General features: G+C 59.7%; 35 protein-coding genes and 10 pseudogenes. 25 read left to right on the top strand and 20 right to left on the bottom strand.

Annotated features, from left to right (window positions below; all coding sequences use genetic code 11):
• A pseudogene (locus tag NP503_RS32450) lies at positions 1-132 on the top strand (IS481 family transposase); the annotation flags it as partial.
• Between the two features lie 161 nt (positions 133-293).
• Here the strand turns inward: NP503_RS32450 and NP503_RS32445 are convergent.
• A complete protein-coding gene (locus NP503_RS32445; RefSeq protein ID WP_199489650.1) occupies positions 294-566 on the bottom strand; it encodes a hypothetical protein in 273 nt (90 codons plus the stop codon).
• 1,173 nt (positions 567-1,739) lie between these two features.
• Between NP503_RS32445 and NP503_RS32440 the strand changes: the two genes are divergently transcribed.
• A complete protein-coding gene (locus NP503_RS32440) occupies positions 1,740-2,273 on the top strand; it encodes a peroxiredoxin (RefSeq protein WP_063169380.1) in 534 nt (177 codons plus the stop codon).
• A 68-nt stretch (positions 2,274-2,341) separates the two neighbouring features.
• A complete protein-coding gene (gene rpoN / locus NP503_RS32435) occupies positions 2,342-3,775 on the top strand; it encodes an RNA polymerase factor sigma-54 (RefSeq protein WP_063169381.1) in 1,434 nt (477 codons plus the stop codon).
• Here rpoN and NP503_RS32430 read toward each other — a convergent pair.
• From NP503_RS32430 to NP503_RS32405, 6 genes and pseudogenes are all read right to left on the bottom strand, one after another.
• Positions 3,772-4,398, bottom strand: coding sequence for a nitrogen fixation protein NifQ (locus tag NP503_RS32430; protein ID WP_063169382.1), 627 nt, complete (start codon positions 4,396-4,398; stop codon positions 3,772-3,774). The genes rpoN and NP503_RS32430 overlap by 4 nt on opposite strands.
• On the bottom strand, positions 4,385-5,437 hold the full coding sequence (locus tag NP503_RS32425) for an LLM class flavin-dependent oxidoreductase (protein WP_063169383.1): 1,053 nt from the start codon (positions 5,435-5,437) through the stop codon (positions 4,385-4,387). The genes NP503_RS32430 and NP503_RS32425 overlap by 14 nt, the downstream gene beginning before the upstream one ends.
• A 138-nt stretch (positions 5,438-5,575) precedes the next feature.
• The gene (locus tag NP503_RS32420) at positions 5,576-7,177 is read right to left on the bottom strand and encodes an SDR family oxidoreductase (RefSeq protein ID WP_063169384.1); all 1,602 of its coding nucleotides are present in this window, start codon (positions 7,175-7,177) and stop codon (positions 5,576-5,578) included.
• Between the two features lie 148 nt (positions 7,178-7,325).
• Complete coding sequence (locus NP503_RS32415; RefSeq protein WP_050580531.1) at positions 7,326-7,913, bottom strand: nuclear transport factor 2 family protein; 588 nt, start codon at positions 7,911-7,913, stop codon at positions 7,326-7,328.
• Positions 7,914-8,051: 138 nt separating this feature from the next.
• Positions 8,052-8,174 (bottom strand): annotated as a pseudogene (locus NP503_RS32410) (ferredoxin); the annotation flags it as partial.
• Positions 8,175-8,203: 29 nt separating this feature from the next.
• Entirely contained in the window at positions 8,204-9,382 is a 1,179-nt protein-coding gene (locus tag NP503_RS32405) for a cytochrome P450 (RefSeq protein ID WP_063169385.1), read from the bottom strand.
• A 1,487-nt stretch (positions 9,383-10,869) separates the two neighbouring features.
• On the opposite strand from NP503_RS32405, the gene NP503_RS32400 reads away from it, so the two are divergent.
• Positions 10,870-12,102: an MFS transporter gene (locus NP503_RS32400; RefSeq protein ID WP_063169386.1), complete on the top strand. Its 1,233-nt coding sequence runs from the start codon at positions 10,870-10,872 to the stop codon at positions 12,100-12,102.
• Positions 12,103-12,258: 156 nt separating this feature from the next.
• Here the strand turns inward: NP503_RS32400 and NP503_RS32395 are convergent, their stop codons facing one another.
• Together NP503_RS32395 and NP503_RS32390 are read right to left on the bottom strand one after the other, a co-directional pair.
• On the bottom strand, positions 12,259-13,395 hold the full coding sequence (locus tag NP503_RS32395) for a hemin-degrading factor (RefSeq protein ID WP_082826587.1): 1,137 nt from the start codon (positions 13,393-13,395) through the stop codon (positions 12,259-12,261).
• 51 nt (positions 13,396-13,446) lie between these two features.
• On the bottom strand, positions 13,447-13,770 hold the full coding sequence (locus NP503_RS32390) for a hypothetical protein (RefSeq protein ID WP_126066777.1): 324 nt from the start codon (positions 13,768-13,770) through the stop codon (positions 13,447-13,449).
• Positions 13,771-13,980: 210 nt separating this feature from the next.
• On the opposite strand from NP503_RS32390, the gene NP503_RS32385 reads away from it, so the two are divergent.
• The 14 genes from NP503_RS32385 to NP503_RS32320 all read left to right on the top strand — a co-directional run bounded on the left by NP503_RS32385 (position 13,981) and on the right by NP503_RS32320 (position 25,482).
• Positions 13,981-14,301, top strand: a complete 321-nt coding sequence (locus tag NP503_RS32385) for an iron-sulfur cluster assembly accessory protein (protein ID WP_029356570.1) — start codon at positions 13,981-13,983, stop codon at positions 14,299-14,301.
• Positions 14,302-14,648: 347 nt separating this feature from the next.
• Positions 14,649-15,860, top strand: coding sequence for a cysteine desulfurase NifS (nifS, locus tag NP503_RS32380; RefSeq protein WP_063169388.1), 1,212 nt, complete (start codon positions 14,649-14,651; stop codon positions 15,858-15,860).
• Positions 15,861-16,039: 179 nt separating this feature from the next.
• Positions 16,040-16,417 carry a nitrogenase stabilizing/protective protein NifW gene (nifW, locus tag NP503_RS32375; protein WP_063169389.1) on the top strand — a complete coding sequence of 126 codons (378 nt, stop codon included), beginning with the start codon at positions 16,040-16,042 and terminating at the stop codon, positions 16,415-16,417.
• Between the two features lie 188 nt (positions 16,418-16,605).
• Positions 16,606-17,457: an electron transfer flavoprotein subunit beta/FixA family protein gene (locus NP503_RS32370; RefSeq protein ID WP_063169390.1), complete on the top strand. Its 852-nt coding sequence runs from the start codon at positions 16,606-16,608 to the stop codon at positions 17,455-17,457.
• 16 nt (positions 17,458-17,473) lie between these two features.
• A complete protein-coding gene (locus NP503_RS32365) occupies positions 17,474-18,583 on the top strand; it encodes an electron transfer flavoprotein subunit alpha/FixB family protein (RefSeq protein ID WP_024505237.1) in 1,110 nt (369 codons plus the stop codon).
• A 10-nt stretch (positions 18,584-18,593) separates the two neighbouring features.
• The gene (locus NP503_RS32360) at positions 18,594-19,898 is read left to right on the top strand and encodes an FAD-binding protein (RefSeq protein ID WP_063169391.1); all 1,305 of its coding nucleotides are present in this window, start codon (positions 18,594-18,596) and stop codon (positions 19,896-19,898) included.
• Positions 19,899-19,910: 12 nt separating this feature from the next.
• Positions 19,911-20,210: a ferredoxin family protein gene (locus NP503_RS32355; protein ID WP_024505235.1), complete on the top strand. Its 300-nt coding sequence runs from the start codon at positions 19,911-19,913 to the stop codon at positions 20,208-20,210.
• A 255-nt stretch (positions 20,211-20,465) separates the two neighbouring features.
• Positions 20,466-21,182 carry an alpha/beta fold hydrolase gene (locus tag NP503_RS32350; protein ID WP_063169392.1) on the top strand — a complete coding sequence of 239 codons (717 nt, stop codon included), beginning with the start codon at positions 20,466-20,468 and terminating at the stop codon, positions 21,180-21,182.
• Between the two features lie 706 nt (positions 21,183-21,888).
• Entirely contained in the window at positions 21,889-21,960 is a 72-nt protein-coding gene (locus tag NP503_RS32345) for a helix-turn-helix domain-containing protein (protein WP_245467364.1), read from the top strand.
• A 273-nt stretch (positions 21,961-22,233) separates the two neighbouring features.
• Complete coding sequence (gene nifB / locus NP503_RS32340; protein ID WP_063169393.1) at positions 22,234-23,715, top strand: nitrogenase cofactor biosynthesis protein NifB; 1,482 nt, start codon at positions 22,234-22,236, stop codon at positions 23,713-23,715.
• 29 nt (positions 23,716-23,744) lie between these two features.
• Entirely contained in the window at positions 23,745-23,939 is a 195-nt protein-coding gene (locus NP503_RS32335; protein WP_024505232.1) for a 4Fe-4S binding protein, read from the top strand.
• Between the two features lie 85 nt (positions 23,940-24,024).
• A complete protein-coding gene (locus NP503_RS32330) occupies positions 24,025-24,345 on the top strand; it encodes a nitrogen fixation protein NifZ (protein ID WP_024505231.1) in 321 nt (106 codons plus the stop codon).
• Positions 24,342-24,554 (top strand): putative nitrogen fixation protein NifT, encoded by a 213-nt coding sequence (gene nifT, locus NP503_RS32325; protein WP_024505230.1) that lies wholly within the window; start codon positions 24,342-24,344, stop codon positions 24,552-24,554. The genes NP503_RS32330 and nifT overlap by 4 nt, the downstream gene beginning before the upstream one ends.
• 34 nt (positions 24,555-24,588) lie before the next feature.
• Entirely contained in the window at positions 24,589-25,482 is an 894-nt protein-coding gene (locus NP503_RS32320; RefSeq protein WP_024505229.1) for an SIR2 family protein, read from the top strand.
• Between the two features lie 307 nt (positions 25,483-25,789).
• Here the strand turns inward: NP503_RS32320 and NP503_RS32315 are convergent, their stop codons facing one another.
• From NP503_RS32315 to NP503_RS32300, 4 genes and pseudogenes are all read right to left on the bottom strand, one after another.
• Positions 25,790-26,356: a sugar O-acetyltransferase gene (locus tag NP503_RS32315; protein ID WP_024505228.1), complete on the bottom strand. Its 567-nt coding sequence runs from the start codon at positions 26,354-26,356 to the stop codon at positions 25,790-25,792.
• A gap of 464 nt (positions 26,357-26,820) precedes the next feature.
• Positions 26,821-27,864 (bottom strand): annotated as a pseudogene (gene nifA, locus NP503_RS32310) (nif-specific transcriptional activator NifA); the annotation flags it as partial.
• Positions 27,865-28,636: 772 nt separating this feature from the next.
• The gene (locus tag NP503_RS32305) at positions 28,637-29,845 is read right to left on the bottom strand and encodes a beta-ketoacyl synthase (protein ID WP_063169402.1); all 1,209 of its coding nucleotides are present in this window, start codon (positions 29,843-29,845) and stop codon (positions 28,637-28,639) included.
• Positions 29,846-30,127, bottom strand: coding sequence for an acyl carrier protein (locus NP503_RS32300; protein WP_029356603.1), 282 nt, complete (start codon positions 30,125-30,127; stop codon positions 29,846-29,848). It lies immediately after the preceding gene.
• Positions 30,128-31,885: 1,758 nt separating this feature from the next.
• Here NP503_RS32300 and NP503_RS32290 point away from each other — a divergent pair.
• The gene (locus NP503_RS32290) at positions 31,886-32,302 is read left to right on the top strand and encodes a hypothetical protein (RefSeq protein WP_063169404.1); all 417 of its coding nucleotides are present in this window, start codon (positions 31,886-31,888) and stop codon (positions 32,300-32,302) included.
• A gap of 238 nt (positions 32,303-32,540) precedes the next feature.
• Here the strand turns inward: NP503_RS32290 and NP503_RS33325 are convergent, their stop codons facing one another.
• From NP503_RS33325 to NP503_RS32270, 3 genes are read right to left on the bottom strand one after another with little or no spacing between them, the layout of a single operon-like run.
• Positions 32,541-33,032 carry a cytochrome c gene (locus tag NP503_RS33325; protein ID WP_244514239.1) on the bottom strand — a complete coding sequence of 164 codons (492 nt, stop codon included), beginning with the start codon at positions 33,030-33,032 and terminating at the stop codon, positions 32,541-32,543.
• A gap of 41 nt (positions 33,033-33,073) precedes the next feature.
• Positions 33,074-33,307, bottom strand: a complete 234-nt coding sequence (locus NP503_RS32275; RefSeq protein WP_127312611.1) for a hypothetical protein — start codon at positions 33,305-33,307, stop codon at positions 33,074-33,076.
• A gap of 40 nt (positions 33,308-33,347) precedes the next feature.
• Complete coding sequence (locus NP503_RS32270; protein ID WP_372958899.1) at positions 33,348-33,572, bottom strand: DUF411 domain-containing protein; 225 nt, start codon at positions 33,570-33,572, stop codon at positions 33,348-33,350.
• Between the two features lie 825 nt (positions 33,573-34,397).
• On the opposite strand from NP503_RS32270, the pseudogene NP503_RS32265 reads away from it, so the two are divergent.
• The 4 genes and pseudogenes from NP503_RS32265 to NP503_RS32250 all read left to right on the top strand — a co-directional run.
• A pseudogene (locus NP503_RS32265) lies at positions 34,398-34,602 on the top strand (isopenicillin N synthase family oxygenase); the annotation flags it as partial.
• An 8-nt stretch (positions 34,603-34,610) separates the two neighbouring features.
• Positions 34,611-34,880 (top strand): annotated as a pseudogene (locus NP503_RS32260) (pyridoxal-phosphate dependent enzyme); the annotation flags it as partial.
• Between the two features lie 278 nt (positions 34,881-35,158).
• Positions 35,159-35,322: pseudogene (locus NP503_RS32255) on the top strand (TlpA family protein disulfide reductase); the annotation flags it as partial.
• A 41-nt stretch (positions 35,323-35,363) separates the two neighbouring features.
• Positions 35,364-36,818 (top strand): glutamate synthase subunit beta, encoded by a 1,455-nt coding sequence (locus NP503_RS32250; RefSeq protein ID WP_063169408.1) that lies wholly within the window; start codon positions 35,364-35,366, stop codon positions 36,816-36,818.
• 69 nt (positions 36,819-36,887) lie between these two features.
• Here the strand turns inward: NP503_RS32250 and NP503_RS32245 are convergent.
• From NP503_RS32245 to NP503_RS32235, 3 genes and pseudogenes are all read right to left on the bottom strand, one after another.
• Positions 36,888-37,082: pseudogene (locus NP503_RS32245) on the bottom strand (DUF459 domain-containing protein); the annotation flags it as partial.
• A gap of 1,143 nt (positions 37,083-38,225) precedes the next feature.
• Positions 38,226-38,446: pseudogene (locus NP503_RS32240) on the bottom strand (helix-turn-helix domain-containing protein); the annotation flags it as partial.
• Between the two features lie 283 nt (positions 38,447-38,729).
• Positions 38,730-39,176, bottom strand: coding sequence for an extracellular solute-binding protein (locus NP503_RS32235; protein WP_236383562.1), 447 nt, complete (start codon positions 39,174-39,176; stop codon positions 38,730-38,732).
• Positions 39,177-40,233: 1,057 nt separating this feature from the next.
• Between NP503_RS32235 and NP503_RS32230 the strand changes: the two are divergent.
• Both NP503_RS32230 and NP503_RS32225 read left to right on the top strand, forming a co-directional pair.
• A pseudogene (locus NP503_RS32230) lies at positions 40,234-40,455 on the top strand (insulinase family protein); the annotation flags it as partial.
• A gap of 57 nt (positions 40,456-40,512) precedes the next feature.
• Entirely contained in the window at positions 40,513-41,571 is a 1,059-nt protein-coding gene (locus NP503_RS32225; RefSeq protein ID WP_024504268.1) for a class I SAM-dependent methyltransferase, read from the top strand.
• Between the two features lie 421 nt (positions 41,572-41,992).
• On the opposite strand, the pseudogene NP503_RS32220 reads toward NP503_RS32225, so the two are convergent.
• Positions 41,993-43,195, bottom strand: a pseudogene (locus NP503_RS32220) (IS5 family transposase); the annotation flags it as partial.

The following is a 43,195-nucleotide window of genomic DNA, read 5'->3' as shown; positions in this document are numbered from 1 at the left end:
CATCGTGCCGCCGAACTGCCTGTCTGGCTGCACAGATACAATTGGCATCGTCCACATGGCAGCCTAAAGTCAAAAACGCCTATCAGTCGCCTCGCCCTGATCGAGGACAACCTGTTGAAGCTCCACAACTAGGTCGTCCAGCATCACAGTGAACCGCGTACGTAGTATTTTGTCGTAGGCGGCATTCTGGATAGCCGGATACGGGCTCTTCACCCGCTGCACCACCGATTGCGGGATGATGTCGCGAGAAACATTCACGGATTTCGTGAAAAAAGTGTACCCGCCGAAGAGCCCTACTCGCGGGGGCGGTGCAGCACCACCTCGGTGTCACTGCTCGTGTTCATGCGATGGACTAGGCCGGCCAGCTGTTGACGCAGCTCGCGGTAGTTGTAAGTCTCACCCGTGTAGACGAGCACCAAGTCAGGTCGGCCATCCCCCTGGAGCATCCTCGGCTGGCGGCCGCCCTGGATATCGATGATTGCCAGGCGGTGGTGTCCCAGCGCCGCAGGCCCGCCGATCCAAGTCCCCTCGTCGTCCGGACCGTGGTTCGCTATGGTGGCCGTCATATCGGCAAGCTCCCTTCGCGCATCGGGACCTCCGAGGTCTCGATTGAAGTCGATCCATTCACAGATGCCGCACAGGTTATGTCGCCGCATTTGGGCGAAGCAGATATAAGGCCAGTGGGAAACCATCGAGGCAAAGTGACGGATCTAGCCCAGCTACGATCCGCATCCGACATTGTCGGACATCGGACAGCACCGCGATTCGCTGCATAGGAAGCCTGGAGTCGCGATTTCCCCTGGGGGAATCAGCGCATGAAAGGAGAGCTGGGTCGTGTCTGCCGAAATGAGAAATTGCTCCCCCTTATTGCATCACCGAGGAATGTTACCCAGCGCGATAGACGGACATGCCCTATCTCCCCCCGTTGCAGCTGAGGGAGATAGGGGCCAGCTCTTCATTCAACCCTCATGGAGGATGATCAGCCCAGCCATTTCCATGCGCCGGCCTTCACAAGCCGTGCACCATTCAGGTTCTTTTCCTTGAAGCGCGACGATCCTTGTCAGACGTCGCAACACTTGCTGCCGAGAGCACGAGCTCTTCCTCGAGCATGCCTTGATCTGCGCCTCGAACGGCTCGCACATGCTGGGTTTCAACGACTTCGCAGAGGTTGATATTCTGCAGTGACTTCGTCTCGCTGCTGCACGGCATTGACGCTGGGAGCCATGCTCGCGTGGCGCAATTGTGCTGAAGCCGGTGCCCACGGCAACGTTTCTTAACCCGCCCCAGATCCTGGCGTTTGGCTATTTCCGACATTCGTGTCCGGCTTCGGACAAAGGCCGGGTTTGCCGAACGGAGTCGCACCCAATTTCCAGTGCTGCTTGAGCAATAATATCGACCGGCATTACTGCACAACACGAAAGTTGCTGCAAAAACCGAAGTGAACCCAAGGCATCGGGTCAATTGGCATGGCGCTTGCGACTCGGTCGATAGAACGCAGTCAAAATCACGGTTGCAGACCATGCCTACCTCTCAAAGCTCGATAAAGCACGCGAGCAAAATTCCCCGTCTCCGCGGAAGCTCGTCGCCGTTAAACGTGCCTGCTCGGGGGCGGTCTTGCACAAGACCGGTCCGAGGCAACCACGCCAAGGCGCGAGGCTGCCGGAACTGTCGACCGAAGTCGATGCCGCTTCAGTTTAACCGAAAAATGCACCGTACCACTTTGGCCTGGAAGCAAATCAATGACCTATAGAAAGAACGTTCCTCTCGTGACCTTTCGCACGCGTGTTCGCGATGAGTCGATCGGGGGGCCAAATCCTTATCAGTGGGAGAACAAGACCTCCGACGATTATTTCGGGGGCAAGCGCATCATCCTGTTCTCGCTGCCTGGCGCCTTCACCCCGACCTGCTCGACCTTCCAACTGCCCGATTTCGAAAAACTCTATGATCAATTTCTGGAACTGCGAATTGACGCGATCTACTGCGTCTCGGTCAACGATGCTTTCGTCATGAATGCGTGGGGAAAGTCCTTGGGGCTGCAGAAGATCGAGCTGATCCCAGACGGGTCGGGCGAGTTCACGCGCAAAATGGGCATGCTGGTCGCGAAGGACAATCTGGGCTTTGGCATGCGCTCCTGGCGATACGCCGCTCTGATCGACGATGGCGTGGTGGAGCAGTGGTTCGAGGAGGAAGGCTTCTGTGACAACTGCGAGACGGACCCCTATGGCGTTTCATCCCCGCAAAACGTTCTCGACAAATTGAAGGCGGCGGCATGACCCAGAAGTGGAAAGTCTCACACAACCCAAGCACACACTAGAGCCTCCTCGGCAGATCACGGTTCAACATGCATCTCTCAGCAAGCCTGCTTCAACGCCAGAAGCAACGTATGGTCTTATCGCCTCAAGCCATTGAAGCTATTCGCTTGCTGCGATTGACGCATACTGAACTCCATCAGCTCGTGCAGCAGGCACTCGAGAAGAACCCCGTTTTGAAGCCTGACCCGTTTGACGACGATTCGCCGCTGCCAGGGGTGGATCAGCGGAGCAGTCAAAGCAGAAGCGAAATCGGCGAATCGCCCATTGGCGGGCCGTCTGGCGGGCGCGGGCAATGGAAGTCGCAACGCAGTAGCGGCAACGATCGACCTGCCGTCGAGGAGTTTACCGCCCACACCGAAACATTGCACGACCATGTCGCCCGCCAGGTCGCCCTCAACCCGTTCACCCCCCAGGAGCGGCTGATTGCCGGACAGCTCGCCGCTCATCTGGAGGACACTGGCTATCTTCAGGTAAACCTTTTCGATCTGGCCAGGACGTTAAACGTTCGGCAAGCTGATGTGGAACGGGTCATCGGAATCTTGCAGCAATTTGATCCGCCGGGCATTTTTGCGCGAACTCTCAGCGAATGCCTGGAGATTCAGCTGCGCCAGCAAGACCGGTTCGACCCGGCTATGGCAGCTTTGGTCGCCAATCTCGAGATGCTTGCACGGGGGGATTTTCAGGGATTGAAGCAGCGTTGCGGAGTCGACGAGGAGGATCTCCTCGACATGAGGAACGAAATCCGCGCGCTCGATCCCAAGCCTGGAGACCGGTTCCAGTCCGGGACGCCGGAAACCATCGTACCGGACGTCTGGGTAATGCCCAAGTCCGAAGGTGGATGGCGGGTGGAGCTTGATCCGGCCACGCTGCCCAAAGTGTTGATCAACCACACCTATGTCGCCGAAATCTCGCAGCTGACCAAGCAAAATCCGGAAGGCAAAGCGTTTCTCGACAATTGCCAGGAAAAAGGGAACTGGCTGATCAGCAGTCTCAAGCAGCGCGCTAAGACGATCCTTAAGGTTGCGACCGAAATCGTGCGCCAGCAGGATGCCTTTTTTACACACGGCGCCGCCCATCTGCGGCCTCTCTGTCTCAAAAATGTCGCTGACGAGATCGGCATGCACGAGTCGACGGTAAGCCGGGTGACTTCGAACAGGTACATGTTGACTCCGCGCGGGGTGTTCGAGCTGAAGTATTTTTTCGCTGCGCCAATCGCATCCTGCGAGGGCGGCGATGCGCACTCCGCCAAAGCTGTCTGCCATCGGATCAAGGCAATCATAGCCGAAGAATCGCTCGACAAGGTACATTCCGACGAAGACATCGTTGCTCAACTCAAGGAGACCGGCATCGATGTCGCTCGCCGTACCGTCACCAAATATCGCGAGGCGATGAACATCCCTTCCTCCATACGACGGCGCCGCGATAAGCGTTTGTCCGCAGCTGCGATCAAGCGAAGTGACTAACCGACATTCGTGGTCGGCGAGAGGCGACTCTCAACTTCCTCCGGGCCGAAGCAGCTTTCGAAGTCATGGCATTCCCCGCAACTGGGTGCTGTGCATGACGAAAAGCCTTCGGCCTCACACAGCTTGCGGTAAAAGTACTTTTTCCATTTCATGTTTTCTGTGTTGCCTGCCGCCAGCGCGGGAAAATGTCTGGCAAGCAGGCGGCTGAGCTCAGCGCGATTTGAGAGGCCAAGATCCCGCCAAAGATGGTCCATGCGCATCGCACGCCGGGCGATGATCTTGGCCAAGCGGGCGCTCGCCGGGTCGGCCGGCGCAGCATGCGCTAGCAGCAGCCGGCGTAGCAGTTCCTCTTCCAGTTCCGGCTCGGGCTCGCTCAACTCCTCCAAAGCGAATACGCTGCTGGAGGTAGACGGGAAAGTTGCGGCCAAGACATCACGCAATTCGACAGACGAAAGGCCTGTCCCCTCCGTCGCCAACACCTCGCCCGCCTGGACCTCCTCAAGCGAACGTGAATGTACGCAGGGCAGCACATGCTGATCGAAGCTCCTCCCTAGCTCGGACCCACGCCATTGCGCGCTGGATAGGCAGCCATCATCGTAACGGCCGGCTTCAGCTTCCGGCATGACAAAGCGCCTTGTTGACCGCAGGGATGATCTTGTCGCCCCAGAGCTCGATCTGGCGCAGCATCGTCTTTTGGTCGAAGTCGCCCAATTGAGTCTGAACTGCGATCTGGTCCGGTTTCAAGATATCGATCTCTTCCAGCAGGCGATCAATCACGCGATTTACGCTGCCAATCGGCAAATTTTTGCGCATGGTCTCGAAGGACAGATCCTGCTGGGTCGGTGTCTCCTGCAGCAGGTAGCCATCGTGGCTCTGTTGGCGACGCTGATGCAGGGCTTCAGAAAGCCGGCGCTGGAAGCGGGCATTGTCGAGATAGCTGTTGATCTCCAACTCGTCGTGGCTGGCATAGCAGCAGCGCAGCAGCGATATCTTGACGTCGGTGACGTTCTTTTCCTCGGATGCCGCCGCCCTCTCGACTGATTCACGCAGTGTGGTCAAAGTCTCTAAGCCGTCGTGGAAGGCTGTGACAAAAAAATTGTGCCCCTCGCGGTAGGCCCGAGCCATCCGTGCGGCTCCGCCAGCGATCCAGATAGGCGGCGTCGGCTGCTGGACTGTGCGGACCGAAATCGCTGTTGGGGGGATCTTCTCATACTGGCCGTCGTGTTCGAAGACGTTTTGGTTGAGGCCCTTGAGAATGATGTCCAGGTATTCCGAAAAGACGGCCGGCGCCTCATCGATGTCCACGCCGAACCGTTCGAACTCGAACTGCTGGTATCCCAAGCCTACGCCGAGCTCGAGACGGCCGTTCGCAACGATGTCGGCGAAGCCGATCTCGGACAGCAGGCGCTGCGGTTGGTAAAGCGGCAGCACGCAGACGGCAGTGCCCAGGCGAATCGTGCTTGTCAAGCCGCCGCAGTGCGCCACCATCATCAGCGGGGATGGTATGAGGCTGTAATTGTTGAAGTGGTGCTCAGCAAACCACGCGGTGTTGAACCCAGCCTGCTCCGAAGCGACGGCCTGTTCGATGGAGTTGCGGATGACGCTTTCTGAGGATTGGTGATAGCCACGCTGGGCGGCCAGAATGAAAGTGGCAAATTCCATGATTTCTCCTCGTTATAGACACGTCAGCCGACCGGGAATGTGCTCGGCATGCGCATGCTTGGATCTCAAGCACCTCAGGTGCGTCGTGGAGCCGAGGCTTCATAATGCTCGGCCGGTCGCCCTGCGAAGGCCTGGCAATTAACCTGCGGCCTCCGCAAAACATTCGTCATAGAGCTCGCTGGCGTTTCCCGCATCACCGAACGAGGTCCAGCCGCCGTCCACGTAGAGGATCGAGCCGTTGATGTATGAGGCGTCAGACGAAGCAAGGAAGAACGATGCATCTGCGACGTCTTCTGGCCGTCCCATCCTGCCCATGGGGATGCGTCGTCCGATTGCTGTCAGGTCGATGCGGCCGGCTTTGGCCAACTGAGCAAGTGCGGGCGTGCGGATGTGGCCAGGAGCGACGGTGGCTGTCCGAATTCCGACCGGCCCGAGTTCGGCCGCCATGCAACGGGTCAGCATATCCATCCCCGCCTTGGAGGCGCCGTAGGCATGGCGCGGCGCGAACGGCAGAAAGCTGTCGATCGACCCGAGATTGAGGATCACGCCGCCCGGGCGCATAGCCTTGATCGCTTCGCGCGCGCAGGTGAAGGCGCCGGTAAGGTTGACATCCAGGACGTGTTCGAGCTGTTTCGACAGTTGCTCGATCGCAGGCACAATCCTGTCGGCGGTATCAGCACTATTGACCAGAACATCGATATACCCGAAGCGTCCCCTCAGTTCTTCGAACATCGACACCACATCGCTCTCGACGGCCACGTCCAGCGATTTCGCCAGATGCTTGCCGGGGAGCGATGTAGCCAGCTCTGCCGCTGCAGTGCCATCTTTATCAGCAATCACGACGGTGTCGCCGTTCGCGGCAAAGCGGCGAGCGACGGCCGCGCCAATGCTTTTTGCGCCACCGGTGACGAGCACGATTCGCGCATCTGTGCATTCGGCCGGACAGGAGAGCTCGGCTTGGAGCGCACCATCCACCGGCGGGTGAGCATCCCCCGGCTGGTTGAATGACATCCAGCCTCCGTCGACTGCCAGCACCGAGCCGGTGATGTAGCGCGCCTGCGTGCTGCTCAGAAAACGCACGACCCTGGCGATCTCGTCGGGGCGAGCCAAGCGCCCCATCGGCACGCGGCGGCGTATCGCCGCGAGGTCCATTTTGCCAGCGCGTGCCAGTTCTGTGACCATTGGGGTGCGGACGGAGCCCGGCGCCACCGCCGTGACGCGGATTCCTCGCATAGCCCACTCGCATGCAAGGGACTTTGTCAACGAGATCACGCCAGCTTTCGAGGCTGCGTAGGCGTTGCGCCTGGGATTGCCGACCACGCCCGCCATCGAAGCCACATTGACGATCGCACCGCCCGGCTTCATGCGCCGCGCCGCTTCCCGGGCCATAACGAATGGCCCAATAAGGTTCACTGTCACGCCGCGTCGGAAGGTATCGACAGCGGTGTCGATGATCCTATCCATCGTGGGTCCAACCGCCGCATTGTTGATGAGGACATCGATTTGCGCGAACCGTGCTTCGACCTGGCCGAAAAGTGAGAGCATGTCCTTCTCTCGCGACACATCGCACTCCAGACCGACGTGCGGCGACCCGAGATCCCGAGCCAGTTCAACCACACCACTGCCCGGAAGGTCCACCGCAACTACAGTGTCTCCGTCCGCGGCAAGGATATCGACCAGGGCACGGCCGATCCCGCCCGCAGCGCCTGTGATGATTACGGTGCGTGCTGCCAGTTTCACGAGAGCTTCTCCACGATGACCGCTTGTGATCTCAGCCCATCAACCTTGGGCGGAATGAAGGGCCGAGCCAAATCGTTGCAGTGACCGCCAGTCGCGGCCCCACACAGATGTCGTTCCCGTAGGGCGCTCATCCTCCATTCCTACCCACTTATGCAGCTCCCAGTTGGGGACCCTCGACGCCATCTTGGTCGGTGGGGATGTGACCCTTGAGCAACTGGTAGATGGGATCGTCTGGATGTGGTGCTCCAATCGGCTGTCGCCGGCCGAACCTATCTGCCTCAAGAATCGCTGGCGGGATTTGCTCCTCAACCCAATCGTAGACGACTGTCCGTTCCGCAATTCGCCACTCGTCCTGCCTCTTCTGAAACAGATCGCAGTAACGGCCGCAAAGCAGCGTCTGACGTATTTCTTGGTCTGTATCCGGTCCGCGTTGCAGCGCGGTGAAATAGCTCTCGACCGCGGCCTCTGCTGAACTGATGAAGTCGATCAGGCTGTTCGTGATTTGATGGATGTTACGGTGCCCCGGCAGACCGAGAGCAAATTGGATGAAGTCCTCTGCCGGTCCGCAATAGGGACCGTGCCTGTCATACGCTTCGGGCCAGTATGCGCTACGCAGCGCCGCCTCATCGGCGCGGTCTATCCCGCGGCAGTACCGATACAGGCAGTTGCGGATCGCCTCTCGGTCACGCAGTTCGGTAATTTTCGCGTGGTCGACAGGGTCTGTCGCGAATTGTATGATTGTTTTGTCCTTCCCGATGCCAGTCTGCACTTTGCGTGTGTCTCTCTCTACAACTGAGTTAGCGGGGGGCTCGTCAACTTCCAGAGCTTGTTCGGGGCAGGCTCGTACCCCTTTTGAGGCAAGCAGTTGCTCCCCATCGGCAACATCAATATCACCGGGCAAGATGTAGCCGGCGTCATCAAGCTTGAAGACTCTCGGCGCCCGCGCCCAGCAGCGCGCATGACCCTGGCATCTGGCTTTATGTACGACGACACGCATAGCGAACTCCAATGTCGTTGGCTGAAACTTCAGGACCATTCCAGGATCAGATTCTCGATCCCGAACACATGGCCGCCGAAGGTGATAGGTTCAGTCCCTGTCTTGATCCGAAAGGCTGGGATGCGCGCCAGCCACTCCTCCAGGCCAATGACAATCTCCCGCCGGGCAAGGTGTGAGCCAAGACAACGATGGGGACCATAGCCAAAGGCAGCGTGCCGGTTGTCCTCGCGCGCCAGATCGATCTCATTCGGGCATTCGAATTCCGCCGGGTCACGATTGGCAATCATCGTGGCACAGGAAACATAATCTCCCTTGCGGATCGGCGCGCCTTTGAAGTCGACATCCTTCGTTGCCACTCGGATCATCTGAATGGTCGAATAGGCGCGCAGCAATTCTTCCGCAGCGACGGCAATCCGGTCAGGTTCGCTTCGTAGCAATTCCTGATCTTTGGGGTTGCGCGCGAGATGGGCCAAGTCGAAGCATATGGCTGCTGAGACCGTGTCGAGTCCCGCGACGAACACAAGCACGCCGATGCCACGGACTTCTTCGTCACTGAGCAGACGACCCTCGACCTTTGCCTTCACGATGAAGGTCATGAAATCATCGACCGGCTCCTTGCGGCGCTCGGTGGCAAGTTCGTCGATGAAGGCCACGATCGTCCGGGCTGCGGGTGGTCGTTGCTCCTTATCGCCGTGGAGCAGATCTCTAGCCCAGCCGACAAATGTTTCTAGTCCGTTGTCCGAAAGCCCAATAAAGCGAAGGAAGATATTGACCGCGAACGGAACTGCAAAATCCTTCATGATGTCGCAGCTCGTGCCTGATGCGGCGATCCTGTCGATCAGCTTGATCGCTCGTTCCCGGACAGCCGGCTCCAATGCCATTACCCGCTTTGGCGAAAGCAGCGGATTGAGCAGTGAGCGAAAAACACCGTGGAATGGCGGATCGAGCTCAAGCGGGATCATCGGCCAGCTCTCGCCGAGCACAGAGGCGAAGATGCTGCGATGGCTGGAAAACGTTTCGGTGTCCTGCAGCACCCGGCGCTGGTCGCTCGCGCGAGTGATGACCCAGGTACCCCGACCGTCGCGCGTGTTGCTGGTTGAATAAAAGATCGGAGGCCCGGCATGAACGCAAGCAACCGCTGCATGCGGATCCCCGTTAGCCGTCGGCAACATGCCGGGCGACGTAAACAGGTTGAAGTCCCTCACCATTTCGGGCGGGACATGATCTGGAACCGGCCGCGATTTAACCGCGCCAGAATCGAGAGACCGTTCATGAGATGCTGTCGGCATTTGCATGCAATCGTCGGTGCAAGCTCCGTGCCGAATTCGTCTTTCGATAATCCTTGCCGTTTGCTGGGCAACAGGTGGCGCCTGCGCTGACTTGCTGGTCGGGATTGCAACATTCTTGTCCAGCGTCGGACACAGAATGTAGAATGCTAGACAGCGACTTGGAGCAACTCAACTGGTGGGATCGCTAGCCGATCATGTGCCCGGGGAGCATCCAGTTCGAAAGCTTGCGCTAAGCGGCTTGGTGACTTGGCCGAGGTCACCAGGTGGAAACGACCAACACTTGGGGTGAGCCTAGTGGCGCTCCCCTCGATGATGTCTGGCGGGGTGGTTAGCCGCCTCCGTAGGACAAGATCAGTCTACACGAATGGACTATAGCCTCTCCTCGCATGCCTCATTGGCCGTCCTTCAGAGCCGGCCACACGAGCTTTTGTCTTTCAGCAGGGCGTTTTTCTCGCCAGCTACAGAGCCACACCGACGCCATTAATGAGCGTCCAGTCGACGGGTTGGATGGCCCTGTCCATCTTGCCCAGCACCTTGGCTTAGCATTTGCCGGTGCGGCGGAAGCCTTCAAGACGCAGTTCTTGACCTTCTCCAGATCAGCCTCGGATGGATATCGGCAAGGGTTCAGCTCGTCCTTTTGAACTTGCGCATCTTCGTGTTGGCCAACCCCAGGCCGCCCGACATATTTGCGGTCTATCCGGCACCTCAACTTCGAACAACCTTGCGGCAAGCTCTTGGGATAGCCCACGCTCGTGCCTCCACCACCCGCTCAGCAGAGCCAGATTTGTCGTTGATGGCACGGAACTTGCGGAGTCATTCGCAGATGCGTCACGGACCGAGAGTGTCGTCCCATGAATTCGATCACCAAAAAGGCCGCCCGACGTTGCTGGGACCGCCTGCAATTACCTTATCCCAGAATTGGGAGCAACGGCTTCAAAAGGGATAACTCATCACCTCAATTTTGTCGATCGCGCGGCCATCGAACCGCAGCCATCGATCAGACTTCCGCCTCGTTGCACTCATTGCGACCGCCTTGGTGCTTGCGACAACCGCTCAATTCTGGCTGCCAGGATAACCACATATGGCGACGGAACTTCCTGCTTCAAAGCAATATAGAGATCGTCGATCATCCCCCCATCAAGGCCTCGATCGAGGACACCGCGTTCGGCTTGCTTGGTTCGCAGTGAACAGACCGCACTTCGACGAATGCGATCGATGCGACCGCGCCGAGAACTCTCCCGCATTGTCGACGGTTGGGTCCGTCGGCCCTCCGATGAGGCCTCGGATGCGTCGGGCTCCGAGGCCTCGACTGATGCCGACTGGCCGCCGCCGGAAGGTCTCGCGGCTTTGATCCCCGGCGATGTAGCCACCCCTGCTGCAACAGCTCCTAGCCGGAGAACTCATTCATGACCGAATCGGCGACAGATTTAGTGGACGCGGCTTTGTTCGACCGAGATCGGCTTGACCCAGAAAGTCCCTATCAACGTTCTGGCCCTGCATGGGGTGCCATCATTTCGCTTTCCTTCGGCACCTTCGGGCTTGTGACGGCAGAGTTTCTGCCCGCCAGCGTTCTGACACCGCTCGCGCATGATCTCCGTATCACCACGGGCACGGCTGGACAGGCGCTAACAGCGGCCGCAATCGTCGCGGCGATCTCGGCACCGATAATCGCCATCGTGACAAAGCGTCTGGACCGCAGGGTCGTCATCTGGGCGATGACGCTCCTGCTGATCCTGTCGAACGTTCTGGCGGAGGTTGCGGGGTCGCTGCCGGTTTTGCTGGCGGCACGCGTCGTCCTTGGCATATCGCTTGGTGGTTTTTGGTCAATTTCGGCAGCGTTGGCGATGCGGCTGGTTCCAAGTCACCTCATGCCGCGCGCCATGTCGGTCATCCTCACCGGCGTTTCTGTCGCCTCCGTCTGCGCGGCTCCAATCGGCGCTTATGTCGGTGACATTTGGGGATGGCGAGCCTCGTTCAAGGTCGCCGCAATCGTGAGTGCCGTTGCGCTGCTCGTGCAACTCGTAACCATTCCGCCACTGCCTCCGATCGAAGTGCGCAGATTCCGCAGTCCGCTGGATGTCGCGAAGAATCCGGCGATGAAGGTTGCGGTGCTAGTCGTGCTATTGGTCGCTTCCGGCCATTTTGCCAGCTTCGCCTACATCCGCGCCTTTCTCGAGAGCGTTCCTGCGCTCGACAAGAAGTCAATCCCGCTCGTGTTCCTTGCTTTTGGCACGGCCGGCGTCTTCGGCAATTTAGCCGGCGCATTCCTCACCAAACACAGTCTCAAGGCGGTCGCGGCCCTGCCGCCCCTGCTCATTGCCGTAGCCGCTGTCTCGCTCCTGACCATGAGAGCATCGGCCTTGACCTCGGCAATTGCAGTTGCCGTATGGGGCTTTGCTTTTGGCGCGGTCCCGGTCGGATTGCAGACATGGATGGTGCTACGCGCCGCTCCGAAACAGGCCGAGAGCGCTGGTGTACTGATGGTCATAACCTTCCAAGTGGCCATCGCAGCCGGCACAACTTGCGGTGGCCTATTGGTGGATCACACGGGTATTGCCAGTGTCTTTGTCTACAGCGCGGTTGCCACGTTCCTCGCTGTCTTGACAGTATTTTTGCTCGGCCCGAACCGCAAAACCTGACCGCCTGGTGGGGAGTGACGGTCGGCGGCGTTCACGCTATTGTCACCTCTGAGCTCGGCCCAAAGGCCGCGGCTTCGTCGTAACCATGCGGTCGATGGGGCAGCGCCAAATTGCTTCCTGCTCATCGCGTTGCGATAATACAGCGCGCTTATTGCGTCATCGTGTCCCCGGTCTCGGCTTCAATGCCCGGCTACTGGCTGCGGAGGCAGATGGGCGCCGGCGTCCCACCGACGACGATCGGTCTTTTCTCATGTAGCTGTCGGGGAAACGAGGCAGGTTTTCCGCCAGAACCCGCCAGTCGTCGCGCTCGCGTTCGCCTTCCTTGCGCGCACCGAACAACTGGATGATGATCTTGCCGTCGGACCCATATGCTTCGAGCGAGGTGACGTGACTGTCATTGGTCGGCTTGCGCACGGCCCAAACCTCACGGATTTGGTGGGTCCTGAGATGCAGCCGGAACGTTTCGTCCAGCACATGGATGCACGGCCCGATCTGCTTGACCGACTTGATTAAGCCGGAATGGGTCTGGATAGAACCTCGGTTGCCGACGAAGCACATGATCGGCAATTCGTCTTCGGCCGCACGCTGGAGCACGGCGCCAACTGCGGCATTGTCGAGCAGCCAAGCGTAATCCTGGCCGACCATGCGCAAAGCCTGGCAGCGGCTGAGCTTGAGCGTCTTTAGAAGGTTGACGTCAGTCAGCCGGCTCCAGTACTCGCGTAGGTCGTCCACCGTGCCGGCCCAGTCCGCAGTCCTCGCGCCCAGGTCGGCTACTCTCGCCTTAAGCGACATGGTCGGCTCCTGGTTGGCGGATACGAGCTCGGCCACCAGCTTTCGATAGGCATGAAGGTTGGAGACCGGCCTGAGATGCACCTTATGCACTGCTGCGCCGGCGGCGTCGAAGAATTGCAAACTGCGCTGGATTCCGCCGCGATGGCGCCTTTCAACAGCGAAACCATACCTCCAAGCCTGCGGGAAGACGCGAAGGTCGAATTCGTCACCAAGGACCATGGCGTGATTGTTGCCGGTTATCACTCTGTTGAAGACGCCAATCTTTTCGTGCACGGCACCTTGATTGCGGGTCAGCGCCGTCACTTCGCCCACGAATTCGAGGCCCGTCAGAAGGTGATTGACGCGCGGGTCGATGCGTGCCGCGCCGAAACCGCAATGGGCCGCGACCAGTTCCGCTTCCGAAATGGCCAATTGGGCGGCGAAATCACGCGCGGGAATGTTCGGACAGACTTCCCACGCACGCCGGATTTCGTTGGGCGACCGCTTCTTGCGCTGATCCATGTTTTTACCCCTGCCCCGTTCTTCTTTTGACGATCGATCGAAAAACGGGCCTCAGGGATGTGCACGGCGGACGCGATCGATCGTCAGGCACATGCCAGTCGAATCCTGTCTCCGGGCGGTCAGCGGCCAATCGCCGGTAGCGAGCGATTGTTGGGTGGTCGGCGCCAATCGGCCGATCGAGCATTCGGGTACCACCGGCGGTGCTGCTTTCCCACCAAGGCGGGTCTGATGGATCATATTGCTTTCCTTCGTTCTTCGATTGCGAGGGCAACCCAAAGGTGAATCGGCCGGCAATTTTGCCGCCGCAACGAAGGCTTCACAAAAATCGTGCCAGTTGCTCCGCGGCAAGCTCTGAACATCTTTGGCTCTGTTCATTGCTTTACGCGTGAGTGCATCGCGAACTCAGGCGCCCTTCCTGTGACGCGGACGCGACAAACCCGACAGTAAGTGTCGGTTGTCGGACGTCTCCCCAGCAATCGAGCATAAGAGACGTCGGGATGTCCTACGGTTTTTGACACGTCTTCCCTTTGGCACGGTCCATGCGAGATGATCCACGAAAACGCCGGACCGAGGAGAAATCGAGCCATGATTACGCTCACCGACAACGCTGTTGCCGCCATCAAGGCCGCTCTTTACCGCGCCAGCGAGCCGGCGGAAGGATTTCGCATCATGGTCCATGCCGGCGGCTGCGCCGGCTTCCAATACTCAATGGGCCTGGAGAGCGTCTCACGTGAGGGCGATGCGATCATCGAGCGAGATGGGCTCAAGGTGTTCATGGATAGAGGCTCCCAACCCCATGCCGCCGGCATGACCGTGGACTTCGTCACTGGGCTCGAAACATCCGGCTTTGTTTTCGATAACCCCAATGCGCGTGAGACGTGCGGCTGCGGCAAGTCCTGCAAATGATTGCGAGGGAACAGGCTATGTTCGACTATAGCGACGCCAAGGAATACTGCGTCGAACCGGTAACCGCCGGCGCTCTGGAACCGGCCGACACGCACTGTCGGCCCGGAACAATTGCGTTCGGTGATGCACCAAATCGCGATCATCGATCGTTGCCGTGGGCAAGCAAACAAAATTGCCCGAAACAGCTGAATTCCCGGCGGATGCCGCCACCAAAGGGCAATGTCGACAGCGACCGGTCAGCCAAGCCATCGCTCCCCCGGCCGCCCACCTTACCAGATACGATATGCGCCAGAGGTTCAATGGCCCGACTACCCTTGAATCATTTCAGCAGTTGAAGGATCACTCCCATGAACCCTGTCTATCTCGACAACAACGCAACGACGCGGGTTGATCCTGCAGTCGTTGGAGCGATGTTGCCTTTCTTTACGGAGCAATTTGGCAATCATTCGTCCATGCACGCCTATGGCGCATCGGTTGCTGAAGCCGTGAGAAAGGCGAGGCAACAGTTGCAAGCCCTCATCGGCGCGGGATTCGAGGACGAGATCATCTTCACCTCGGGCGGGACTGAAAGCGACAGTACAGCCATCCTTTCGGCGCTGGAGGTGATGCCCGACCGAACGGAAATAGTGACTTCCGCGGTTGAACATCCGGCCGTTCTGAAGTTGTGCGCGCACCTTGAGAAGACGCGCGGCGTCAAGGTGCACATTATCCCAGTCGATCACTACGGCCGGCTCGACCTGGACGCCTACAGAACCGCCCTCACCCCACAAGTGGCAATCGTCTCGATAATGTGGGCGAACAATGAGACCGGTACGATCTTTCCCGTGGTTAAGCTTGCCGATCTAGCCAGGGAAGTCGGCGCGCTTTTCCACACTGATGCAGTGCAGGCGGTCGGAAGGCTTCCGATTGAGCTGAAATCGACCGCGATCGACATGCTGTCGCTCTCCGCCCACAAGCTGCATGGTCCAAAGGGGATAGGCGCGCTTTATGTAAGACGTGGCGTGCGCTTCTCCTCCATGATCAAGGGTGGGCACCAAGAGCGCGACCGGCGTGCAGGCACTGAAAACACACCCGGCATAGTCGGACTGGGCATGGCGGCCGAACTCGCCTTGAAATTCATGGACGAGACAAAACGAATAAAATGGTTGCGCGACCGCCTTGAGAACGGGATCATCCAGCGCATCCCAAACACATCCATCAACGGCGATCCGCAAGAGCGATTGCCAAACACTGCAAACATTGGATTCGAAGGTATCGAAGGCGATGCAATTCCAATTGTCCTGAGCCGGCTGGGAATCGCCTGTTCCGCCGGGTCCGCCTGTGCCTCTGGCTCACTGGAACCGAGCCATGTTCTGATCGCTATGAACGCGGCATGTGGGGCAGTCCGCTTCTCCTTGTCGCGTGACAACGGCGAAGATGACGTAGACCGCGTGCTTGAGGTCCTGCCTGCGATCACCGAGAAGCTACGGGCCGTTCCCAGTGCTGGACTGTGCGGGCGAGGTGCAGAACAGCTTCATTCCGGCCCGGGTCCGAGCGGCACAATAGCCGACGAGCCGTGAGGTCTTCCTCAACGTGACGACCCTGCGCAAGGAGAGCAGTTAAACTCGGGGTCGCCTTCACCACTTCAGAAAAGCTTGAGATCGCCAAGTCTCTTGCCCAGCCGCCGTGCCAGAGGTCGGCACGCCGTCAGCAATGTCACCAATGCATCGACACCACAATTTCGCGCCGGGAGAATACAATGAACTGCTCCGCTGATAGCCGCCCGATCGATCGCACCGATATCCTAGCGCGACTGAAGGGCCTGTCGGCCGCGGAGGACTTCTTCGCCTGCCTTGACGTCTCCTACGACCCGAAAGTGATGAATGTCTCGCGGCTCCATATCATGAAGCGCGTGGGCCAATACCTTGCCGAAGAAGATTTCTCCGGTCTGCCTAACCAGGTAATCGCCGCGCGGGTGCGCGCCAAGCTGGAACGCGCCTACGAAGATTTCGCGACTTCCTCGCCGCTCACGCAACGTGTGTTCAAGGTGCTAAGGGACCACGATCCAAACATATGTCCCGCACCTGGCCGCGCCTTCGTCCCGCTCGACTCTGCACTGAAGCGGTTCGGAAAGTAATGAGCCCGACACGGCTGCGACGCGACAATGTCGAGAAGTCGACAAATCCAGTCCTCATGACGCCTCCTCGGAAGCAAACGAAGCCACCTTCTGGAATAGAGGCAGGAAGACGACTTGGCATGAACGATGCAGGCAATGAGGTGAACCGCCAAGCACGAATCCGGACTGGGAGCTTAGAGAAACCGCCAATGCATATCGTAGTCTGCATCAAGCAGGTGCCGGATTCGGCACAGATCCGCGTGCACCCGGTGACGAACACGATCATGCGTCAGGGTGTTCCGACCATCATCAATCCTTACGACCTGTTCGCCCTCGAAGAAGCGCTCAAACTGCGCGACGTTCATGGTGGCGAGGTTACTGTGCTCACAATGGGTCCGCCCATGGCGGAGGACTCGCTGCGAAAGGCGCTCGGTTACGGTGCTGACCGAGCAGTTCTCTTGACGGACCGCTATTTTGCCGGATCCGATACGCTGGCGACTTCCTTTGCTCTTTCGCAAGCAATCGCAAAAATTGGGGAGACTTTCGGCAGGCCGGACATCGTCTTCACCGGCAAGCAGACGATTGACGGCGATACCGCCCAGGTCGGACCGGGCATAGCCAAGCGCCTAGATTTATCGCAACTTACCTATGTCGCGAAGATTGCCTCCATCGATCTCGATACGCGAGAGATCGAAGTCGCTCGTCGCGCCGAAGGCGGCACCCAGTTGCTGAAGAGCAGACTCCCTTGCCTCATTACCATGCTGGAAGACACCAACGAAATCCGCCGGGGCTCGCTCCAGCAGGCTCTGTGCGCGGCGCGCAGCCAAGTCGTGAAGTGGACTGCAGCCGACGCCGGCATTGACGATCTCACCCGGTGCGGTCTGCGTGGCTCGCCTACAGTCGTCAAGCGTGTTTTCGCCCCCACCGCACGGGCAGAAAGGGCGGCGCAGATCGACACCGCGGAAAGGGGCTTGCAGGACATAGCCGATGAACTCATCGCCGATATCTTAACCCGCCGGCCGGCGCTGGAACATGAGCTGGCCTTCAACAGCGGCACGTGACGGCCAGGAGCAGAAAATGTCGACCGCAAGCCAAACTACCCCTCGCATTGCCCCCGGCCGTGCCGGTGTAAAGAAAGAACTTCCCGACCGTTTCAAAGACTACCGGCACGTGTGGGTCTTCCTCGAGCTCGAACGCGGCAATGTGCATCCTGTATCATTCGAACTGCTGGGCGAAGGCCGCAAATTAGCCGACAAGCTTGAAGTCCAGCTCGCGGGCGTCGTGCTGGGACCGCCGGGCGAGATGGTCGAGGACGCTGTTGCCGAGGCCTTCGCTTACGGGGCGGATCTTGTCTACATCGTCGATGCGCCGCCGCTCGCCGACTACCGGAACGAGCCGTTCGCCAAGGCGCTCACGGATCTGGTCAATACCCATAAACCCGAAATCCTCCTTCTCGGCGCGACCACACTGGGCAGGGATCTTGCAGGCTCGGTAGCGACGACCCTGCAGACGGGGCTCACGGCCGACTGCACCGAACTTGATGTAGATTCCGACGGTTCACTCGCCGCGACCCGTCCGACTTTTGGTGGCTCATTGTTGTGTACGATCTATACACTAAATTACCGGCCGCAAATGGCGACGGTGCGACCAAGGGTCATGCCTATGCCGCAACGGGTGGATAAGCCGGTCGGGCGTGTCATGCGGCACAAGCTGTCGCTCGTTGAGGACGATATCGTCACCAAAGTCCTCGGCTTCCTACCGGATAACCAGTCGGCAATGGCAAATCTTGCCTATGCGGATGTCGTGGTTGCGGGAGGCCTCGGTCTCGGAGCGGCGGAGAACCTTCAGCTTGTGAAGAATCTTGCCCGAGCGATCGGCGCCGAGCATGGCTGTTCGCGCCCCTTGGTCCAGAAGGGCTGGATGCCGGCTGATCGACAGATTGGACAAACTGGCAAGACCATTCGACCGAAGCTTTACATCGCGGCCGGAATTTCCGGCGCCATCCAGCACCGAGTTGGGGTCGAGGGGGCCGATCTCATCGTCGCGATCAACACCGATCCGAACGCGCCGATTTTCGAGTTCGCCCACCTCGGGATCGTCACGGATGCAATCCGCTTCCTGCCCGCACTGACGGAAGCCTTCACCCGGCGGCTGTCGCCGCACAGTCGAGACAAGCTTGCGAGTTGAGGGAGAGGACATGATTGAACAATTCGATGCCATTGTGGTCGGAGCCGGCATGTCTGGAAACGCAGCTGCTTACACTTTGGCAAGCCAGGGGCTGAAGGTACTGCAGTTGGAGCGCGGGGAATATCCGGGCTCTAAGAACGTCCAGGGTGCCATAATGTACGCGAACATGCTGGAGAAGATCATCCCGGACTTCCGGGATGATGCGCCCCTCGAGCGGCACCTGGTCGAACAGCGACTTTGGGTGATGGACGACACGTCTCACACCGGAATTCATTACCGGTCGGACGACTTCAATGAGGCGAAACCCAACCGCTACACGATCATCCGCGCCCAGTTCGACAAATGGTTTTCCCGCAAGGTGCGCGAGGCTGGCGCGACGGTCCTGTGTGAGACGACCGCGACGGAACTCGTCCGTGATGGCAATGGCAAGGTGATCGGCGTCCGCACAGACCGGGCTGGCGGAGTGGTCTTCGCGAATGTGGTCGTTCTCGCAGAAGGGGTGTCGGGATTGCTTGGCACTCGCGCAGGCCTGCGCGAGATGCCGAAGCCGGAGACCGTGGCGATTGCCGTCAAGGAAATGCATTTCTTGCCCGAAGAGGTCATTGGCCAGCGGTTCGGGGTGAAGGGCGATGAAGGCTGCGTAATCGAGGCCGTGGGCACGATCTCTCGCAGCATGGCCGGGCTCGGCTTCCTTTACACCAATAAGGAGTCGATTTCACTCGGCATCGGCTGCCTGGTCTCGGATTTCGCCGCGACGATGGAGAGCCCGTCCGCCCTCCTGGATGCGATGAAAAACCATCCTTCGATCCGGCCGCTGATCGCTGGCTCGGAGGTGAAAGAATATGCCGCCCATCTTATCCCCGAAGGTGGTTACAGGGCCATTCCGCAGCTATTCGGCGACGGTTGGGTCATCGTCGGCGACGCAGCGCAACTGAACAATGCCATTCACCGTGAGGGTTCGAACCTTGCCATGACCTCGGGTCGTGTCGCGGCTGAGGCGATCATCAAAGTCAAAAGCCGCAACGGTCCTATGACCAAAGCGAACCTTGCGCTCTACAAGACGATGCTGGATGACTCCTTTGTGATCAAGGATCTTAAGAAATACAAGGACATGCCAGCCTTACTCCACACCAATTCCAGCAACTTTTTTGACAGCTATCCGCGGTTGATGTCGCATGCCGCTCAGACCTTCATGCGTGTCGACGGCACGCCGAAGATCGAGAAGGAAAAGAACACCACGGCCGCCTTCATCAACGCGCGCTCGCGCTGGGGGTTGGTCAGCGACGCGGTCCGCCTGGCATTGGCATGGCGCTGAAGAGGGTACAAGATGACGATCGCAGTGACGAAGGTTCGTGTCGAGGACAAACTTTACCAGAACCGCTATCTGGTCGATTCCGGCCGCCCCCATATCATAGTGCGACCGCACGACAAGCCAAGCGCGAACTTGCTTGCGTTGACCTACGTCTGTCCGGCGAAATGCTATGAGTTGAATGACAAGGGTCAAGTCGAGATCACCGCCGACGGCTGCATGGAATGCGGCACCTGCCGGATATTGTGCGAGAAAGGCGGCGACATCGAGTGGAACTATCCGCGCGGCGGCTTTGGTGTCCTGTTCAAGTTCGGATGATCAGCCGGTGCCAAGAGCATGCCGGCAGCGAGCAACTGCGGCACACCATGAGCCTCTCCATCCACTTGCAAAGAGCTAGTGAATATTGGGTTTCGCAATTCAAGTTTCCTCGACTTGGTAGGGGTATCCTCAGGCCACGGGGCGCCTGTGCCGGACTTACCACCGGTAACGTGGTCGAGCCCCTTTGGACAATGTCCGGCCATCGTGCCGGATGGCAGCCACAACGGCCGGTGAGCAAATGGAACGGCACAATCCATGATAAAGACGTATGTGCTAGTGCATGGTGCCTGGCATGGCGGATGGTGTTGGCGGGACGTCGCCGCCAATCTTCGCAAGATGGGATGCCACGTGACCACGCCTACCCAGACAGGTGTCGGCGAACGCGCACGTTTGCTGTGCAAGGACATCACGCCCGACACATTCGTGACCGACATCGTCAACCACATTGTAACGGAAGAGCTGAGCGATGTGATCCTTGTCGGTCACAGTCTAGGCGGCATCAGCATCACCGGCGCCGCCGACCGGATACCCGACCATATCAGCCATCTCGTTTATCTCGACGGCGCCATCGTCGAGAGCGGTCAAAGTGTATTCAGCACCATGCCCCCCGACATCGTCGCCGCCCGTCGAAAATTGGTTGCGGAGGAAGGACGGGGTATCTTCATGCCGACTCCGCCGCCAACAGCATTCGGCACTCCCGAGGGACACTCGCTCACGGACTGGGTGCGGCGCCGGATAACACCGCATCCGGCAGGCACCTACGAAAGCGGACTTAAGCTCGAGCACCCGCTCGGCAACGGCAGACCCCGAACCTATGTCGTCTGCACTAATCCACTCCACCCGCCGATGGCGGGAGCGCGAGAATGGGTCGCGAAGCAGGATGGCTGGGCGTGGCAGGAACTCGCCACTGGCCACGACGCAATGATCCTCGCGCCGACGGAAGTTGCTCTCCTTCTTAGCGCTGTCGGCTGAGGAACCAAGTAGGGGGAGCGGCGGCCGATTCTCAGGCCGTGGCCTTGAGCTCTGGTGCAAGGATGTAGGCCCAACGGGTCGTTCCGGTGGCGCCACCGAAACCACTAGGCGGGAGTGGCCTGTCCTGCCGACGTCGCAAGCTTGCGAGCGTTCCGCCGCGGCCGCAGCCCGTAGCGCCGGGCAACCTCCGAGATCACCGCGTCGGCTCCAGGGTCTCGGAGATGACTCCGTGCCTTGTCGTCCATCGACCAATGCCGCCGACCAACAGCGCCGTTGATCACCCTCGAAAACGCCGAGGCTGCCGCTCAGGGTCAATCGTAAGTTCAAGTTCAGACACAAGCCGATCTCCGATCCACCTCAGAATCGGCAGGCCCACAGATCGCGGGTCCTCCTGGAAGGACACAGCGCTTACCCTTGAAATATGGAGAACCATGGCTTTGCGCCGTCGGCAGTTGAGCTGATCTCGCAATGCTATTTCCCCGGCAACGTCCGCGAGCCGGAGAACTGCGTGCTTGGCGTTCTCCTCTGGAAGGAACCAATCTTTCGGAACGTGGCAATGTCATCGACGAGCTCTCACGGGCCAGCACGATGCCGGTTCGGCGCATCGGCGCCCGCCTGAACACGAGATGGCCACTTGCGATTCTAACGATACGGCCGGACGGGGGCTGGGACCGCGGCGGACGAAGCGTGACGGCTGATCGACACAATGGAGAAGGCCGGCTGGGTTCAGGCTAATGCGGCTCGAATTCTCGGCCTCAAGCTGCGACAAGTCGGCTAGGCGATACGCCGGCATAGTATCGAGGTGAAGGAACTTCTAAGAGCCTGATGAGCCAATCGTCAGGCCAGTGGTCTTGCGCGCCCTGTGCGCGACAAGGAGTGCTTCGTGCTTCTGAACGGATTTGGACTTGCACTGTCGCAAGCAGGACAAAATTGTGTCGCGCCGGCCTGACACAATGCGATATCGACCCGAATAGTGAACTGAAGCCGCTTTTTTCAGTTGGTATGGCTCTTGCACCTTGAACCGCGACGTTACCAGCAACGGAGCCGTTTGATGTCCTCACCGACAGTTTCGATTGAGGGGCCGACTAGCACGACATCCGAGGGTCTTCTGGCAGCCGCGAAATCCGGTGGCTGCGCATCGTCTTCCTACGGCTCGTCGCCGACCAGCCCGGGCGAAGAGGATCCGGCTATTTGGGAAAGGATCAAGGATCACCCCTGCTTTTCGGAGGAAGCGCATCATTATTTCGCGCGTATGCATGTGGCGGTCGCGCCGGCTTGCAATGTCCAGTGCAACTATTGCAATCGCAAATACGATTGCGCCAACGAGAGCCGGCCTGGTGTTGTGTCTGAGAAGTTGACGCCCGACCAAGCGCTACGCAAGGTCATCGCCGTTGCCAACAAAGTTCCGCAGCTTTCGGTTCTTGGCATCGCTGGGCCGGGGGATGCCTGTTACGATTGGGAGAAAACGAAGGCAACGTTCGACCGCGTCATCAGGGAAATCCCCGACATAAAGCTGTGCGTCTCCACTAATGGGCTCGTGCTGCCGGACCATGTCGCCGAGCTTGCCGAAATGAATGTTGATCACGTGACGATCACCATCAACATGGTCGACCCGGAAGTCGGCGCGAAGATCTATCCATGGATCTTTTATGAAAATCGCCGCTACTTCGGCATCGAAGCCGCTCGAATCTTGCACGCGCGGCAGATGCTGGGCCTGGAGATGCTGAGCGCGCGCGGCATCCTCACCAAAATCAACTCGGTGATGATTCCTGGAGTGAACGACCAGCACCTGTTTGAGGTGAACAAAATGGTCAGGGAGCGGGGCGCGTTTCTGCACAACGTGATGCCTCTGATTTCGGACCCGGCGCACGGTACCCACTACGGACTCATCGGGCAGCGCGGCCCAACGGCAACGGAGATGATGGCTCTTCAGGATCGACTTGAAGGTGGCGCCAAGTTGATGCGCCACTGCCGGCAGTGCCGGGCAGATGCTGTCGGCCTGCTCGGTGAAGATCGTGGCCAGGAATTCACGCTGGACGGTATTCCCGACGATGTCGCCTACGATGCTGGCAAGCGTCAGGCCTATCGGCAGGTGGTCGCACACGAGCGCCGTGATCATGAGGCGGCGAGGAGCGAGGCCATCGGTATGGTCAAGGCAACAGACTCCGAAAAGTCGCTTCTGGTTGCGGTGGCCACTAAGGGAGGTGGACGGGTCAACGAACACTTCGGCCACGCGAAGGAATTCCAGGTTTATGAAGTCTCGCCTAGAGGGATCAGCTTGGTCGGGCATCGGAAGGTCGAGCGGTATTGCCTCGGAGGCGGGGGCGAAGACGCCATCCTCGAGGGCGTCATCGCAGCGCTCGAAGGCATACACATAGTGCTATGCGCCAAGATCGGAAATCGCCCGAAGGAACAACTCTCGCGAGTTGGACTGCGCGTAACCGACGCCTATGGCCATGACTACATCGAGACCGCAGTCAGCGCACTTTACGCGGCAGAGTTTGGGATCAGACCACTAGCGGCGACGGCCTGAGCCGTCTCGTCCGATAACCAGGAGTTAGAATGGCTTTAAAGATCATCGCATCCCAATGTACCCAATGCGGGGCCTGCGAGTTCGAATGTCCTTCGGAAGCGATCAAGTTCAAGGGCGACGCCTATGTGATCGATCCAAACAAGTGCACCGAATGCAAGGAGGCCTTCGATACGCAGCAATGCGTGTCGGTCTGTCCGGTACCGAAAACCTGCGTTCCCGCTTGATTCCTACCGAAACGGTCGGGTTCGCCGCACGACGACGCCTGCAACCCGCGACCACAACAAAAGCCTCGAGAAAGGAATGGACAGCATGTGGTCCAGACGCGAACAGGAGGTCGAAATCGGCAGACCGCCACGGTTCATGCAGGGTGAGCGGGTCCGTGCGATACGCCACATAAAAAACGACGGCACCTATCCCGGCAAGGAGATCGGCGAAAACCTCGTGCGGAAGGGCGACGAAGGCTACGTGCGCGACATTGGAACCTTTCTCCAGCAATTCTTCATCTATGCGGTCGAATGGATCGATCGTGGCACGGTCGTCGGCATGCGAGCGCGCGAACTCATTAGCCTCGACAAAGTCGAGGTTCCCTGCGGAGCTGAAGGCATTTCCAACGGGGGAACAGCCGGATGAAAGTAATGATTCGCAGGACCGCTACTGGCTTGTCGGCTTATGTCCCCAAGAAGGATCTCGAAGAGCCGATCACCGAGATTGAGAACGCTGACTTATGGGGCGGGACCGTGACGCTCAGGAACGGTTGGCGGCTCATGCTGCCCGACCTTCCGCGCGACACGCGTTTGCCGATCACCGTCGAGGCGATGAAGATTTCCGACGGGGCCTGATGCCGGTGGGTTCAGTGGCGGAGAGGAAACGCGTATGAACACGATGCTGAGCTGGGACCATCTCGTCGTCGTCCGGGGCAGTTTTGCCAAAAAACTGATTGACCTGCTGAACGGCGCTCTCAAGGCCGATCGAGTGATCCCCTATCTCGGTCCTGGTCTTCTGCAGCTTAACCCACCGGAATCCCCTGTACCTTGCACCCCTGAAGATGTCGCCGCGGCCCTCAACAAGCGGGCGCCTGCCCCTTCCAGGATTCGCACCAATATGTGGTCGGTCGCGCAGTTTATCGAGCAGCGCCGACATCGTCGGACTCTCCAAGCGTGGATGGCGGAGATATTCGCAGCCCCCGCCGAGCCGACCGTTCTTCACGCCTGGCTCGCAACCCTTCAACTGTCTGTCATCATCGACAGCTGGTACGATGGCGCCATGCGAGCAGCCCTTGCAGAGGCCGGCCAAACAGACGTTGTCGAGATACAAGGAACGACGCGCGCGACCGGAATCGGTAACATCTGGACGAGAACTTACGATTTGTCAGGAACAGAACTCGAGGCCGAACAAGTGGCTAGGACGGTGCTCTATGCGCCGCACGGCAGCGTCAGGCCGGCGGCAAACTTCCTCGTGGCTGATTCCGATTACGTCGAAGTCCTAACCGAAATTGATATCCAGACGCCGATCCCGGACGCGGTGAAGCAACGGCGCGTCAACCGGGGTTTTTTCTTCGTGGGCTGCCGCTTCAACGATCAGATGCTGCGCACATATGCCAGACAGCTGATGAAGCGCTCCACTGGCCCACATTTTGCGGTGATCGATTCGGCTACGCTGACCAGAAACGAACGTCGTTTCCTTGCCGAAGGCGCAATCACGGTCATCGACATGCCGATCCGCAACGCCGCGGCTCGCCTCGTCGGGGTCGATGCTAGCCAGGATTAATGGCCGGCGATTGCTGGTGAGTCGCTGCTTGCCTCCAAGGGCGAAAACTCAGTTGGGAATACATTCGTGAGCAGTAATGCTAGTGGCAGCACAACGTAGGCTCTGAATTCGTTGGGCCATGTGAAAGGGTCCGCTGCTGCGGGACGTGAGCACGTTGCGGCGGCATTACGCACATGATCTTGTGACCCCCGTGGCAAAAGAACTGAAGCGCCCGAGTCGCGACAACATATGCAGCGCTCAATGGCTTCGACAAAAATTCGGCACAGTTTCGACAGTTCGCATGCACCTCCAGGGTCAACGAGGTTGATTATGCCTGTTTATGTGGGTCGGCCACGCGAGCAGGAATTCCCACTACCTTTGCCCCGGCGGGAACATCTCGTGTGACCACGCAGCCAGCGCCTACCACTGCATTATCACCAATCGTGACGCCAGGCAGAATGATTGCTCCACCGCCGATCCAGACACGGCTGCCAATGTGAACAGGACGCCCGACCTGCAGGCCGGCCTGCCGCTGCTCGGCATCATGTGGATGATCGGCGGTATAAATCTGCACAGCAGGCCCAATTGCCGTTCCTTGCCCGATTTTGACCTCTACCACGTCAAGAATAACGCAGTTGAAGTTGATGTAGGCATTGGCTCCAATGCGGATATTGAATCCGTAGTCGCAAAAAAAGGGCGGACGGATGACCGTTCCGCGCCCAACCTCTCCCAGCCGCTCGGACAAAAGCTCATGCCAATGCCCCGTGGTCTGCCCCAGCGTATCATTGTACCGCTTGAGCCAAGCCCCGGTTGCCAACAGGTCAGCTTGGATCTCCGGATCCGCCGCATTGTAAAACTCGCCTGCGAGCATCTTTTCTTTTTGGCTACGCATCATAGTCTCCCGTCAGGTCGTGTCCCGTACAGTGATGCAGGAACGCACATCAAACTGCCTCGGCAACTTTGTAACTCGATCTTGCCGGGCGCGCGGTCGGTCACGAGCCGGGGCGACAGTTTCGTCTCGACCAACTTCCAAGAATTTGGATATCGGAGATCAACCGGTCGCAGGGGCCAATACCTGACGAAGTCGGCAACTGTCCAGCGGTCGAACTCACTTTCATGCCCATCTCAGATTGCGTGATATCGAGCGGTAAGCCATCAGCTAATGTATCGACCAGGTCCCGCCAGAGGATTACTCCTTTTTAGTTTGTCAGTCGCAGAGCCCCAGTACGACTGGTGGTAGAAAGCACACGGCCGGAATCTTGGCAGCGCTGTTCACACCCACTTCGTAAGCCTGGCCGATGGGCTCGGCGCCAGAGCACCAATGCTTGACCTGCTCCAGCTCTTGCTCGGCGGGTTGTTTCAGAGACGCTTGATCTCGATACCGCGTTTTCTCAGCACGTAGCCGATCTGGCGCGGGGTCAAACCGAGCAGGCGCGCCGCCTTTGCCTGCACCCAGCCACACTTTTCCATGGCAGCAATGACCGTATCGGCATCGGGCACCCTACCACGAGTCGTGGCAGGGCCTATCGGCGCTTGCCCGTCGCCGACGGGCGGGGCGGCACAGGCGGCGGAAGGCTCGATCGTAGTCGACTTCTCTGACGTCGGCTGTCCGTTCTTCCACAGCGCCGCGGCCAAGCACTGATCCGCGTAACAGGCAAAGTCAGTTCTGAGGATTGATGGACCCGTCGCCAGAACTGCCGTCCGTTGAACGCAGTTTTCGAGCTCTCGGATGTTACCTGGAAATTCGCAGTTCATTAGCACCTCAATCGCTTCGGGAGCGAAGGTCAGCGTGTGATCATTCTCAGTATTGAAATTCTTGAGAAACTGAGCGGCCAAGAGCGGAATATCACCTCGCCTTTCGCGCAATGCCGGCACGCGTAAAGTGACGACGTTGATGCGATAATAGAGGTCTTGCCGGAACTCCTTGCGTTGAACTGCCGTTTCCAAGTCCCTGTTCGTTGCGGCAATCACGCGAACATCAACTTTAATGGTGTGGTTGCTGCCGACGCGCTCAAACTCCTGCTCCTGCAGGACACGCAGCAGCTTAGCCTGGAACGAACCTGATATTTCGCCAATCTCGTCCAGAAACAATGTGCCTTTGTCGGCAGCCTCAAAGCGCCCCTTGCGCAAACTGCTCGCGTCGGTGAAGGCACCCTTCTCATGACCGAACAAGTCAGATTCCAGAAGCGTCTCGGTGAGCGCCGCGCAATTGACCTTGATGAAGGGCTGCTTGGCGCGAGGCGAGAGCTCGTGAATGGCTTTGGCAACCAGCTCCTTGCCGGTTCCGGATTCACCTCGCAACAGGACCGTAGTCTTCGCCTTGGCCACCTTGACAAGGTGCTCACGCAGCTTGCGCAGCGCCTGACTATCGCCAAGCATCTCCTTGCTGATCTTTTTACGTTCCATTTGGCAGCCCATCCCACTCCGCCACCCGCCGGTAGAACTGCACTGGACGGTGAGCTGTGTTGTATTTCGCCATCATCATTCTCGATCTCACCTTTGTTGCTTCGAAATTTCCGGCGCGCGGACCCCCTCGGCAAATGGCAATGGCGCCTGAGCATCGTTGTCTTTCACCAGGACGAGCGTCTTCTCCTCCGTGCGGGCGCCCGCAATATGCGCGCTTGTTTGCGCAGGCCTTTACTCGACCGGTCGCCGTTCTGTCCGGCTTCTGCCGCACCGCAGCCTGCAAACCCATCCTTGACAAGAAAGGAGGGGAGTCAATCGAGCTCTCCTTGCATTCGTGCAAGGAAAATTGTCAGTTTGATAGAATTCTATCAAAACGGCAGAAACGCCCCGCCCCCAATTTGGCTGTACCTGCGGCGTTCAGCTTACGTGACGACATGTGCGGACTTGTCCCAATTGCCGTCCGAGTTGTGCGGGAAACAGTAGCCGCTGCGCTGTTCGCTTCAACCGCGTGATGCCGCTGACAGTAGAGGCGGCGGCTCGTCGAGCGAGGCTTCATTGTTCGGCTACTAAAGCGGCTGTGCTTTGGTGGGAGTTGGTTTCGCCCAAGTTCTGGGCCTGGGGGCGTCTAGCCCGTTTCGCCGCACAGGCTCCTCCCACATCGTCGAGGCCGAGAAGGAGGGACCCCACAGCCCTCCCTGTATCACAATGCCCCGCCCCTCAAGCAGCTAGATACGACAGGTGACCTCGAATGAGGCGTCTTGCATGGCTTCTACACCTGCCTGAATGCCAGAACTGCGTTCGTACCGCCCATGGCGAAGGCGTTGCTCATGGCGACGCGCACCTTGCGCTCGCGCGGCACATTGGGTGTGATGTCGAGGTCGCAAGCGGGATCTGGCTCGCGATAGTTGGCGGTCGGCGGCACGACGTCCTCTTGGATTGCCATCACGCAGGCGATCATTTCAAGCGCGCTCGCTGCGCCGAGGCAATGCGCGTGCGTGGACTTGGTGGAAGAGATGGACATCGAATAAGCGTGGTTTCCAAACACACGCTTGATCGCCGCCGTTTCAGTCTGATCATTGCTCTTGGTACCGGTGCCGTGCGCGTTGAGGTAGTCGACGTCCTCGGCATTCAGCCCGGCATCGGCAAGGCAGGCGCGCATCGCCGACGCTGGCCCCTCGACAGATGGCGCGGCAATGTGGAAGGCATCGGCGGAAAGGCCGACGCCGGCGATCTCGGCAAGAATTGTGGCACCACGCCTCGTGGCATGCTCGTAGCTTTCCAGCACGGCCATGCCCGCACCCTCGCCCAGCACCAGGCCCTTCCTATCGGCGGAGAAGGGCCGGCAGGTATCGGGTGAAAGCACGCGCATTGCTTCCCATGCTTTCAGCACGCCCCATGCGAAGGGTGCGTCGCTGCCCCCGGAAACCATTACGTCGGCCCGGCCCAGCTTGATCTGGTCCACCGCCGAGGCGATCGCATGGTTGGCCGAGGCACATGCGGAGGTCACCCCGAAGACCGGCCCGCGCAAGCCGAGGCTCAAGCTAAGATGGACGGAAGCGGCGCTGGGCATCACCTTTACTCCAGTGAAGAGTTCAGCACGGATTGCGCTACCCAAAAGCAGTGAGCGGTAAGTTTGTTCTGTTGCGTACGAACCGGTAAATCCGACGCCCACTGTCGCGCCGAAGCGATGGGCATTCCCCTCGTCGCAGGAAAGTCCGGCCTGCCGCATGGCTTCGCGCGCTGCAAGCACGGCGAGCAAGCTGAAGCGGTCCATGGAGATGAGATGCCCCCGGTTGATGTCGTGCTGGGGCAGCGCCTTGATCTCAGCGCCGGTCATGCCCTCCAGGTCATGAAGCTCGGAATTGGCGATCGGGCCGATGGCGGAGCGGCCTTCGCGCATCTCTTTCCACATAGAGGCGGCCTCGGTGCCCAGTCCGCACAGGCCGCCCACTCCGGTGATAACGACGCGCCTGTCCATTCAAGCCTCCTTCGCAAGCAAGCCGCGGACGGCTTCCACGACGTCGCCGACATTCTTGAGATTGGACCAGGCATCGGCCGTGTTCATGTCGATCTTGATGCCGTAGGCCTGCTCCACATCCCAGAGGACGTCCGCCAAACCCAGCGAATCGAACCCGAGCGCGTCCAGTTCCGTGGCGATTGTTATCTCGCCGACGAATGACGCAGGCATTCCCTCACCGCTCTCCGACTCGGCGCGTTTCTTGATCAGGGCAATGACGTCCGTTGCGAATTGATCGGCCATTCTGTTTCCTGTCTTTCTTTCCCGCGTTTCGACCTGGACGCGGCTCAGTTCCTGAGGCGCGCCGCGTCGCGAAAGCCATCACGCTTGGGCAACTGACAAAACCCAATGCTCATAAAGCCGGATCAGGTCCGGCCGGTGTGTGGCGTAGGTGCAGTATGACGATGTGAGCCGCTACACGTGCGCGTCTCCCGGTCTGTCCATAGGCTCGGAAGAAGTCGGACAGTTTGACATGGCCGGTCAGTTGCAACTCCCTTTCCCAGCACTCCACTGCCCGGTAGAGCGCATGAAAAATCTCCTTTCGGGCGGTTTCTTAAGACGCTCGCCACGCCATGAGGCAGTGGGGGCATCGGTGTCCATCAGGTGCTTCTGCCCATGCAGGATTCCAGAACATTGATGAAATCGTTTGTTTCGATGAAAGGCATCCACACTTTGGATGGTTGACCACGCTTTTCAAAGATCGTGAACTACATCTCCTCGTTGTGCTCGACGCACTCCGGACAAGTAACCTCATGGGCGCGGCATGCAGGATTAACCGAGCCCAGCCGGTCATGAGTGCGGCCTTGCCGGGTCGGGCGATAGGCAGTCATGCCCTGCCCTTCCTGCGGGTCAAGCACTCCGAAAAAACATTTCCCCCATAAATGCTAGATCTTCCGTTGCCTTTTCGCGTCACAGGCCGTCAAACGCCCGGCCGTTCACAACAGTGATCCGGCAAGTGTTTGGCTGCGCGAGACGATGCTGCAGGGAGTCGTCCTGCATGGCACTTCGCTATGATGCTGCGGTGCCGTCTAACGGCGCCTCGTGCTTGAACGCACTGAACGGCCACCGCGATCAAAATCGATGGTTCGAGGACCGTTGATCATCACCCCGCCAGCCTCGATCTTGTTTGCCGCCACGAGAGCGACACAGAGACTGCTGGTGAAGATGCCCGCCTGCCCGCTATGTTCCGGATGGTTGACCATCCCGGATGGACCCATCGAGGGTGTCAAGGCGAGCATGAGCACAGGCGCGAACAGTTCACGGGCAGGCGCGACGGTGGCCGCAAAGCAACGTCGCGCCAGCATGCGATCTCAGCAGGATCGGCACCATCCTGTCAGGGAGCAATGCGAGTGGCTGGCTTAGCCGCTGCGACGCTGCCCGGCATCGCGTTCAATTGATCTGGCGCCTTAAATGCAGGAAGGCTTCGCGGCCGGTACGAGGCGCATCCCTCCTCCGAAGCAGCACGCCCAAGTATCATCACAAGCCCCGAGCGCCCGCGTTCGGCGATGTCCAATTTCCGACAATGTCGGAATACAGTCAGATCTGCTGGATTGACTTTAAATGGTTTTCTCATTTGGCACAGCGCATGCTGGTTATCCGGAAACACGTGACCGACCAACAAGAAGTCGCATGACACAACCGAAGCCATCCATGTCTGACGGGCTGCCCAGGATACCTACTGCGACCGCGCTTGCCCGGTGACGACCGCTCCGGCTCCGCCCGTTACCGACGAGGCAAAGTGACGGATTTCCTGCGTTTCAACGACATGGAGGTGGTTGTCATTCCCGCTGGGGGACAGACTCGGCCTGTTCAAGGCATTGCGCGAAGGCGGCAAGATGACGGCCACCCGTGCGCGAACTCAAGGAGCGCAGCCTGTATCGTGTATCAGGCAAATAGGCCGTCGGTCAGTGACCTTGACACAGGGGACATGCGCAAGGTCCTGAAGTTTGATGCAGCGATAGAAGGGTGCCAATGACAACAATAGCTTACAGGAACGGAACCATGGCTGGCGACGGCCGAGCCTTGGGTTTTGACTCAGTATCCGTCGGTGAGAAAACGAAGGTGTTTCGCTTATGCGACGGCACACTCATCGGCGTTTCCTCTTCGTCCTTGGGTATTCCAAAGGCCGTTCGAGACTGGGTTGAGAAGGGCATGGATGTTTCTGATATTCCTGTGCCGCGCAACGACGACAATTTTGAATTTGAGGCGCTGATAGTGCGCAAAAATGGGGAAGCCGTATTGTTGGACGGCAATTGGCTGCCAAGTGATCCCGTGAAAGGTGAATATTATGCCATCGGGAGCGGCAAGCAGTATGCTTTGGCCGCGCTGGTTTTGGGCAAGTCAGCTAAGGAAAGCGTCGAAGTTGCCGCGAAACTCGACGTTTGGACTGGTGGCACAGTCACTGCCATAACTCACTAAACCCGCCTTTCGGCGGGAGTGTGACAGTGCGAGCGTGGAAGTAGGGCGCCACCCCGGGGCACGTCGAGCCCTGTCATGTGAGCTGGTCCATAAGCGCGCGAAAGCGTCCAGTTGTGGCCAAAAGCACGATTTGCGACAGAACCGGCCCGCTTCTATGAGTATGGGCCGCTTTTTGCGGCCAGCGTGCTTGCCATCCTGCCGCCAGTGGCCGTCGCCTTCTTCTTCCAAGGTTACCTCGTCATGAAGTAGAGCACCACGATCTTGTCGGAGAGATCGGAAGGCGGACGGCCCTTCCGTCCGCGTCGGCCAGTTCGAAAGGCGGCGCGGCCTGCTCGTCGATCGCCTGGAAGAACCTCTCCGCGCTGTCCCTCATCTTGTCGAGATCGGCGCCCGGATGGTGGGCCAGCGCGGAGGTCCCGAGGATCAGCGCCAGAAATTGAATCGCAAGCGACGGTTTCGCTTTCATGGACAATGCATTCCGGTTGGGGGCGTTCGAGGGCTCCGCGGCTAGGATTGGTCTCACTGTGTCTGCTCCCGCTCCCGGCGGCTCATCTGCCTGATAGGCGCGTTCCCGCTCGGGCCATGTGCTTTTGATGAAGGCCAGAACGGCCCGGATCTCCTCGTCGGTGAGGACATTCCCGAAGCCCGGCATGTCGCTCTGGTAGCCGCCGCCGACGACCGCGGCCGGTCCCGGCGCCGGCATGCGTCCCGAAGGCAGCGGGCTTTCCAATCGCGCTGACCTTCGCCTGGCTAAAACCGTCTTGCCTAGCGCTATCGCCGCGGCCGGGGCGCGGCCATCCGGTTGGCGAGCCAAGGCAATGTCCAGACCAATCCGAGGCCTGCCGCGGCCACGCATCGATAAGAGGACCGACGCCCTTCTCCTTTGCCGCCGCTGGAGAACAGGTATTTGATCAGCGCGGCCGTCCCGAGGACGAGCACGACGACGACAAGCAGCCACACCAGGCCCGTGCCGAACATCATCATGCCGCTCATGCATTCCATCATCGAAGCCTCCTATTCCGTGGCGTAGATGCCGCCGGTCGCGTCAGACTTTCGGATTTCGAGAATCTCGAAGGGCGCTTCCTTCGTGCCACTCATGCCGGGGGAGCCCATCGGCATGCCGGGCAGCGTCATGCCCTTTGATGTCGGGCCGCTCGGTCAAGAGCTTGTTGACCGTGCCGACCGGCACATGGCCGCTCACCACATAGCCGTCGATGAACGAGAGAAGGCAGCCATCGGCTTCCGGCGGAATGCCCTCTTCGCGGCTCATGGCGAAAAGGTCGTGAGTCGGCCTTGACGGTGATTCCTGGAAGGCCGATTCCAAGGCGAGCTGGCTTGAAGGCCGCGGTCCGGATGGTCGACTAGGCAGCTTGGTTCCACGATCGCAATGCTTGATCGCTTCATTGCAGGCCATGGGCTCTCGCCCCCTCCTTTTGCCACACGAGGCGCCAGCTCACGTGTTGTTGTTGGCGTGCGCCCCGGCAACCGCTTTCACCAGCCGCTCCAGCGATCCCGCGCGCTCCAGCTCCGCAAAGAATGATGCGGCGTGACGCTACCCAGCCGGTGCTTCTCGGCCTTCCAATTAAACTGTCTCGACGAAAGAGCCGTCTCCGTTGCTCCGGTCTCGGTGTTGAGTTCTCTAAGGCTGCGCCACACCTTGGTCCCCACGCCGGCAAATGATCTCACTATGCAGCCCGTGCTCGCACGCTCTCAAACTAATTACCGCTGCTGCAACACGCCGCCTGGCGGCCTGCACCGAAAAGCCGACAGGGGTGCATCTGAATAGCCGTGAACCCAGGTCTCAAAGACCATCCGGCGCGACGAGCGGACGCACCGCACGTGTGACACCCGCCTTGTGGGGCAGGGTTGCCTTTCTCAATCCCGGCGTTGGTCGGCGTCCCAATGAGCAGCAAGCTATTATCGGCCGCCGAATCTTAGTGGCTTCGTCGAGAGCCTCAATCAACCAAGCGGCGAAAGCCCCGCTAGAGTCTCCGCCCGCCTGTCGCTATGAAGCAGTTGCAGCCAGCGCTGCTTCAGGCGCATGAACTCGCCCGATGCAATGATTTCCGTCGCCCTGGGTCTTTCGAAGGGCACTGTTTCTATTCCCTTCTTCTTCGGCGCGCGGCTTGATGCCGACATACGGTTTCTTGACCTGCCGCCTGAACTGGCTGCCGAAGCGGGTGCCCCGCCAGCGACCCCGACAATCCCCTGTTCCGCAACTGCTGAAGAGCCGACTGCGCTCGCATCCCGATATTGCGCAACGGCACTATGCCGACATTCTGGAGACCGCAGCCGCATGAGCCTCGAGATGTTCCGCCGACCGTCGACAAAGGCGTCCTCTCGCCTGCGTCCGCCATTTGTCAGTGCTCGATCTGATTGGGGAGACGCCGGTCGTCGAACTGAAGAGATTCGATACCGGCAGGTGTCGTCGCTTCGTCAAGATCGAAAGCCAGAATCCCGGCGGATCGATCAAGGATCGCATTGCGTTGTCGATGATCGTTAATGCCGAACAGCGTGGCACGCGCGGGGCGGTACAATCATCGAAGCGACCGCTGGCAACACAGGGCTCGGCCTGGCCATCTGGCGGCACGAAGCGCGTGATCGCGTGTCCAAAAGCTGACAGCGTCAGACAAATGTCAGGTTCATTACAACCAACATCTGGGCACTGACGAGGTTTTTCGAAGCAATGGGCGCTAACTGCGCGCTGAGCGCGTTGGCATGGCTTTTGAGACTGAGTGACTGTGACTGCACTCAATGGGGCAAGACGAGCGATGCGCTCCTCCCTGAACCCGTGTGCCGTCTCTGAGAGGAAACCAGCTCGTGCAGAAACCTTTGGAAATAGCTTTGGACCGCAACGTGGTATTGCAGATGGAGTCCCCGGCTCCTTCGATTAGAGTCGAGAACTGGCTGCATGGCGAGCCCCTCACGAGCTTTGAGCCCGGCAAGTGTACATAGTCGAATTTTGGGCAACTTGGTGCGGCCCATGTGTGGACGGGATGCCCCATCTGATCCAGCTGCAGGGCGTCGCCAGGCGCACCATCTGGACAGCAGGAACTGGACTATGGGCAAGGTAACAGGCTTTCTCGAAATCGACCGGCAGGTGCACAAGTACCAGCCGGCCTCCGACCGCATCCGGCATTTCCGCGAGTTCACGCTGCCGATGTCCGACAAAGAGGTCGAGAAACAGGCCGCGCGCTGCATGGATTGCGGCATTCCGTTCTGCCATGGGCCGACGGGCTGCCCGATCCACAACCAGATCCCGGACTGGAACGACCTCGTCTACAATGGCGACTGGGACAATGCGATCCGCAACCTGCATTCGACCAACAATTTCCCGGAGTTCACCGGCCGCATCTGCCCCGCACCTTGCGAGGAAGCCTGCACGCTGAACCTCGAGGACATCCCCGTCGCCATCAAGACGGTCGAGCAGGCGATCGCCGACAAGGCTTACGAGACCGGCCATATCAGGCCCTATCCGCCGGAGAAGAAGACCGGCAAGCGCGTCGCCGTCATCGGCTCCGGCCCGGCCGGCATGTCGGCTGCCCAGCAGCTCGGCCGCGCCGGCCACGACGTCCATGTCTATGAGCGCGAGAGCCGGCCCGGCGGGTTGATGCGTTACGGCATTCCCGACTTCAAGATCGAGAAGCACTATATCGACCGGCGCATCGAGCAGATGCAGGGCGAGGGCGTCACCTTCCATTGCGGCGTCAATGTCGGCGTCGACAAGCCGGTTGCCGAGCTGCTCGCCGAACATGACGCCGTGCTTTATTGCGGCGGTTCCGAAACGCCGCGCGCGGCCGGCATTCCCGGCGACGATCTCGGCGGCGTGCATGACGCGATGCCCTATCTGGTGCAGCAGAACAGGCGTGTCGGCGGCGAACCGATCCAGTCGGTGGCGTGGCCGTCGCATCCGATCCTCGCCGGCGGCCAGCATGTCGTCGTCGTCGGCGGCGGCGACACTGCCTCCGACTGCGTCGGCACCGCCTTCCGCCAGGGCGCGGTGCGCGTCACCCAGCTCGACATCCGGCCGCAGCCGCCGGAAAAGGAAGACAAGCTGTCGGTCTGGCCATACTGGGCGACCAAGATGCGCACGTCATCCTCGCAGGCCGAAGGCGCCGAGCGCGAATTCCAGGTGGCGACGCTTGAATTCATCGGCGAAAACGGCCAGCTGACCGGGGTCAAATGCTGCGAAGTCGACGAAAAGCGCAAGCCGATCGCCGGCACCGAATTCGTCATCCGCGCCGATCTCGCGTTCATCGCCATCGGCTTTGCCGGGCCAGCCGCTCGCGGGCCGGTGTCGGAACTGGCCGGCCAGATGAAGATCGCCATTGACAGCCGCCGCTCGAAGAATGTCGAGGCCAATGACCGGGACTACAGGACCAGCGTCGAAAAGCTCTATGCGGCGGGCGACGTGCGGCGCGGCCAGTCGCTGGTCGTCTGGGCGATCCGCGAGGGCCGCCAGGCGGCGCGCGCCATCGATGAGGCGCTGATGGGATCGAGCGTGCTGCCGCGCTGAGTCCGTCTCGAGACCCTACTTGTGCGGCCACCTGAAGGCGCTTTCCGCCCTTCCGCTGCCCCGGGCAGCTTACGGACTGATCGCCGTGGTCGTTTCGGTTGTGGCCCCGGCCGCAGGCTGCCGCCTTGGCGGCCAAGAAAAATCGTCGGCGCGGCCGGGCGCAGCAGCGGGCGCCTTGCCCTCGACGACGAATTTTTCACCGGGCCCGTCCGGCTTGGCCGGCGCTGCGGCACCGAGAAGTTCCGAACCGCCGTCGAGTGCCGGTGATTGCGAGTCGGCGTCGGTAGCCGGGTCGGCGGCCTCAGTCTTTTCCTTCGAGGGTGGACTACGTTACTGGCCAGTACCGGCAACGCATCGAAGGAACTTTACAATCATAAAGGTACGTCACTGGTCTCGCGGCTCACCTATGACGATCTAGACGCGCATTCGAGTCCACAATCCGACTGGCATTTTCGTAAAGGCCTCCTCGGTGCGGGCGGCATCAGGGAGGATTTTCTCATGACGAGGACTTCTTACGGAAATGGGGGGCTACTCAAACACATTCAGTGATCAGCGCGGGGGCGGCGTCAGCTATTTCACCGCCGATCTTGGATATAATTTCTTGAACTCACCGCGCTACCGCATCGGTGCTTTTGTTGGCAACAATTTCTGGCACGAGAGCTACGATGCTTTCGGTTGCACGCAGCAGGCGACCAACTGGGGAACCTGTGTGCCAACCGTCCCACCTACGTCAACCTCTCAGCCAGGACAACGATTGGCATTCGCTGCGACTCGGCTTGGCCGGGCAGACGCAACTCACCGAGCGACTCAGCCTTTCTGGTGACGTGGCGTTCCTCTTCACGCGGCTCGACGGCAAAGAGCAGCACCACATGCGCCCAAGATCAAGCTAATTCCCGAAGACGGCGATGGGCATGGCGTCCAGCTCGAGGCGGTGTTGCGGCCGTGGCGAATAACGGCACCGCTCATTTCGAAGAGGCAATGGGCGGTCGTGGTTCCCCGCAGGCCGACGATTGGAAGGCAAAGCGCTACGGCGTTTTCGTGCAGGCTAGCATCAAGTTCAACTGAGAGAGCAAGAACCGAGGAGAGCGGCGATGCCACTCCAGCTCATTACGATCATTGGATCAACAGAAGGAAGTTTTCCGAAGAGTTTTGCAAGCGTGCGCAAAGTCGCCAGACAAAGTTCTCTCGGTCCATAGTGTACGTGCCGTCACGCCCGTTCTCGACATGGTTGAATGATACGTCCCGCGCGATCGATCAAAGTCGTTTTTCATTGGTTTTCCGGAAATCGCGGGGAGCACAGCGTGCTGTGACCCTCGCCTGCTGGTTTTCTGTCAACGCGCAGATGAGGGAGAATGAGCGTACAGCAAAAATCATCAGTGCTGTCGCTTTCGCCAAAGCCCGCCGCAGCTAAACGGGGTCCCACGCCCGGTAGCGCCCCCTGCCGGTCACCTCACGGATGCCGAGTTCGGCACCAGCCCGAGCGCAGCGCGCTGGCTAATTTTCAGCTCGGCCGCGACCAGACCTGCCGACACCAGCGGCCGCGCCAGCACCAGCTCGATCAGCGCCGGCAGGCTCGAGTTTTTGCGCCGGTTCCTGAGCCGGCGCTCCATCTGGCTTTTGGCCAGCGCCTGGATGATTGCAAGGCTGAAACAGTCGATGGAACGCCCCTCCAGCGAAGCCGAACCGGACGAGGCGCGCGCGCCAGGTCCTTCGGCTGCCATCGGCACGCTGGGTTTAAGTGCTTGGGGTGACACGGCGTGATCTCCGCCGTTGGCGGGAACAGGGCAGTGCAATAGTACTGCCCTGTTCCTTTTGATCAGAGGCCAGTGCGGATTTCTTCGGCAAGCGCCCTCAACGTCGTCTCGACGTCATCGCCGTTTACCATCTTCTGCATCGCCACGGCCCATGCGTTCATGGCTTCGCCGAAGCCGACACGCGGTGTGAAAGCCAGCGCGGCTTGGTCCTGTATCTTTTTGAAGCTGTCAACGAAGTTGTTGAACTCGGGCTGCGAAGCGTACTTAGTCCAGGTGTCGTCTGCCAGGTCGACGTGCGCGGCGGATTGACGAGCTGGCCAGCAAGGGCACCCTTGAGCGCCACCTGCTTGGAGGTGGCCCACGGGATGAACAGCCAGGCCGTGCCCTTCTTTTCGGAAGCCGCGTTCATGGCGAGAGCCCAGATCCAGATGTCAGACTCCAAGCTCGTGGCGCTCGGTGCGTGCAGCGGCGGAGCGAAGGCGATCTTGCCGGATGCCGGCTTCCCCGCAACATCGTTCCAGAAGCCGAACATATTTGAGTCGATCGTCATCGCGCTGCGGCCGGACGCGAAGGAAGGAGCCGCGCACTTCTTGATCATGTCCACGTAATGTAGTCGTATCCAGCATCGGTAAGCTTCCAATCGCTCAGGTATTTGTCCAGCGGCTCCAGGGCGCCACTCGGAGCGAGGTCCTACGCGGGCTGAATGCCAGTGCCGAACACATCCCATGCTGGCGACTTCGTCGTCAGTTGGATCGTCATCTTGTTCCAGTAAGAATCGTCTGGGTAGAGTTCCGGCGTGACCTTGATGCCGGGTCAGCTTCTCGAACTCCGGAAATTGCGCAGCGAGAGCATCCGCATAGGGGTGGATGTCGTAGGCCCAAGTTATGCTGGTCCCTTCGAATTGACGCCAGTTCACGGTGTCGGCAGCGGCCGAATTAGTGAGCGATGCCGAGACGGCAAAAAACGCCAAGTCAAAAGCAAGCTGTTTGCGAAGCGACGCGCACCTGTAACGAGTACGGGGAATGAGCGACCCATGTAATCCTCCCTGGGGCATTTTGCCAATTTTTGGGTCCACTCCTCCATCCCGAGTTCGCTCATAGCCACAATAAGCGGTTTCCAACGAGCTCGCTCTGAATGCACCAGGCCAACTGGGTAAAAACGGGTAACCGGCACTAAAAGGCGTTGTAGTATCGCCACCAGAAATACTGCTCCGTGGTGCTGGCCTTTGCCTGGGGGCGCAACACGGCAACTACCCGCTCAAAACGGTTGGTCCTCTACCTCTTATTCACCGTCGCTTTCCTCGCGGCCTAACCCGGCCGGAATATCCGTTGCCAGAAAAAGGCCTCGCGGCCGGTTCGAGGCTCATCCCTCCTCCGAAGCAGCACGCTCAAGTATCGTCACAAGCCCCGAGCGCTTCGCGTTCGGCGATGTCCAAATTCCGACAATGTCGGATACAGTCAGATCTACTGGATTGCGTTTGAATGGTTTTCTCATTTGGCACAGTACATGCGGGTCATCCGCAAAACACGTGACCGACCAACAAGAGTTCGCATGATCACCTTACCACAACATACAGCCGCCGCGGAACAATCACTTGGCCCCTGATCGCCCACCCCGGCACCACAACCGGAGTCATCGATGTTCTGACAGGCTGCCCAAGGATACCTGCTGCAACAGGGCTTGCCCTGGTGACGACCACTCCGGCTCCGCCGGTTACCGACGAGGGCAAAGTGACGGATTTCCTGCTTTTCAACGGCATGGAGGTGGCTGTCATTCCCGACCACCGCGCCGGTCGTCACCCATATGGTCTGGTGCAGGATCGGCAGCGCGGAATGAGCCGCCGGGGATATCTGCATGTCTTCGAGCATCTGATGCTCAAGGCGCCTCATGACGAGCACGGCTCCGTCGCCTGGAGAGATTGAACCCAAAGGGAGATTCAGATGTCTGAAGCGAATCAGGAAAAGTTGGACGCATTCTTGGGGAAAATGGTCGGCGATCTCGGTGCGATCGCAACGGGCGCGGGAGTCCTGCTGGGGGACAGACTCGGCCTGTTCAAGGCATTGCGCGAAGGCGGCAAGATGACGGCCGCCGAACTTTCGACACGCACCGGCACCCAGGAACGCCTCGTAAGGGAATGGCTTTCCGGGCAGGCGGCGGCGGGTTACGTCGACTACGATGAAGCGAGCGACAAATTCTATCTCAACGCCGAGCAAGAGCTGGTGTTCGCTGATGAAGACAGCCCGGCCTTCATGGCAGGCGCATTCGAGTTCCTGTCCGCGCTGTGGCTCGATGAAGAAAAGGTGAGGCAGGCATTCCAGTCCGGCAAGGGCGTCGGGTGGCACGATCATAGCGCGTGTCTGTTTCGCGGTACGGAACGGTTCTTCCGTCCAGGCTACAATGCCAATCTGATCGACTCCTGGCTGCCGGCCTTGGAGGGCGTCGTCGAGAAGCTCGAACGCGGCGTGGACGTCGCGGATGTTGGATGCGGTCATGGTGCATCGACCGTGCTCATGGCACAGGCCTTCCCCAATTCGCGCTTCGTCGGCTTCGACTATCATGCCCCTTCGATTGAGCGCGCCCGCAAGGCGGCCGAGGTAGCCGGCGTCGGCGTTAACACGCGGTTCGACGTGGCGGCCGCCAAGAGCTATCCCGGAACCTATGACCTCGTCACATTCTTCGATTGCCTTCACGACATGGGCGACCCGACGGGCGCCGCCACCCATGTCCACGGATCGCTCAAGCCGGACGGCACGTGGATGATCGTCGAGCCGTTCGCGCATGATCATCTGGCGGCGAACCTCAATCCCGTCGGCCGCGTTTACTATGCCGCTTCCACTTTCGTGTGCACGCCCGCATCCGTGTCGCAGGAAGTCGGGCTCGCGCTTGGAGCCCAGGCCGGTGAGGCGAGGCTGCGCAAGGTTGTGACCGGCGGCGGCTTCAAGCGATTGCGTCGCGCCGCGGAGACACCGTTCAACATGGTGCTGGAGGCCCGCCCTTAGCGTGGCCGTCGCCAGAAATTGCAGCTCATCGCATTTGATGAAGATCACCGCCAAAAATCCGGACGCATCGGGCACATTTTCAAGGCGTCTGGGTTCACGCAGAGGTCGCTGCCGAGTTGTGTGCCAAGAGTCCCATACGTTGCGGCTCAGAAAGGACCCCACGCACGGCGACGAACATGCCCATAGCGATGGCCGCTATAATCACATATGTCCACCATGGCGCGTTCACAAAGCTGGTAAGCCACGTCGCACCGAACGCGCTTACGACAAAAACGAGAGCCTCGATAAAAAGACTGAGCCTGTACACATTCAGTCGTCTCATCCTCATACCACCCATCCAAAGACTGAGCTTGTTGCGCTACTGCGACAGAGCCTAACATATTGGAGAGTGCTCACTAGTCGACCGTGAACAATCCGAGCCCTAAGCGGCGACCGGCTTCGGCCGGATTTGAAGCAGGGCAATCAAGAGCGACAAAAACCCCTTCAGCCACCTGAGCAGGAGGGAGAAGTTGTAGCCGGCGGCGGCCAGGATGGCGTTGAGGGTGTCGCCCTGCTGGCCGGCGAGGTAGTTGCGGCCCATTCTGTGTTCGCTCTTGATGTGGCCGATGACGGGCTCGACCGCCGACCGCCGTCGCATCTGGCGCTTGATGGCTGGGGTGACGCGGCGTTTCTGGCCCGCGGTGAAGACCCTGAGCTTGTGGCTCTGCGGTGCGTTGTGGCCGCGATAGCCGGCGTCGGCGAGGATGCGGCCGATCTCGTTGCCGATGGTCTTTTCCATGTCGGGGATGACGCTTGCCAGCGTGTGGCCGTCATAGGGATTGCCGGGCAGTGCTTTTGCATGCAGGGCGAACTGGCCGCCCCTGGAGCGCTTCAGCGTGGTGGCCACCGACACCTTCACCCCGAACTCGTAGGGCGCATGCGCCTTGCCCTTGCCGATGCATTCCACCTCGTGTGCGTGCAGGCTGTAGATCTTGCGGCCGCGCTGGCGCTGGCGTTGCTCGAGAACGGTGGCGGCCTGGTAGAGCGGCCATTTGAACAGCGTCCAGCCCCTGATCGCCGGCGATCTGGCGACCAATGTCGCGAATGGTCCGGCCGAGATAGGTCTTGAGCTTGCGTAGCGCCTTGTTGGCCCGCTTGAACTGCTTGGCGTGGGCATAGCGCTGGTGGCTGATCAGCGCCAGCTTGCCGACCCGCACATAACTCTGGCGCAAATGGAGACCCGTCCTCTTGGCCAGCCGCACCAGCCGTTCGCGTGCCCGATGGATGAGCTTGGCGTCGGTCGGGAACATGACGTTCTTCGGCTGCACGGTGGTGTCGACGATCACCTGGCGCGTGTCGGCCGGTTTCATCGCCCCGGTCTTGACCGCGAGGCTGAGGCTCTCCTGCAACAGCACCATAATCCGCTCCTCGCCCATACGGCTGCGCCAACGCGTCATCGAGGAGCGGTCGAACGGCAGCGTATGGCAAAAGAACGTCTCGCCGGTGAGATACTGGAAATAAGGGTTCTCCACCCAGCGCTCGCACAGCACCTCATCCGACAGGTTGAAGGTGTGCTTGAGGATCGCCAGCCCCGCCATCAGCCGGGTCGGCAGCGGCGGCATGCCGGGGCCGTCCGAATAGACGG

This window comes from Mesorhizobium sp. SEMIA396 (assembly GCF_024518615.1).
Taxonomy (GTDB): Bacteria; Pseudomonadota; Alphaproteobacteria; order Rhizobiales; family Rhizobiaceae; genus Mesorhizobium.
The sequence above is the reverse complement of the archived record's forward strand: the minus strand, read 5'-3'. Positions and strand labels throughout refer to the sequence as shown.

Coding starts and splice junctions, on each gene's coding strand:
- NP503_RS32445 (WP_199489650.1), bottom strand. CDS start 566: ATGACGGCCACCATAGCGAACCACGGTCCGGACGACGAGGGGACTTGG.
- NP503_RS32440 (WP_063169380.1), top strand. CDS start 1,740: ATGACCTATAGAAAGAACGTTCCTCTCGTGACCTTTCGCACGCGTGTT.
- rpoN (WP_063169381.1), top strand. CDS start 2,342: ATGCATCTCTCAGCAAGCCTGCTTCAACGCCAGAAGCAACGTATGGTC.
- NP503_RS32430 (WP_063169382.1), bottom strand. CDS start 4,398: ATGCCGGAAGCTGAAGCCGGCCGTTACGATGATGGCTGCCTATCCAGC.
- NP503_RS32425 (WP_063169383.1), bottom strand. CDS start 5,437: ATGGAATTTGCCACTTTCATTCTGGCCGCCCAGCGTGGCTATCACCAA.
- NP503_RS32405 (WP_063169385.1), bottom strand. CDS start 9,382: ATGGTGAGGGACTTCAACCTGTTTACGTCGCCCGGCATGTTGCCGACG.
- NP503_RS32400 (WP_063169386.1), top strand. CDS start 10,870: ATGACCGAATCGGCGACAGATTTAGTGGACGCGGCTTTGTTCGACCGA.
- NP503_RS32395 (WP_082826587.1), bottom strand. CDS start 13,395: ATGGATCAGCGCAAGAAGCGGTCGCCCAACGAAATCCGGCGTGCGTGG.
- NP503_RS32390 (WP_126066777.1), bottom strand. CDS start 13,770: ATGAACAGAGCCAAAGATGTTCAGAGCTTGCCGCGGAGCAACTGGCAC.
- NP503_RS32385 (WP_029356570.1), top strand. CDS start 13,981: ATGATTACGCTCACCGACAACGCTGTTGCCGCCATCAAGGCCGCTCTT.
- nifS (WP_063169388.1), top strand. CDS start 14,649: ATGAACCCTGTCTATCTCGACAACAACGCAACGACGCGGGTTGATCCT.
- nifW (WP_063169389.1), top strand. CDS start 16,040: ATGAACTGCTCCGCTGATAGCCGCCCGATCGATCGCACCGATATCCTA.
- NP503_RS32370 (WP_063169390.1), top strand. CDS start 16,606: ATGCATATCGTAGTCTGCATCAAGCAGGTGCCGGATTCGGCACAGATC.
- NP503_RS32365 (WP_024505237.1), top strand. CDS start 17,474: ATGTCGACCGCAAGCCAAACTACCCCTCGCATTGCCCCCGGCCGTGCC.
- NP503_RS32360 (WP_063169391.1), top strand. CDS start 18,594: ATGATTGAACAATTCGATGCCATTGTGGTCGGAGCCGGCATGTCTGGA.
- NP503_RS32355 (WP_024505235.1), top strand. CDS start 19,911: ATGACGATCGCAGTGACGAAGGTTCGTGTCGAGGACAAACTTTACCAG.
- NP503_RS32350 (WP_063169392.1), top strand. CDS start 20,466: ATGATAAAGACGTATGTGCTAGTGCATGGTGCCTGGCATGGCGGATGG.
- nifB (WP_063169393.1), top strand. CDS start 22,234: ATGTCCTCACCGACAGTTTCGATTGAGGGGCCGACTAGCACGACATCC.
- NP503_RS32335 (WP_024505232.1), top strand. CDS start 23,745: ATGGCTTTAAAGATCATCGCATCCCAATGTACCCAATGCGGGGCCTGC.
- NP503_RS32330 (WP_024505231.1), top strand. CDS start 24,025: ATGTGGTCCAGACGCGAACAGGAGGTCGAAATCGGCAGACCGCCACGG.
- nifT (WP_024505230.1), top strand. CDS start 24,342: ATGAAAGTAATGATTCGCAGGACCGCTACTGGCTTGTCGGCTTATGTC.
- NP503_RS32320 (WP_024505229.1), top strand. CDS start 24,589: ATGAACACGATGCTGAGCTGGGACCATCTCGTCGTCGTCCGGGGCAGT.
- NP503_RS32315 (WP_024505228.1), bottom strand. CDS start 26,356: ATGATGCGTAGCCAAAAAGAAAAGATGCTCGCAGGCGAGTTTTACAAT.
- NP503_RS32305 (WP_063169402.1), bottom strand. CDS start 29,845: ATGGACAGGCGCGTCGTTATCACCGGAGTGGGCGGCCTGTGCGGACTG.
- NP503_RS32300 (WP_029356603.1), bottom strand. CDS start 30,127: ATGGCCGATCAATTCGCAACGGACGTCATTGCCCTGATCAAGAAACGC.
- NP503_RS32290 (WP_063169404.1), top strand. CDS start 31,886: ATGGCTGGCGACGGCCGAGCCTTGGGTTTTGACTCAGTATCCGTCGGT.
- NP503_RS32275 (WP_127312611.1), bottom strand. CDS start 33,307: ATGATGGAATGCATGAGCGGCATGATGATGTTCGGCACGGGCCTGGTG.
- NP503_RS32270 (WP_372958899.1), bottom strand. CDS start 33,572: ATGAGCCGCGAAGAGGGCATTCCGCCGGAAGCCGATGGCTGCCTTCTC.
- NP503_RS32250 (WP_063169408.1), top strand. CDS start 35,364: ATGGGCAAGGTAACAGGCTTTCTCGAAATCGACCGGCAGGTGCACAAG.
- NP503_RS32225 (WP_024504268.1), top strand. CDS start 40,513: ATGTCTGAAGCGAATCAGGAAAAGTTGGACGCATTCTTGGGGAAAATG.